The sequence below is a fragment of the Actinomadura hibisca NBRC 15177 genome (genome assembly GCF_001552635.1).
Classification (GTDB): domain Bacteria; phylum Actinomycetota; class Actinomycetes; order Streptosporangiales; family Streptosporangiaceae; genus Spirillospora; species Spirillospora hibisca.
Genome location: NZ_BCRO01000006.1, coordinates 1 through 54,297, shown reverse-complemented (window position 1 = coordinate 54,297; position 54,297 = coordinate 1). Strand labels below are relative to the sequence as shown.

59 protein-coding genes, 3 tRNA genes and 1 pseudogene (1 of these 63 only partly in view) are annotated in these 54,297 nt (G+C 74.6%); 36 read left to right on the top strand and 27 right to left on the bottom strand.

What is annotated here, in order from left to right:
- Positions 1-255: the start of a GMC family oxidoreductase N-terminal domain-containing protein gene (locus AH6_RS02560; protein WP_067472785.1), read on the bottom strand. 1,506 nt of this gene lie to the left of the window's left edge; 255 of the gene's 1,761 nt are visible here — the first part of the coding sequence; its start codon is at positions 253-255; its stop codon lies off the left edge, out of view.
- A complete protein-coding gene (locus tag AH6_RS02555) occupies positions 255-1,124 on the bottom strand; it encodes a hypothetical protein (RefSeq protein WP_067472782.1) in 870 nt (289 codons plus the stop codon). Before AH6_RS02555 ends, AH6_RS02560 begins: the two co-directional genes overlap by 1 nt.
- A 295-nt stretch (positions 1,125-1,419) precedes the next feature.
- On the opposite strand from AH6_RS02555, the gene kamD reads away from it, so the two are divergent.
- The 6 genes from kamD (at position 1,420) to AH6_RS02525 (ending at position 7,891) form a co-directional block, all read left to right on the top strand.
- On the top strand, positions 1,420-3,030 hold the full coding sequence (gene kamD / locus AH6_RS02550) for a lysine 5,6-aminomutase subunit alpha (protein WP_067472779.1): 1,611 nt from the start codon (positions 1,420-1,422) through the stop codon (positions 3,028-3,030).
- A complete protein-coding gene (gene kamE / locus AH6_RS02545; RefSeq protein ID WP_174555067.1) occupies positions 3,027-3,944 on the top strand; it encodes a lysine 5,6-aminomutase subunit beta in 918 nt (305 codons plus the stop codon). Before kamD ends, kamE begins: the two co-directional genes overlap by 4 nt.
- A complete protein-coding gene (gene kal, locus AH6_RS02540; RefSeq protein ID WP_067472776.1) occupies positions 3,941-4,339 on the top strand; it encodes a 3-aminobutyryl-CoA ammonia lyase in 399 nt (132 codons plus the stop codon). The genes kamE and kal overlap by 4 nt, the downstream gene beginning before the upstream one ends.
- Before the next feature lie 526 nt (positions 4,340-4,865).
- Positions 4,866-6,494, top strand: a complete 1,629-nt coding sequence (lnt, locus tag AH6_RS02535) for an apolipoprotein N-acyltransferase (RefSeq protein ID WP_067472773.1) — start codon at positions 4,866-4,868, stop codon at positions 6,492-6,494.
- 5 nt (positions 6,495-6,499) lie between these two features.
- Positions 6,500-7,255 carry a polyprenol monophosphomannose synthase gene (locus AH6_RS02530; RefSeq protein WP_067472770.1) on the top strand — a complete coding sequence of 252 codons (756 nt, stop codon included), beginning with the start codon at positions 6,500-6,502 and terminating at the stop codon, positions 7,253-7,255.
- A gap of 123 nt (positions 7,256-7,378) precedes the next feature.
- A complete protein-coding gene (locus tag AH6_RS02525) occupies positions 7,379-7,891 on the top strand; it encodes an FxsA family protein (protein ID WP_067472768.1) in 513 nt (170 codons plus the stop codon).
- A gap of 99 nt (positions 7,892-7,990) precedes the next feature.
- Here AH6_RS02525 and AH6_RS02520 read toward each other — a convergent pair whose 3' ends face one another.
- Positions 7,991-8,335, bottom strand: coding sequence for an RNA polymerase-binding protein RbpA (locus AH6_RS02520; protein WP_067472838.1), 345 nt, complete (start codon positions 8,333-8,335; stop codon positions 7,991-7,993).
- 157 nt (positions 8,336-8,492) lie between these two features.
- Positions 8,493-8,774 (bottom strand): annotated as a pseudogene (locus AH6_RS02515) (ATP-dependent Clp protease proteolytic subunit); the annotation flags it as partial.
- Between AH6_RS02515 and AH6_RS02510 the strand changes: the two are divergent.
- The 3 genes from AH6_RS02510 to AH6_RS02500 all read left to right on the top strand — a co-directional run bounded on the left by AH6_RS02510 (position 8,712) and on the right by AH6_RS02500 (position 10,959).
- Positions 8,712-8,996, top strand: a complete 285-nt coding sequence (locus AH6_RS02510; RefSeq protein ID WP_157431217.1) for a type II toxin-antitoxin system prevent-host-death family antitoxin — start codon at positions 8,712-8,714, stop codon at positions 8,994-8,996. The pseudogene AH6_RS02515 and the gene AH6_RS02510 overlap by 63 nt on opposite strands.
- 219 nt (positions 8,997-9,215) lie before the next feature.
- Positions 9,216-9,773, top strand: a complete 558-nt coding sequence (locus tag AH6_RS02505; protein WP_067472765.1) for an RNA polymerase sigma factor — start codon at positions 9,216-9,218, stop codon at positions 9,771-9,773.
- Complete coding sequence (locus tag AH6_RS02500; RefSeq protein WP_067472762.1) at positions 9,766-10,959, top strand: CU044_5270 family protein; 1,194 nt, start codon at positions 9,766-9,768, stop codon at positions 10,957-10,959. The genes AH6_RS02505 and AH6_RS02500 overlap by 8 nt, the downstream gene beginning before the upstream one ends.
- A 62-nt stretch (positions 10,960-11,021) precedes the next feature.
- Here the strand turns inward: AH6_RS02500 and AH6_RS02495 are convergent, their stop codons facing one another.
- Positions 11,022-11,828: a glycerophosphodiester phosphodiesterase family protein gene (locus tag AH6_RS02495; protein WP_067472759.1), complete on the bottom strand. Its 807-nt coding sequence runs from the start codon at positions 11,826-11,828 to the stop codon at positions 11,022-11,024.
- Positions 11,829-11,953: 125 nt separating this feature from the next.
- On the opposite strand from AH6_RS02495, the gene AH6_RS02490 reads away from it, so the two are divergent.
- Positions 11,954-12,172: an EF-hand domain-containing protein gene (locus tag AH6_RS02490; protein WP_067472756.1), complete on the top strand. Its 219-nt coding sequence runs from the start codon at positions 11,954-11,956 to the stop codon at positions 12,170-12,172.
- Positions 12,173-12,259: 87 nt separating this feature from the next.
- Here the strand turns inward: AH6_RS02490 and AH6_RS02485 are convergent, their stop codons facing one another.
- Both AH6_RS02485 and AH6_RS02480 read right to left on the bottom strand, forming a co-directional pair.
- Complete coding sequence (locus AH6_RS02485; protein ID WP_067472753.1) at positions 12,260-12,823, bottom strand: TrmH family RNA methyltransferase; 564 nt, start codon at positions 12,821-12,823, stop codon at positions 12,260-12,262.
- Positions 12,820-13,449, bottom strand: a complete 630-nt coding sequence (locus AH6_RS02480) for a class I SAM-dependent methyltransferase (RefSeq protein WP_067472750.1) — start codon at positions 13,447-13,449, stop codon at positions 12,820-12,822. Before AH6_RS02480 ends, AH6_RS02485 begins: the two co-directional genes overlap by 4 nt.
- A 205-nt stretch (positions 13,450-13,654) precedes the next feature.
- Here AH6_RS02480 and AH6_RS02475 point away from each other — a divergent pair, with 205 nt between their 5' ends.
- Positions 13,655-14,473, top strand: a complete 819-nt coding sequence (locus AH6_RS02475) for a rhomboid-like protein (protein WP_174555066.1) — start codon at positions 13,655-13,657, stop codon at positions 14,471-14,473.
- A gap of 37 nt (positions 14,474-14,510) precedes the next feature.
- Here AH6_RS02475 and AH6_RS02470 read toward each other — a convergent pair whose 3' ends face one another.
- From AH6_RS02470 to AH6_RS02460, 3 genes are all read right to left on the bottom strand, one after another.
- Entirely contained in the window at positions 14,511-15,458 is a 948-nt protein-coding gene (locus AH6_RS02470) for a VWA domain-containing protein (protein WP_067472744.1), read from the bottom strand.
- Positions 15,455-16,522 (bottom strand): DUF58 domain-containing protein, encoded by a 1,068-nt coding sequence (locus tag AH6_RS02465; RefSeq protein WP_157431219.1) that lies wholly within the window; start codon positions 16,520-16,522, stop codon positions 15,455-15,457. Before AH6_RS02465 ends, AH6_RS02470 begins: the two co-directional genes overlap by 4 nt.
- Positions 16,523-16,707: 185 nt before the next feature.
- The gene (locus AH6_RS02460) at positions 16,708-17,721 is read right to left on the bottom strand and encodes an AAA family ATPase (RefSeq protein ID WP_067472741.1); all 1,014 of its coding nucleotides are present in this window, start codon (positions 17,719-17,721) and stop codon (positions 16,708-16,710) included.
- Between the two features lie 158 nt (positions 17,722-17,879).
- On the opposite strand from AH6_RS02460, the gene AH6_RS02455 reads away from it, so the two are divergent.
- The 4 genes from AH6_RS02455 (at position 17,880) to AH6_RS02440 (ending at position 21,952) form a co-directional block, all read left to right on the top strand.
- Complete coding sequence (locus AH6_RS02455) at positions 17,880-18,677, top strand: hypothetical protein (RefSeq protein WP_067472739.1); 798 nt, start codon at positions 17,880-17,882, stop codon at positions 18,675-18,677.
- Positions 18,678-18,749: 72 nt separating this feature from the next.
- Complete coding sequence (locus tag AH6_RS02450; protein ID WP_067472733.1) at positions 18,750-19,379, top strand: LysE family translocator; 630 nt, start codon at positions 18,750-18,752, stop codon at positions 19,377-19,379.
- Between the two features lie 37 nt (positions 19,380-19,416).
- A complete protein-coding gene (locus AH6_RS02445; RefSeq protein WP_067472723.1) occupies positions 19,417-20,223 on the top strand; it encodes a hypothetical protein in 807 nt (268 codons plus the stop codon).
- Positions 20,224-20,284: 61 nt separating this feature from the next.
- Positions 20,285-21,952: a DUF885 domain-containing protein gene (locus AH6_RS02440; protein ID WP_067472717.1), complete on the top strand. Its 1,668-nt coding sequence runs from the start codon at positions 20,285-20,287 to the stop codon at positions 21,950-21,952.
- A gap of 251 nt (positions 21,953-22,203) precedes the next feature.
- Here the strand turns inward: AH6_RS02440 and AH6_RS02435 are convergent, their stop codons facing one another.
- From AH6_RS02435 to AH6_RS02425, 3 genes are all read right to left on the bottom strand, one after another.
- On the bottom strand, positions 22,204-23,214 hold the full coding sequence (locus AH6_RS02435; protein ID WP_067472711.1) for an alpha/beta hydrolase: 1,011 nt from the start codon (positions 23,212-23,214) through the stop codon (positions 22,204-22,206).
- 83 nt (positions 23,215-23,297) lie between these two features.
- Positions 23,298-24,020, bottom strand: a complete 723-nt coding sequence (locus tag AH6_RS02430; RefSeq protein WP_245679143.1) for an alpha/beta hydrolase — start codon at positions 24,018-24,020, stop codon at positions 23,298-23,300.
- Positions 24,021-24,077: 57 nt separating this feature from the next.
- Positions 24,078-24,788, bottom strand: a complete 711-nt coding sequence (locus tag AH6_RS02425) for an alpha-ketoglutarate-dependent dioxygenase AlkB family protein (RefSeq protein ID WP_067472707.1) — start codon at positions 24,786-24,788, stop codon at positions 24,078-24,080.
- A 388-nt stretch (positions 24,789-25,176) separates the two neighbouring features.
- Here AH6_RS02425 and AH6_RS02420 point away from each other — a divergent pair.
- From AH6_RS02420 to AH6_RS45640, 12 genes are all read left to right on the top strand, one after another.
- Positions 25,177-25,251, top strand: a tRNA-Val gene (locus tag AH6_RS02420).
- A 28-nt stretch (positions 25,252-25,279) separates the two neighbouring features.
- Positions 25,280-25,351, top strand: a tRNA-Cys gene (locus tag AH6_RS02415).
- A 9-nt stretch (positions 25,352-25,360) separates the two neighbouring features.
- Positions 25,361-25,432: transfer RNA gene (locus AH6_RS02410), tRNA-Arg, on the top strand.
- A 101-nt stretch (positions 25,433-25,533) separates the two neighbouring features.
- Positions 25,534-25,881 (top strand): hypothetical protein, encoded by a 348-nt coding sequence (locus tag AH6_RS02405; RefSeq protein WP_067472703.1) that lies wholly within the window; start codon positions 25,534-25,536, stop codon positions 25,879-25,881.
- Between the two features lie 268 nt (positions 25,882-26,149).
- Positions 26,150-26,593 carry a gas vesicle protein GvpJ gene (gene gvpJ / locus AH6_RS02400; RefSeq protein WP_067472699.1) on the top strand — a complete coding sequence of 148 codons (444 nt, stop codon included), beginning with the start codon at positions 26,150-26,152 and terminating at the stop codon, positions 26,591-26,593.
- On the top strand, positions 26,593-27,417 hold the full coding sequence (locus AH6_RS02395; RefSeq protein WP_083982147.1) for a GvpL/GvpF family gas vesicle protein: 825 nt from the start codon (positions 26,593-26,595) through the stop codon (positions 27,415-27,417). The genes gvpJ and AH6_RS02395 overlap by 1 nt, the downstream gene beginning before the upstream one ends.
- Positions 27,417-27,899, top strand: a complete 483-nt coding sequence (locus AH6_RS02390; protein WP_067472696.1) for a gas vesicle protein GvpG — start codon at positions 27,417-27,419, stop codon at positions 27,897-27,899. The genes AH6_RS02395 and AH6_RS02390 overlap by 1 nt, the downstream gene beginning before the upstream one ends.
- A gap of 2 nt (positions 27,900-27,901) precedes the next feature.
- Positions 27,902-28,159, top strand: a complete 258-nt coding sequence (locus AH6_RS02385) for a gas vesicle protein GvpO (protein WP_067472688.1) — start codon at positions 27,902-27,904, stop codon at positions 28,157-28,159.
- A 5-nt stretch (positions 28,160-28,164) separates the two neighbouring features.
- A complete protein-coding gene (locus tag AH6_RS45190) occupies positions 28,165-28,701 on the top strand; it encodes a gas vesicle protein (RefSeq protein WP_373861722.1) in 537 nt (178 codons plus the stop codon).
- Positions 28,694-29,581: a GvpL/GvpF family gas vesicle protein gene (locus tag AH6_RS02375; protein ID WP_083982146.1), complete on the top strand. Its 888-nt coding sequence runs from the start codon at positions 28,694-28,696 to the stop codon at positions 29,579-29,581. The genes AH6_RS45190 and AH6_RS02375 overlap by 8 nt, the downstream gene beginning before the upstream one ends.
- On the top strand, positions 29,581-29,787 hold the full coding sequence (locus AH6_RS02370) for a gas vesicle protein (protein WP_067472670.1): 207 nt from the start codon (positions 29,581-29,583) through the stop codon (positions 29,785-29,787). The genes AH6_RS02375 and AH6_RS02370 overlap by 1 nt, the downstream gene beginning before the upstream one ends.
- Positions 29,784-30,344, top strand: a complete 561-nt coding sequence (locus tag AH6_RS45640) for a gas vesicle protein K (protein WP_245679142.1) — start codon at positions 29,784-29,786, stop codon at positions 30,342-30,344. The genes AH6_RS02370 and AH6_RS45640 overlap by 4 nt, the downstream gene beginning before the upstream one ends.
- A 224-nt stretch (positions 30,345-30,568) precedes the next feature.
- Here AH6_RS45640 and AH6_RS02360 read toward each other — a convergent pair whose 3' ends face one another.
- The 7 genes from AH6_RS02360 to AH6_RS02330 form a co-directional block, all read right to left on the bottom strand.
- Positions 30,569-31,084 (bottom strand): Rho termination factor N-terminal domain-containing protein, encoded by a 516-nt coding sequence (locus AH6_RS02360; RefSeq protein ID WP_067472663.1) that lies wholly within the window; start codon positions 31,082-31,084, stop codon positions 30,569-30,571.
- Positions 31,085-31,215: 131 nt separating this feature from the next.
- The gene (cydC, locus tag AH6_RS02355; RefSeq protein WP_245679141.1) at positions 31,216-33,096 is read right to left on the bottom strand and encodes a thiol reductant ABC exporter subunit CydC; all 1,881 of its coding nucleotides are present in this window, start codon (positions 33,094-33,096) and stop codon (positions 31,216-31,218) included.
- Entirely contained in the window at positions 33,093-34,931 is a 1,839-nt protein-coding gene (gene cydD, locus AH6_RS02350; protein ID WP_245679140.1) for a thiol reductant ABC exporter subunit CydD, read from the bottom strand. Before cydD ends, cydC begins: the two co-directional genes overlap by 4 nt.
- An 8-nt stretch (positions 34,932-34,939) precedes the next feature.
- Positions 34,940-35,701: a cytochrome d ubiquinol oxidase subunit II gene (locus AH6_RS02345; RefSeq protein ID WP_067472659.1), complete on the bottom strand. Its 762-nt coding sequence runs from the start codon at positions 35,699-35,701 to the stop codon at positions 34,940-34,942.
- Positions 35,702-35,733: 32 nt separating this feature from the next.
- A complete protein-coding gene (locus tag AH6_RS02340) occupies positions 35,734-36,993 on the bottom strand; it encodes a cytochrome ubiquinol oxidase subunit I (protein WP_067472814.1) in 1,260 nt (419 codons plus the stop codon).
- Between the two features lie 1,011 nt (positions 36,994-38,004).
- Positions 38,005-38,532, bottom strand: a complete 528-nt coding sequence (locus AH6_RS43310; protein ID WP_067472656.1) for a hypothetical protein — start codon at positions 38,530-38,532, stop codon at positions 38,005-38,007.
- A 235-nt stretch (positions 38,533-38,767) separates the two neighbouring features.
- Positions 38,768-39,178 carry a VOC family protein gene (locus AH6_RS02330; RefSeq protein WP_067472653.1) on the bottom strand — a complete coding sequence of 137 codons (411 nt, stop codon included), beginning with the start codon at positions 39,176-39,178 and terminating at the stop codon, positions 38,768-38,770.
- A gap of 176 nt (positions 39,179-39,354) precedes the next feature.
- Between AH6_RS02330 and AH6_RS46455 the strand changes: the two genes are divergently transcribed.
- Positions 39,355-40,443 carry a tyrosine-type recombinase/integrase gene (locus AH6_RS46455; protein WP_281180179.1) on the top strand — a complete coding sequence of 363 codons (1,089 nt, stop codon included), beginning with the start codon at positions 39,355-39,357 and terminating at the stop codon, positions 40,441-40,443.
- Positions 40,444-40,489: 46 nt separating this feature from the next.
- Here the strand turns inward: AH6_RS46455 and AH6_RS02320 are convergent, their stop codons facing one another.
- From AH6_RS02320 to AH6_RS02310, 3 genes are all read right to left on the bottom strand, one after another.
- A complete protein-coding gene (locus AH6_RS02320) occupies positions 40,490-41,185 on the bottom strand; it encodes a hypothetical protein (protein ID WP_067472649.1) in 696 nt (231 codons plus the stop codon).
- Positions 41,186-41,228: 43 nt separating this feature from the next.
- Positions 41,229-41,894, bottom strand: a complete 666-nt coding sequence (locus AH6_RS02315; RefSeq protein ID WP_067472646.1) for an HAD family hydrolase — start codon at positions 41,892-41,894, stop codon at positions 41,229-41,231.
- Positions 41,895-41,967: 73 nt separating this feature from the next.
- Positions 41,968-42,462, bottom strand: coding sequence for a DUF1707 SHOCT-like domain-containing protein (locus AH6_RS02310; RefSeq protein WP_281180178.1), 495 nt, complete (start codon positions 42,460-42,462; stop codon positions 41,968-41,970).
- A gap of 194 nt (positions 42,463-42,656) precedes the next feature.
- Here AH6_RS02310 and AH6_RS02305 point away from each other — a divergent pair, with 194 nt between their 5' ends.
- Together AH6_RS02305 and AH6_RS46450 are read left to right on the top strand one after the other, a co-directional pair.
- Positions 42,657-43,331 carry a DedA family protein gene (locus AH6_RS02305; protein WP_157431216.1) on the top strand — a complete coding sequence of 225 codons (675 nt, stop codon included), beginning with the start codon at positions 42,657-42,659 and terminating at the stop codon, positions 43,329-43,331.
- 379 nt (positions 43,332-43,710) lie between these two features.
- Positions 43,711-44,586 carry a phosphatase PAP2 family protein gene (locus AH6_RS46450; protein WP_083982143.1) on the top strand — a complete coding sequence of 292 codons (876 nt, stop codon included), beginning with the start codon at positions 43,711-43,713 and terminating at the stop codon, positions 44,584-44,586.
- Positions 44,587-44,695: 109 nt separating this feature from the next.
- Here the strand turns inward: AH6_RS46450 and AH6_RS02295 are convergent, their stop codons facing one another.
- Together AH6_RS02295 and AH6_RS46445 are read right to left on the bottom strand one after the other, a co-directional pair.
- The gene (locus AH6_RS02295; RefSeq protein WP_067472642.1) at positions 44,696-45,352 is read right to left on the bottom strand and encodes a response regulator; all 657 of its coding nucleotides are present in this window, start codon (positions 45,350-45,352) and stop codon (positions 44,696-44,698) included.
- Between the two features lie 41 nt (positions 45,353-45,393).
- Entirely contained in the window at positions 45,394-47,292 is a 1,899-nt protein-coding gene (locus AH6_RS46445; RefSeq protein ID WP_067472640.1) for a sensor histidine kinase, read from the bottom strand.
- 157 nt (positions 47,293-47,449) lie between these two features.
- Between AH6_RS46445 and AH6_RS02285 the strand changes: the two genes are divergently transcribed.
- From AH6_RS02285 to AH6_RS02270, 4 genes are read left to right on the top strand one after another with little or no spacing between them, the layout of a single operon-like run.
- On the top strand, positions 47,450-49,069 hold the full coding sequence (locus tag AH6_RS02285; protein ID WP_245679139.1) for a sensor histidine kinase: 1,620 nt from the start codon (positions 47,450-47,452) through the stop codon (positions 49,067-49,069).
- The gene (locus AH6_RS02280; RefSeq protein WP_067472633.1) at positions 49,066-49,731 is read left to right on the top strand and encodes a response regulator; all 666 of its coding nucleotides are present in this window, start codon (positions 49,066-49,068) and stop codon (positions 49,729-49,731) included. Before AH6_RS02285 ends, AH6_RS02280 begins: the two co-directional genes overlap by 4 nt.
- Positions 49,728-50,543 (top strand): RNA polymerase sigma factor, encoded by an 816-nt coding sequence (locus AH6_RS02275; RefSeq protein ID WP_245679138.1) that lies wholly within the window; start codon positions 49,728-49,730, stop codon positions 50,541-50,543. The genes AH6_RS02280 and AH6_RS02275 overlap by 4 nt, the downstream gene beginning before the upstream one ends.
- Positions 50,540-51,433 carry a methylated-DNA--[protein]-cysteine S-methyltransferase gene (locus AH6_RS02270; protein ID WP_245679137.1) on the top strand — a complete coding sequence of 298 codons (894 nt, stop codon included), beginning with the start codon at positions 50,540-50,542 and terminating at the stop codon, positions 51,431-51,433. The genes AH6_RS02275 and AH6_RS02270 overlap by 4 nt, the downstream gene beginning before the upstream one ends.
- Before the next feature lie 71 nt (positions 51,434-51,504).
- On the opposite strand, the gene AH6_RS02265 is transcribed toward AH6_RS02270, so the two are convergent.
- Positions 51,505-52,128: a YigZ family protein gene (locus tag AH6_RS02265; RefSeq protein ID WP_067472629.1), complete on the bottom strand. Its 624-nt coding sequence runs from the start codon at positions 52,126-52,128 to the stop codon at positions 51,505-51,507.
- 287 nt (positions 52,129-52,415) lie between these two features.
- Here AH6_RS02265 and AH6_RS02260 point away from each other — a divergent pair, with 287 nt between their 5' ends.
- Together AH6_RS02260 and AH6_RS02255 are read left to right on the top strand one after the other, a co-directional pair.
- Positions 52,416-53,168 (top strand): TetR/AcrR family transcriptional regulator, encoded by a 753-nt coding sequence (locus AH6_RS02260; protein WP_067472626.1) that lies wholly within the window; start codon positions 52,416-52,418, stop codon positions 53,166-53,168.
- 32 nt (positions 53,169-53,200) lie between these two features.
- Positions 53,201-53,608, top strand: a complete 408-nt coding sequence (locus AH6_RS02255; protein ID WP_067472623.1) for an ester cyclase — start codon at positions 53,201-53,203, stop codon at positions 53,606-53,608.
- Between the two features lie 76 nt (positions 53,609-53,684).
- Here AH6_RS02255 and AH6_RS02250 read toward each other — a convergent pair.
- Positions 53,685-54,297, bottom strand: a 613-nt coding sequence (locus AH6_RS02250; protein ID WP_245679136.1) for a DUF3152 domain-containing protein, incomplete at its 5' end; no start/stop codon positions are given.

Genomic DNA, 54,297 nt, shown 5'->3' with positions numbered 1-54,297 from the left:
GCCCGCGACCTGGAGGATGAAGGAGTTCTGCGGCTCCTCGCGCAACCAGGCGGGCTTGCGGCGGTCGGCGGGGCCGAAGCGCAGGAACCCGGTCAGCGGGTTGTTGGCGTCGTTCTCGAAGTGCGTCCAGGACGCGCGGGGGTCGGTGTGGTGCGCGCCGCCTTCCAGCAGCAGCACGTCCAGGCCGCGCGCGGCCAGCTCCTTGGCGACCACCGGGCCGCCGCCGCCCGCGCCGACCACGATGACGTCGCGCATCAGCCGGTCACCTTCTTCCGTCCCTGGTAGTAGCCCCGGTACTCGTCCCAGCCGTCGACGGAGGGGGAGTAGCCCGACACCTGCCAGCCGACGGGGCGGCCCTTGAGCCTCTTGGTGGCGGGGTCGAACACCGCCCATTCGGAGTAGGCGCCCAGCGCGGACAGCTCCAGCAGCGTGCCGCCCAGGAACCGCAGCAGCCCCGACACGGTGCCGCGCAGCGGTTCGGGCAGCCGCCCGTCCAGCATCTCGACGAGGGCGGGGTCGGGGCCTTCCAGCAACTCGAACACGCGCGCCTTGCGCGCGTAGGTGAGCCGCGCGAACGGCGCGGCGAACGGGCCGAACAACGACGCGGGGTCGACGCGCACGGCCTGCAAGTTCAGCAGCAGCGCTACCACGCCCGCCAGCGGGATCGTGGCCTCACCGTCCAGCAGCCGCCGCAGCCCCTGGTCGACGCGGCGTTCGGCGGGGGCGGGGCGGCCGGGCGCGGCGGGCAGCCCCAGGCGGCCGGTGTCGTGCGCCAGCGCCCGGGTGAGGGGGACCGCCAGCAGGTCGGGGAAGGGGAGATAGCGGTCCAGGGCGTCGATGAGGAAGTCGGGGACGCGCGCCTCGATCGCGCCGGGCTCGCGGCGCGGCGTGCCCTGCTGGCGGGAGAACGGGTCGGGCCCGGGGGCGACGAACACCGCCAGCCCGCTCATCGCGTCGCGGGTCAGCAGCGCCAGCGCGTCCTGCACGGCGCGCACGTCGCCGTCGGGACGGGGGGCGGCGGAGGCGGGGGATTCAGGGAGGGCGGGGAGCAGCGGGACGGCGGCCAGCAGGCCCGTCGCGCGCAGCACGGCCCGGCGGCCGGGCGGGAGCGGAACGGCATTCATGAACGTTGCCTTTCATCAATCCGTGCCCGCGACGGTAGGCCGCCCGCGCCCTGGACGGGAGGGCCCCGCGTGGCCGATGGTGTCCAGCGCGAACACGTTTACGCCCGGGAAAAGACGAACGTCCTGTTCACCGCCGGACGTCCCGTCCAACACCCCGTTCCCGACCTCGGATCAAAGAGGTTCTTGTGTCGGGACGTGCTGATGATGGAAGATCTCGCGTATACGCGGTTTCGGCGCGGAAGATTGCGCGAAAACAGGCCGCTGGCAGCAATGCCGGACCCGAGGGGAGGCGGCGATGGCGCCGCAGCGCAAGCTCGATCTCGATCCCGAGGTGGTGCGCACGGCCCGGCGGCTGGCCGCCCGCGCCGCCGAGCCGATCATCGAGATGGCCCGGACCCACACCACCGTGTCGGTGGAACGCGCCCTGCTGCGCCTGGCCGGGCTGTCGGGCGCCGACGGCGAGGGCCGCCCGTGGGCCAACCACCTGGCCGACGCCGTCCGCGACCAGGTCGGCCTGGAGCACGGCGTCGCCCTGCCGGTCTGGGACGCCCTGGCGCGCGGCCCCTACGGCTCCCTGGCCCACCTCGCCCGCGAGGCCGCCCGGGGCCGGGTGAAGTTCCGCCTCCCGGCCGGCTCCGACGCCGCCACCGCCACCGACGCCGCCCGCAAGGCCGCCCGCTCGGGCATCACCCGCATCGACCGCCGCCGCGCCGAACGCGACCGCATGCTGCGCGACACCGGCGACCCCGCCCAGCCGTGGATCTACCTCATCGTGGCGACCGGCGACATCTACGAGGACATCCCCCAGGCCCAGGCCGCCGCCCGCGAGGGCGCCGACGTCGTCGCGGTGATCCGCTCCACCGGCCAGTCGCTGCTGGACTTCGTCCCCGAGGGCCCCACCCGCGAGGGCTACGCCGGCACCTACGCCACCCAGGACAACTTCCGGCTGATGCGCGCCGCGCTCGACGACGTCTCGCGCGAGCTCGGCCGCTACGTGCGGCTCACCAACTACGCCTCGGGCCTGTGCATGCCCGAGATCGCCACCCTGGCCGGGCTGGAACGCCTGGACATGATGCTCAACGACTGCATGTACGGCATCATCTTCCGCGACATCAACCCCCGCCGCACCTTCGTCGACCAGCGCTTCTCCCGCCAGATCCACGCCCGCGCCGGCATCGTCATCAACACCGGCGAGGACAACTACCTCACCACCGCCGACGCCGTGGACGCCGCCCACACCGTCGTCGCCAGCCAGCTGCTCAACGAGCGCTTCGGCCACGAGGCGGGCCTCACCGACGCCCAGCTCGGCCTCGGCCACGCCTTCGAGATCAACCCGGCCGTCCCGCAGTCGTTCCGGCTGGAGCTCGCCCACGCCCAGCTGGTGCGCGAGCTGTTCCCCGACGCGCCGCTGAAGTACATGCCGCCCACCAAGCACATGACCGGCAACATCTTCGCCGGGTACCTGCTGGACGCCTTCTTCAACCTGGCCGGGGTGATGACCGGCCAGTCGATCATCCTGATCGGGATGATGACCGAGGGCATCCACACCCCCTGGTTGTCGGACCGCGACCTGGCGCTGGAGAACGTGCGCTACGTCCGCGACGCCTGCGGCGGCCTGGCCGACGACTTCGTGCCCCGCCCCGACGGGTTCGTCGCCCAGCGCGCCCGCCAGGTGCTGGGCGAGACCGTCGAGCTGCTGGACAAGGTCGCCGGGGACGGCATGCTCACCGCCATCGCCGAGGGCACCTTCGGCGTCACCCGCCGCCCCGCCGACGGCGGCAAGGGCCTGGACGGCGTGGTCGAGCGCGCCCCCGGGTACCTCAATCCCGCCATCGAGATCCTCGACGCCGAGGACCCGCACGGCGCCCGACCCGGCGCCCACGCCGAGCAGGAGGTGCCCGCGTGACCGTCGAAAGCCCTCTGGGCAACACCGAGGCGCCGGCCGAGCCCGCCGACACCCGGCAGGTCATCCGCCCCTACGGCGACACCACCGGCGACGGCATGGTGCAGATGTCGTTCAGCCTGCCGGTGCCCGCCGGAAAGCGCGCCGAGGCCGCCGCGCTCCAGCTCGCCGCCAAGATGGGCCTGGAGCCCGCCAGCGTCGTGCACGCCAAGCCGATGGGCCCCGACTTCACCTTCTTCATCGTCTACGGCCGCGTCGGCCACCTGATCGACTACGCCTCCATCCCCGCCCCGCCCGAGCGCGAGTACCCGCTGCTGGCCGCCCCCGAGGTCAACCGCGCCATCCGCCGCGCCCTGGGCCGCCGCCTGGTGATCGTCGGCGCGTGCATCGGCACCGACGCCCACACCGTCGGCATCGACGCCATCCTCAACGTCAAGGGCTTCGCGGGGGAGAAGGGCCTGGAGTACTACGGCGAGATCGAGGTGGTCAACATGGGCGCCCAGGTCACCGTCGCCGAGCTGGTCGAGCGCGCCAAGGCCGCCGACGCCGACGCGGTCCTGGTCTCCCAGGTGGTCACCCAGAAGAACGCCCACCTGCACAACACCAAGCAGATGGCCGCCGCCTTCCACGCCGAGTACCCCACCGCCGTCGCCGCCGGGATGGGCCGCCCCCTGCTGGTGGTCGGCGGCCCCCGCTTCGACACCGTCGCCCCCGAGGACCTGGGCGTGGACCGCATCTTCGGCAAGGGCACCACCCCCGCCGAGGTCGCCTCCTACCTGGTGCACGCGCTGCTGCCCGCCGACGCCCTGGCCCCCGACCCCGCCGACGGCCCCACCGCCACCCCCGACGACGCCCACAACGCCACCCGCACCGACGCCCAGCCCGACGACCCCGCCGAAGGAGACACCGCACCGTGAGCGACGACCCGCGCCAGGGCCTCCAGGTCACCCACCGCCGCTACGTGCCCTACGCCCACGCCCACTACGCCGGGAACCTGGTGGACGGCGCCTACGTGCTCGGCCTGTTCGGCGACGTGGCCACCGAGGCGTGCGTCCGCTGCGACGGCGACGAGGGCCTGTTCGCCTCCTACTCCGACGTGCAGTTCCGCGCCCCCGTCCGCGCCGGGGACGTGCTGGAGGCCACCGCCACCGTCACCCGGGTGGGCCGCCGCAGCCGCACCCTGGAGTTCGAGGCGCGCGTGGTCTGCCGGGGCCGCCCGGACAAAGGGGAGAGCGCCGCCGAGGCGCTGCCCGAACCGATCGTGGCGGTCACCGCCACCGGCACCGTGGTCGTCCCGGAAAGTCCGGTGTGACCGGTGTGCCCCCGGTGACCGGCGGGAATTCCGCGAACGCCGTGATCATGAGGTTGAGCAGCCCAAACAACGGGTCCTCGCAGGGCACGCGGCGGTTGACAAGGCTGCGGAAGTGGGTAGTTTTGCTGCAGTCCAGCACGGGACTCACCGATCGGCCGCTCAGCACGCCGCCGGACACCGCGCCAGGACGGCACCCCGTGCGCCCCGCGCACGCCGCCCGTCCGAGCCAGACGTGGTGCCCCGCCGCCGCGTCAGGGTGGAGCCGCCCGATCGGGCGGGGGGTTGGACCCGGGAAAGGGCCCGGACATCCAGTAGAAAACGGAGCCCCGCTCCCACCGCCTGTGGGACGACTCCGGCCCGATGGATGTCACGGGCCCTTCTCCGTGTCCACCACCGTGCCCGGCACACCCGCCGCCACCCCCGCCGCCACCGCCCCCGCCTCCCGATCGTGATCCCGGCGCAGGTCGTGCAAGGTCCGCCGGGGCGGTAGCGTCTGCGCCAGACGAGCATCGGACAAGGAGCCGCGGTGGCGCAGGAGACCCTTCCGGACCGGCAGTCGGCCGCAGAGCCGCCTCCCGGCGCGGCCGACGCCGCCCGCCGGGGCCCGCTGGCCGGGCTGCGGCGCACCGGCCGCGACGGCTGGGCGCGGCTGGGCGCCGCGATCGCCGCCGGACTGATCATGTGGGCGGCGTTCCCGCCGGTGGACCTGACCCCGCTGGCCCCGGTCGGCGTGGCGGTGCTCACCCTCGCCCTGCGCGGCACCCGCGCGCGCACCGGCGCCTGGTTCGGCTTCGTGGCGGGCGCGGCGTTCTTCCTGCCGGTCCTCACCGGCATCGTCAAGATCGGCCCGGACGCGTGGATCCTGCTCAGCCTCGTCCAGGCGCTGTACTTCGTGCCGATGGGCGCCGGGATCGCGCTGGCCTCCCGGCTGCCCGCCTGGCCGGTGTGGACCGCCGCGCTGTGGGTCGCCGAGGAGGCGCTGCGCGGCCGCCAGCCGTTCGGCGGCTTCCCCTGGGCGCGGCTGGCCTTCAGCCAGACCGCCACCCCCCTCACCCCCTACGCCTCCTGGGGCGGCGCGCCGCTGGTCACCTTCCTGACCGCGCTGCTCGGCGGCCTGCTCGCCTACGCCGCCCTCGCCCTGTGGCGCGCCCGCACCGCCCCCGCCGACGGCTCCGGGCGGCGCGCCCCCGTCCTGCACGCGGTCGCGGGCCTGGCCGCCGTCGCCGCGATCGTCGGCGGCGGGCTGCTGATACCGACGCCGACCGCGGGCAAGCCCGTCACCGTCGCGGTCATCCAGGGCAACGTGCCGCGCCTCGGCCTGGACTTCCTCGGCCAGCGCCGCGCCGTGCTGAACAACCACGTCCAGCGCACCCGCGAGCTGGCCGCCATGGTCCGCGAGGGCAAGGTCGCCCGCCCCGAACTGGTGGTGTGGCCCGAGAACGCCAGCGACCTCGACCCCTACACCGAGCCCGACGCCCGCGAGGCCATCGACGGCGCCGTCCGCGAGATCGGCGTGCCCGTCCTGGTCGGCGCGCTGGTCGACACCCCCGACGGCCGCAAGGTCGAGAACCGCGGCATCGTCTGGGACCCCGCCACCGGCCCCGGCGACTACTACGTCAAGCGCCACCCGGTCCCGTTCGGCGAGTACCTGCCCTTCCGCGACGTGCTCACCAAGCTGATCACCCGCTTCGAGCGCATCCCGCGCGACTTCGCCAAGGGCGACCGCTCGGGCGTCATGAAGCTGGGCCCGGTCGCCATCGGGGACGTCATCTGCTTCGAGGTCGCCTACGACAAGGAAGTACGCGACGTCGCGGCGGGGAACATCATGGTCGTGCAGACCAACAACGCCACCTACGGCAAGACCAGCCTGCCGCCCCAGCAGATCGCGATGTCCCGGCTGCGGGCCGTCGAACATGGCCGTACGATCTTGGTGGCCGCCACGAGCGGGATCAGCGCGGTCATCGCGCCCGACGGCCGCGTGCTCGACCGGTCGCGGGAGTTCGTCCCCGACGTCCAGGTGGCGCGGGTGCCGGCGCGCACCGCGCGCACGCTCTCCGACCGGCTGGGCGCGGCGCCGGAGTGGGCGCTGGCCGCGCTGGCCGCGGGGGCGGTCGCGGCGGCCGGACTGCGGAACAGGAACAACGAGGGGAAATGACACCGATGGACATCCCAGCCGGCCTCGGGCGGGTGCTCGTGATCATCCCGACGTACAACGAGCGGGAGAACATCGAGGCCATCGTCGGCCGGGTGCGCAAGGCCGTGCCGTCGGTGGACGTGCTGGTGGTCGACGACAACAGCCCCGACGGCACCGGCGACCTCGCCGACGCCCTGGCCGACGCCGACCCCCAGGTCCGGGTGCTGCACCGCACCACCAAGGACGGCCTGGGCGGCGCCTACATCGCCGGTTTCCGCTGGGCGGGCGAGCAGGGCTACGACGTCATGGTCGAGATGGACGCCGACGGCTCCCACCAGCCCGAGGAACTGCCCCGGCTGCTGACCGCCCTGCAGGACGCCGACCTGGTGCTGGGCGCCCGCTACATCCCCGGCGGCAAGGTCGAGAACTGGCCGGTGCAGCGCCAGCTCATCTCCCGCGGCGGCAACCTGTACGTCAAGCTCATGCTGGGCATGCCGCTGCGCGACGCCACCGGCGGCTACCGCGCCTTCCGCGCCGCGACCCTGGAGAAGATCGGGCTGGACGGCGTCGACTCGCGCGGCTACTGCTTCCAGATCGACCTGGCACGCCGCGCCCTCCAGCAGGGCCTGCGCGTGGTCGAGGTTCCGATCACCTTCGTGGAGCGCGTGCACGGCACCAGCAAGATGAGCCGCGACATCGTCGCCGAGGCGATGGTGCGGGTGACGCGGTGGGGCACGGCCGACCGGCTGTCGCGGCTGGCCCGGCTGCGCGGCGGCCGCTGACCGCCGCCACTGATCGCCGCCACTGAGAACCCCCGCCCGGTCCGCCCGCGGACCGGGAAACGAATGGCCGGGGTCCGGCGTTGTCACAGGTGACGACCCTCCCGCCGACCCGAAGATGGAGCCATGCTGCCGCTGGTGATGGTCCTGGCGTTCCTGCTGATGCCGATCCTGGAGATCTACGTGATCATCCAGGTGGGGCAGGTGATCGGCGGCTGGCCCACGGTCGGGCTGCTGCTGGCCGAGAGCCTGCTGGGCGGCTGGATCGTCCGCCGCGAGGGCCGCCGCGCCTGGCGCGGCCTCCAGGCCACCTTCGGCCGCGGCGAGATGCCCGACCGCGAGCTGGCCGACGCCGCGCTGGTGCTGGTCGGCGGCGTGCTGCTGCTGACGCCCGGCTTCGTCAGCGACCTGTTCGGCTTCCTGTTCGTGCTGCCGCTCACCCGGCCGCTGGTGCGCCGGACGCTGCTGGCCTACGCCGCCCGCCGCGTCAAGGCCGCCACCGGCCCCGCCATGGGGCCGATGATCTTCCCGCCCGGGGTGGACCCCTTCGGCCGCGCCCCCGAGCGCCCCGGCTCCGGCGCGCCGCGCGGCCCCGTCGTGCGGGGCGAGGTCCTGCACGACGAACCCGACAAGCCCTGACGAGGCTCTGAGCGAGCCCTGAGCAGGCCCTGGCAAAGCGAACGGGCCCGGACCGTCATTGTCGACGGTCCGGGCCCGTTTCCGGGGCTCAGGTCGTGCTCAGGCGCTCCTCCTGCGCCCGGCGCGCAGGATCTCCAGACGTTCGGCGAGGACCTCCTCCAGATCCTCGACGGTCCGGCGCTCCATGAGCATGTCCCAGTGGGTCCGCGGCGGCTTCCCCTTCTTGGCTTGGGGCAGCTCGCCGTCCACCCGCAGGGCGGTGGCGCCGCAGCTGCGGCATTCCCAGGTCATCGGCACCTCGGCCTCGGCCGCGAGCGTCACGGTGAACCGGTGGCCCTTGGTGCAGGTGTAGTCCACCTCTTGGCGCGGGGCCAGATCGGTGTTGCGATCGTTCTCGTAGCTCGTCGCTCCGAGTCGGGTGCCGCGAAGTGCGCGCTCGGCCATCGTCACGTGCCTCCCAGACGGCTTGCCGGTCTTGTTCTGACCAACGCTGGATACCGTCACAAGATTCCCTCTCGGGGGCCGTTCCAACCCTGCACTTTCCCGCCGTCCGGGCCGTCCGCGCGAAACCGTCAGCGAACGCCGCCCGCGCCGCGCACCGTCACGTCCCCACTCGGTCGGTGCTGTCGATGACGTGGTCGACGAACCCGTACTCGCGGGCCTGCTCGGCGGTGAACCACCGGTCCCGGTCGGAGTCGGCCTCGATCCGCTCCAGCGGCTGCCCGGTGTGGAAGGCGGTGCGCTCGGCCAAAGTCCGCTTCAGGTACAACGACTGCTCGGCCTGGATCTTGATGTCGGACGCGGTGCCGCCGATGCCCCCGTGCGGGCCGACCTGGTGAACCGGGTCGCCTACGCCGGGGAGCGCGTGGCGCTGACGCGGCGCGGCAAGGTGATCGCCGCCCTGGTGTCGGCCGAGGACCTGGAGTTGCTGGAGCAGGTGCGCGAGGGACGGCTCGACCTCACCCAGACCGGCCGGCCGTCCACCTCGCCCTCACCCTCACCCTCACCCTCGCCTTCGCCGGAGCAGCCGAACGCCGCGCCGCTGCGGATCGCCGCCGAGTACCGCCCACCGGGCCCGCCTCACCCGCCCGGCTTCCGCCGCTGACCCGGCCTCCGCGCGGCACCACGTCGCGACGGCCTGCGCCGGACGCCCCTCATCACGCGCCAGCCCCGTCGCCCCGGCGACTTCGCCGACGGCGCGGCATCGAGCCCCTGACCTGGACGATCACGTCCGGGCCGGGGGCTCGCGCATTCGGCGGGAAAGTGAAGGCGGGGTGCGGTTGATACCCCTGTGACCGCCGATCGCGCCATGGAAAGGCACCACATGACAGGGGATCCCCCACCCCGCCCGGCCGAGCGTTTCGAGGAGGTCGTCGACGCCTACTACGCCGAGATCCACCGGTACGCGGCCAGGCGGCTCGGGCCGGACGCCGCCGACGACGTCGCCTCGCAGACGTTCCTGGAGGCGTTCCGGCAACGCCGGCGCTACGACCCCGAACGCGCGGGCGTGCGCACCTGGCTGTACGGCATCACGACCAAGGTCGTCAGCCGCCACCGGCGGGCCGAGGTCCGCGCCCTGCGGGCCCAGGCCCGGCTGGGGCCCGGCCGCGGCGGCGAGGAGCACGCCGACCGGACCGACGCGCGGGTCAGCGCGCAGGGGCTGCGCGGCGAGCTCGCCGGGGCGATCGCGGCGCTGCCGCGCGGCCAGCGCGAGGTGCTGCTGCTGGTGGCCCTGGCCGACCTCGGTCACGACGAGGTCGCGGCGGCGCTGGGGATCTCCTACGGCACGGTCGGCTCCCGGCTGAACCGTGCCCGAACCACGCTGCGCAAGGCGCTGGGCGGGACCAATCCGATGCTCGCTTTGGAGGAACAACATGGATGAGGTGCGGATGGTCCGCGACGGCTATGCCGAGCCCGTTCCGCCCACGCCCGAGGAGCTGGCCCGCAAGGTCGCCGGGGTGAAGGCGCTGCTGGCCGAGCCGCCGCGCCGCGCGGTGCCCCGTCCCGCGCCGCGGTTGTGGTGGGGGCTGGGCGGCGCGGTCGCGGCGGGCGCCGCTGCGGCCGTGGCGGTCACGCTCGTCGGCGGGAACCCGGCCGCGCCGGGGGACCCGTCCGGGCCGCTGACGCTGGACGGCAAGGCGGCGGTGCTGGCGGCGGCCGAGAAGGCCGAGCGGCAGCCCGCCGGGCTCTACTGGCACGCCGACCAGATCCAGGGCCAGGCGTACGTGCTGCGCCCCAGGACCGGGGCCTACGCCATCATCGGCGCGCACGGCGAGTCCTTCGGGTGGTGGGGCGTCGAGTCCGGCATGGGCGAGGCGTACTACGCCCGTGACCTGCCGGCGCGTCCGGTGTCGGCCCGGGACGCGGAGTCGTGGCGCGCGGCCGGGTCGCCGTCGAGCTTCCGGGTCTGGTCGGGCGACGCCTTCCACACCTACACCGCCAAGGCGACCGCGTGGCGGTCGGAGGGCGCGGAGGCGGGCGTCCGGCCCGGGGGCGGCGGGAAGTTCCTGGGCGACATGTCGGCGGAGGACCTGCAGAAGCTGCCGACCGATCCGGCCGCGCTCGCCGAGCGGTTCCTGAGCCGGGCGGAGACGGAGAAGGCGGCGGGCGTCGGGCCGGGGCGGGGCGGCGACCCGGGCGGGGCTCCGGCGACGGCCGAGAGCAAGATCATGCGGGTGGCGTCGCTGCTGGGCGGCGCGCCGGTGCCGCCCAAGGTCCGCGCGGGCCTGATGCGGGCGCTGGCGGCCCAGCCGGGCGTGCAGGCCGTCGGACGGTCCACCGACCCGCTGGGACGCCGGGGCGTCGCGCTGGCCGCCGCCGAGCGCACCACCACGATCACCGGGGAGTCCGGCACGGCCAAGGCCGGGCAGGGGACCTACCGCTCCCGCTCGGTGGTGCTGTTCGACGAGCGCACCGGCGCGCTGCTGTCGCAGCAGGAGGAGCTGACCGTGCCCGGCGGCCCGTACGCGGGGATGCGGCCCGGCTTCGTCATCAACCACCAGACGGTCCGCTCGGCGGCGTGGAGCGGTAGCAAGCCGACCCCTCCGGCCGCGCTGCCGTTCGGCTGATCCGCTGCCGCCGCCCCCGCCTGCCCGCTCCGGGCCGGGCGGGGGCGGCGGCGCGTCCGGGGTCAGCCGGTAGCGGGCACCGGGCGGGGCCACAGGCCGCGCGCGGCCATGACGTGGCGCAGGGTCACCAGCTCGTCGGTCATGATGCCGTCGATGCCGAGATCGAGCAGCCGCTCCATGTGCACCGGGTCGTTGACGGTCCAGGCGTGGACCTGCAGTCCGAGCCGGTGGGCGTGCTCGACGAAGGTCTCGGTGACGAACGGCATCGGGCCCAGGCTGTACGGGACCTGCGCGCAGGCGACGCCGGTGGCCGCCAGCCGCACCAGCTTGGCGGCCGGGCCGCCGTAGGAGCGGGCGCGCAGCGCCGCCACCCCGCGCGGGCCCAGCGCCATGCACACCGGCTCGTCGGTGAACAGCGGCAGGCGGGCGCGCATCTGGGCCAGGCGGCGGGTGGAGAAGGAGGTGATGCAGATCCGGTTCCAGGCGCGGGTGCGGTGCAGGGCGCGGGCGAGGGGGCCGATGACCGGGGCGTCCTTCAGGTCGATGTTGACGCGCGCCTCGGGGAAGGAGCCGAGCAGGTCCTCCAGGCGGGGGACGGGCTCGGTGCCGCCGATGCGGGCGCGGGCGACCTCGGCGTAGGGCAGCTGGGCGATGGTGCCGGTGCCGTCGGTGACGCGGTCCAGGGTGCGGTCGTGGAAGGCGACCACGACGCCGTCGGCGGTGGCGTGGACGTCGGTCTCCAGGTAGCGGTAGCCGAGGTCGACGGCGCGCTGGAAGGCGGCCATGGAGTTCTCGGGGCGGCCGTTCCCGCCGCGGTGGGCGAAGGGGATCGGGCCGTTGTGGTCGAGGAATTCGTACGAACGCGGCACTCACCCGATTATGGCCGCTGCGCGGGCGTCCGGCGATCCGGGCCTCGCCTTACTTTGTCAAGGCGGGTGGTGGTGCTGCTACCGTCCTGTGCCGTCGTGGCCGTACCGAGGAGAGGAAGCCGCCGATGGCGAATGCGGAGCAGTACCGTGCGACGTTCGAGCTGGTGGACGTGGATGGGGACGGGTTCATCTCGCCGGGCGAGCTGAAGAGCCTGATGCGGGCGCTGGGGCAGGAGATCAGCGACACCCGCGCGGTGGAGGTGGTGGTGGCGGCCGACGCCAACCGGGACGGCAAGATCTCGCTGGAGGAGTTCGCGGTCCTGATGGAGCGGGGCGTCGCCTGACCGGGCACGGCCCGCCCTGTGTTCCGGACGGGCCGTGCCCTGGGATCAGCGCTGAGGGATCAGCGCTCAAGGGTCAGGGCGGGGGGATCAGGGCTCGCCGGCCCATTCGCGGCGGCGGGCCTCGGCCAGCGCGACGGCGGTCGCGACGGCGACGTTGAGCGAGCCGACGCGGCCGATCTGCGGGATGTAGGCGACGGCGTCGGCGGCGGCCAGCAGGGCGGGGGAGCAGCCGTGGTCCTCGCCGCCGACCGCCAGGCACACGTCGCCGTCCAGGGGCGCCTCGTGCAGGGGGACCGCGTCGCCGGTCAGCTCGATCGCCACCAGGCGCAGGCCCCGCTCGCGGACCGCGGCGGCGGCCTGGGCGGCGGTGCCGGCGTGGCTCCAGGGGACTAGGCGCTCGGTGCCGAGGGCGGTCTTGGCGACGTTGCGGTGGTCGGGGGCGATGGCGTTGCCGGCCAGCCACAGGTGTTCCACGCCGAAGACCGCGGAGCTGCGGATGATGGAGCCCATGTTGAAGGGCTGGGTCACCGATTCGACCAGCAGGTCGAGGCGGCCGTGGGTGCGGCGCCGCCAGTCGCGGTTGAGGCGCTTGACGTCGGTGGGGCGGAGCTGGCGGCGCGGGCCCTGGTGGGTGCGGGTCGGGTCGGTCACTGGGCTGGGCCTTCCTGCGGTCGGTCGGAGACGCGGGCGGAGACGTGGAGCACCCGGTAGGCGGACCGGGAGGCGATCCGCTCGGTGGGGAAGCCCTGGTCGTTCAGCCACCGCTGCAGGGAGTCGGAGCCGAGGTGCTTCTGGACGACGAGGTGGGCGTGGCCGTGGGGGGTGAGGCGGGGGAGCCAGGTGAGCAGCAGCTCGTGGAGGGCGGGCTTGCCGATGCGGATGGGCGGGTTGGACCAGATCGCGTCGTAGCGCAGGGCGGGGTCGATCTCGTCGGCCAGCCCGAACCTTACTTTGTCAAGGGCAGCGGCGTTGGCATTCCGTCGCGCCAGATCAAGCGCCCGCGCATTGACGTCCACGCCCCACACGCTCGCCTGCGGCGAGCGGGTCGCCATGGTGAGGGCGATGGGGCCGTAGCCGCAGCCGACGTCCAGGAGGTTGCCGGTGGGCGGGGGTGCGGGGGCGGTCTCCAGCAGGATGCGGGTGCCCAGGTCCACGCGGTCGGGTGAGAAGACGCCGCGGTCGGTCTCCAGGCGCAGGTGCAGGTCGGGCAGCACCAGGTCGATGGTGCGCGTGCGGCTGGCGGTCTCGGGCCGTTCGGCGAAGTAGTGTTCCCCCACGTCGTGCGACCTTACCGGCGTCGGGCGGGTGTCGGTGCGCGGTGGGCCTGTGGCGGGGGCGGTGCGGGGCTGCGGTGGGGCCGGTCGGGGTATGGGGTGAGGGGTGGCCCCGGGGGTGCTCGTGGGGCGGTCGTGGGTGGCGGCGGGGTCTGGCCGGGGGGCTGGGCGGGGTCGTGAGTGCGGGGGCGGGATGGTCGTTTCGTGTGTGGTGCTCGTGGTGGCGTGGTACGCGCTGCGGTTGCTGGGGCGCTGGTGGGGGCCGGCGGAGGCGGTGGTGGGGCGGGTGTCGCCGTGGACGCGGTGGGCGCACGCGTGGGTGTTGTCGGCGCCGGCGACGTTCGTCTACGTGGCGGTGTTCACGGCGTCGACGCTGGTGCAGTTCTCGGCGCCGCCGAAGTTGATCGAGTTGTTGACGACGTTGCAGAGTTCGAATCTGGCGAATCTGCATCGGGCGCCGTTGCGGGCGTTGCTGGACAGTGCGTTGTGGGTGGCGGACCAGGGTGAGGGGCTGCTGCTTTACGTGTCGGTGTTCGTGTCGGTGGTGGCGTGGGCGGAGCGTCGTTACGGGACGCCGCGGATCGTGGTGGTGGGGCTGGCCGGGCATGTGCTGGGGTCGTTGTTGACGGTGCTGGTGGAGATGCGGGCGTTGGAGTCGGGGCGGGCTCCGGTGCGGTTGGCGGTGACGACGGATGTGGGGGTCAGTTACATCATGGTGGCGGGGTGTGCGGCGGCGGTGTTGTTGATGCGGGGGCGGTGGTTGGTGGCGGGGGTGGTGTTGCTGGGGTTGGGTGTGGTGGGTCCGGTGTTCTGGAGCCGGACGTTGTGGGATCTGGGGCATTTGCTGGCGACGTTGTGCGGGTTGGTGGTGGCGTGGCTGGTGTTGCGGGTGGCGCCGGCGCGGCGGGCGCCGGATCTGCGGCCGTGTTTGCCGGAGCGGGCGGTGCGGCGGGGCGCTGAGGGCGCTGGTTGTGCGGGGTGCGGGAGGGCGTCCGGGGACGTCGGGGGTGCGGGCGGCCGGGGTTAGTCGCGGCGCTGCCCGTCCTATAAGCCTCTGAGCAGGGTCAGGGGAGGCGGGAGAACCAGGCGAGGGAGACGCCGCCCGCGGCGAGGGCGAACAGCAGGGCGATGCCGGTGAAGCGGGCGGCGACGTCGCGGTGTTCGATCTTCCAGCCGAGGGAGCTGCCGATGTTGGCGTAGACCTCGCTGAGCTGGTCGGCGTCGGCGGCCTCGTAGGCCTTGCCCTGGGTGTTGTCGGCCAGGGTGCGCAGGGTCTCCTTGTTGACCGAGACGCTGGTGGTCTCGCCTTCGATGTCGACGGTGCCGTAGGGGGTGCCGAAGGCGATGGTGGAGACGGGGACGTGGGCGGTGCGGGAGGCGTCGATGGCCTCCTGGACCGAGCGGCCGGTGGTGTTGTCGCCGTCGGACAGCAGGACGATGTGGGCGGGCGGGGGGTCCTGGCTGGCCTGGGCGTCGAAGGAGCGGACGGCCTGCAGGGAGGTGAAGACGGCTTCGCCGATGGCGGTGCGTTTGGCGAGGGCGAGCTGGTCGATGGAGGCGATGGCGGCCTGGCGGTCGGTGGAGGGGGCGGCGACGAGGTTGGCGTTGCCGGCGAAGGAGACGACGCCGACGTTGAAGCGGCCGGGCAGGTCGCGGATGAAGGTCTTGGCGGCCTGTTTGGCGGCGGTGAAGCGGTCGGGGGTGACGTCCTTGGCCATCATGGACAGGGAGACGTCGACGGCGACCATGACGGTGGCGCGGTCGCGGGGGATCTTGACGCCGGTGGCGGGGCGGGCGAAGCCGACCATCATGAGGGTGATCATGATGAGGAACAGTCCGGCGGCGACGTGGCGGCGCCAGCCGGGCCGTTTGGGGGCGACCTGGGCGAGCAGGGCGAGGTTGGTGAAGCGCACGGCGTACTGGCGGCGGCGCAGCTGCGTCAGGACGTAGGCGGCGGCGAGCAGCGGGAGCAGGGCCAGCAGCCAGAGGCGTTCGGGTGACAGGAAGGTCATGCGCGGGCTCCCGGGGCGGCGATGGCGCGGCCGGCGGCGCGGCGTTGGCGCAGGGCGAAGCGGGCGACGTCGGCGATCCAGTCGCGGTCGGTGCGCAGGACCAGGTGGTGGGCGCCGCTGCGGCGGAGGGCGGCGCGGGTGTGGTCGCGTTGGGCGGCGGCGGCCGCGGCGTAGCGTTCGCGGACGCGGCGGTTGAGGACGATCTCGTGCACGGTTCCGGTCTCGGGGTCGGTCATCTCGACGAGGCCGACGTCGGGCAGGTCGAGTTCGCGGGGGTCGATGATCTCGACGGCGAGGACCTGGTGGCGGGTGGCCAGGCGGCGCAGGGGGCGTTCCCAGGCGGGGGCGTGGCGGTGGTCGGTGGGGTCGGCGGCGGGGTCGGCGCCGGTCGGGGGGAGGAAGTCGGAGATGACGACGCGCAGGCCGCGGCGGGTCTGGCCGCGGTCGAGGGCGGTGATGGCGGTGGCGAGGTCGCCGGTGGGGGGCGGGGCGGGGTCGCCGCGGCGGCGGGGCGCGGGCTGGGGGGTGGGGGCGTCCAGGACGGCCTGGAGGAGGGCGTAGAGGGCGGCCTTGCCGGTGCGGGCGGGCCAGCGGCGCTGGCGGTCGGGTTGCAGGAGGTGGGCGCCGACGCGGTCGCCGAGGCGGACGGTGAGGAAGCCGACGGCGGCGAGGGCGGCGACGGCGAGTTCGCGTTTGACCATGGTGCCGGTGCCGAAGTCCATGCTGGGGGTGAGGTCGACCAGGGCCCAGGCTTCGAGTTCGTGGTCGGCGACGAGGTCGCGGACGTGGGGGGTGGTGGTGCGGGCGGTGACGGCCCAGTCCATGTGGCGGACGTCGTCCTCGCCGGGCTGGTAGAGGCGGGCTTCGGCGAGTTCGGTGCCGGGGCCGGGCAGGAGGCCGAGGTGTTCGCCGTTGAGGAGGCCGTCCAGGCGGCGGGTGACGGCGAGTTCGAGGCGGCGCAGGGTGCGTTCGGGGGTGAGCTGGGCGAGGCGGTCGTCGCGGCGGTCGCGGGGTGGGGCGGCCGGTGGCGGCGGGGGCGGGGCGAAGGAGGGCGTGCCGGGCATGTGCTGTGCGCCGGGCGCGGTGGGCGTTCCGGGGGCGTGCGGCCAGGCGGCCGGGCCGGTCGTCGCGGCGGAGTCGGCGGCTTTGACGGTGTCGGCGGTGTCGGCGGGCCGGTCCGCGGGCGCGTCGGCGGGCGGCTGGTCGGCCGGGCCGGTGGGGTCGCCGGTGGGGTCGGGGGCGTGGCCGGTCATCCGGTGCTCACCGCGGCGCCGTGGTTCCACACCACCCGGGGCGGGGGGACGGCGGCCAGGATCTGGGCGACGATGTCGCCGGTGTCGACGCCGTCGGCGAGGGCGTCGAAGGTGGGGACGATGCGGTGGGCCATGACGTCGCGGGCGACGGCGCGGACGTCGTCGGGCAGGACGTAGTCGCGGCCCGACAGCAGGGCCAGGGCGCGGGCGGCGGCGACCAGGCCGAGGGTGGCGCGGGGGCTGGCGCCGATCTCGATGACCTGGCGCAGGTCGGGCAGGCGGTACTGCTCGGGTTCGCGGGTGGCCATGACCAGGCGGACGATGTAGTCGGCGACCAGTTCGTGGACCGAGACCTCTTCGGCGGCGCGTTGCAGGGTGATGAGCTGGTCGGCGTCGAGGATCTGGGTGGCGGCGGGCGGGTCGACGCTCATGCGGCGCAGGATCTGGAGTTCCTCGTGGGCGCCGGGGTAGCGGACGTCGATCTTCATGAGGAAGCGGTCGCGCTGGGCCTCGGGCAGGGGGTAGACGCCTTCGGACTCGATGGGGTTCTGGGTGGCCAGGACGATGAAGGGGCGGGGCAGGGGGTAGGTGTTGCCGCCGAGGGAGACCTGGCGTTCGGCCATGACCTCCAGCAGGGCGGACTGGACCTTGGCGGGGGCGCGGTTGATCTCGTCGGCGAGGACGAAGTTGACGAAGACGGGGCCGAGTTCGACGTCGAACTGCTCGGTGGAGGGGTGGTAGATGCGGGTGCCGACGATGTCGGAGGGGACCAGGTCGGGGGTGAACTGGAGGCGGGCGAAGGTGCCGCCGACGACGCGGGCCAGGGTGCCGACGGCGAGGGTCTTGGCGACGCCGGGGACGCCTTCGATGAGGCAGTGGCCGCGGGCGAGCAGGGCGACGACCATGCGTTCGACCATGTGCTCCTGGCCGACGATGACCTTCTTGACCTCGGCCAGGGCGCTCTGGAGCTGGGCCGCGGCCTGGTCGACGTCGGTGGTGGCGATGGTCATCGTGGTGGCGTCCCTTGCTGTTGGCGCGGTCGGGCGTCGGTGGCGGGCCGGTGCCGGTGCCGCCGGGCGCGCGCGGGCGTGTTCCGACCCTACGCGATCACTTGTACCCCGTTGTGCGGGACACCTGCACGGTGGTGGCGGTTGTTAGTCTGGCGGCCATGTCGAGGCCGTTGCCGCCGGGAGATCCCGGACAGTTGGGCCCGTACCGCCTGTCGGCGCGGTTGTCGGAGAGCGCCGCGGGGATCGTCTACCTGGGGGTGGACGGTGCGGGGCGGCGCGCGAGCGTGGCGGTGCTGACGCGCGGGGCGGCGGAGGACGCGGCGGCGCGGGACCGGTTCCGTGCGGCGATCGCGGCGGCGTTGCCGGGCGGGGTGCCCGGTGGTGCGGGGGGTGTGCCGGGGCCGTGGGGGCCCATGGCGGTGCCCGGTCCCGCCGAGGGGGCCGGGGGCGCGCCGGTGGTGGCGGCGCAGCCGGAGGGTCCGGCGCCGTGGGTGGCGACCGCCTACGAGCCCGAGCGGGCGGGGGCCGAGCGGTTCCTGGAGCCGGTGCTGCTGGAGGAGGGGGCGCGGGGCCGGTGGGGCGGGCGGCGGCGGGGGCCGCAGTTCCAGCCGTACTGGCTGGGGTCGGCGGAGCCGGCGCTGGCGCGGCCGCCGGTGGGGACGCAGGTACCGGTGCCCGAGCAGCGGCGCGAGCGGGGCCTGGTGGCGGCGATCTTGACGTTGGCGGCGGTGCTGGTGGTGCTGGCGCTGCTGATGCTGGTGCTGTTCGCCTGCCAGCCGCAGGTGCGGCAGCCGCCGCCTCCCCCGCCGGAGCCGACGCCGTCGTCGTCCTCGCCGTCCCCGTCACCGTCGATGAGCCCGTCGCCGTCCCCCTCGCCCGCGCCGACGACGCCGGGTCCGCCGTCCCCGGCGCCGACCGGTTCGGAGGGCGAGGGCGGCGACGGCGACCCGCTGTGACCGCCCGGCCGCTTTGAGGGCCCGGCGGGAAAGGGCGTTGCGCGGGGCGGGGCGGTGTGGTGAGGATGGCCCATGCTGGAGAGTCTGGTCGCGTTCACCGGCGCGGCGGTGCTGATCGCGCTGGCCCCGGGACCGAGCACCGTGGTGATCATGCGGGAGTCGATGCGGTCGGGCCGCCGCGCGGGCCTGGCCACCACGCTGGGCAACGAGGCCGGGGTGCTGGCGTGGGGGGTGGCGGCGGCGCTGGGGTTGTCGGCGCTGCTGGCGGCCTCGCGGCTGGCCTACGACGGGTTGCGGATCGTGGGCGCGGTGGTGCTGGTGTACTTCGGGGTGCGGGCGTTGTGGCAGGCCCGCCGGGGCGCGCCCGCGGAAGCGCCGGAACCGGTTGCGGCGGGGCCGGTGTCGGGGTGGCGGTGCTTCCGGCTGGGGCTGGTCACCAACTTCGCCAATCCCAAGGCCGGGGTGTTCGCGGTGTCGTTCCTGCCGCAGTTCGTGCCGGAGGGGCGGCCGGTGATGGCGACGCTGCTGCTGCTGTCGGTGGTGTGGGCGCTGATCGACCTGGTCTGGTACACGGTCGTGGTGTGGCTGGTGGACGCGGCCAGGCGGGTGCTGGGACGGCCCGGGGTGCGGCGGCGGCTGGAGCAGGTGTCGGGCGTGGTGCTGGTGGGCCTGGGCGTGCGCCTGGCCGCCGAGACCCGCTGAGCCGACCCCGGGACCGACACCACAGGGAGGGGGCCGCATGAGATGCCCCGCGTGCGGAAGCGACACCGGAACCGGCACCCCGCGGTGCGCGCGCTGCAACGCCCCGCTGCCGGTCCCCGGCTCCGAGCAGACCTCCGCCGACCCGGCCCGTCCCGCCTCCGAGCACATCACCGAGCACATCACCGGGCACATCACCGAGCACGTCACGATCCTGGACCCCCGGGCCGACGCCGCGCTCGCCTCGACCAGCGAGTTCGTCCCGCCGCCCGCCCGTCCCGCCTCCGGCGGCCGGGCCGCCGCCCTGCTGAAGGGACCGGTGGGGTGGGTGGTGGCCGGGGTCCTGGCGCTCGCGCTGGCCGGGGCGCTGACCGTCCTGTGGCCGGGCGGCGGCGCCCCCCGTCCCGCCGGGGACGTCTCCGGCCGCGACATCCCCACCGGCTCCCCGGACGGCGCGGACGCGGCCACCACCCCGGCGTCCGCTTCCCCCAGCGCGCCGGTGACGGTGGGGGAGAGGTTCTGGGTGGACACCTTCCAGGAGGCCGAGGGTTTCGCGCGCCCCGACTCCTCCTCCGGCGTGATCGGCACTCTGGACGCGGGCCGCAACTGGGTGCTGTGCCGCCGCCGGGGGTCGCGCGAGCAGCGCACCGACGCGCGCGGCCGCACCCACCACAACCACTGGTGGCTGCTGACCAGCATCGACCGTTACTACGGCGACGGCGGCCACAACCCCCGCGCGTGGGTGTCGGCGCTGTACCTGACGCGGTGGGGCGACGACGAGGCCAAGGACAACGACGGCCGCGACGTCCCCCAGTGCCCGCCCGGCGACCTGCGCGCCGCCCCCTGACCCTCCCCGCCCCGCCGCTGGGGTGTGATCGGGCGGCCCGGTACGGCCCTAGCCTGGAGGGATGACGACGACGTCCGTGGCCGAGCTGGCCGACCGCTACGTGGACCGGTTCGCGGCGCTGGACCCGTGCATGGCGGCGCTGATGGGCATCGCCGGGCAGGACGCCCGGCTCACCGACTACGGTCCCGACGGCGTGGCCGCCCGCACCGACCTGGCGCGCCGCACCCTGGCCGAGCTGGACGCGCTGCCGGTCACCGGCGACCGCGAGCGCGTCGCCGCCGCCGTGCTGCGCGACCGCCTGGCCACCGACCTGGCCCTGGACGAGGCGCACGCGCGCGAGGCGGTCCTGGACACCACCGACGGGGCCGTGCAGCGCCTGAAGTACGCCTTCGAGCTGCTGGACCAGGGCGAGCGGACCGACTGGGCGTCGCTGCTGGGCCGCCTGCGCGCCCTGCCCGCCACCGTCGCGGGCCTGCGCGTCAGCCTGGACCGCGCCGCCGCGCACGGACGCGTCCCGGCCCGCCGCCAGATCGCCCGCAGCATCGCCGACGCCCGCACCGCCCCCGCCTACCTGACCGCCCTCGCCGCCCGCCACGCCCCGCGCCCCGGCCCCCAGGACGGTCCCGGGCACCGGGAGCTGACCGGCGCCGCCCGCGCCGCCGCCCGCGCCTTCCAGGACCTGGCCGACCACCTGGCCACCGACCTGATGCCCCGGGCGGGCGAGCAGGACGCCGTCGGCGCCGACCGCTACCGGCTGGGCGTGCGCGACAACCTGGGCACCACCGTGGACCTGCACGACACCTACGCCTGGGGCTGGGAGGAGCTGGCCCGCGTCGAGGCCGAGATGGCGCGCGCCGCCGCCCAGATCAGCCCCGGCGCGCCCGTGGCGGCCGTCCGCGACGCCCTGGACCGCGACCCCGCCCACCGCGTCACCGGCGCGGCGGCCTTCCGCGACTGGATCCAGGACCTGGCCGACCAGGCCATCGACGCCCTGGACGGCGTGCACTTCGACATCCCCGCCCCGCTGCGCCGCGTCGACTGCCGCATCCCGCCGGGCGAGGCGGGCATCTACTACCTGGCGCCCGCCGAGGACGGCTCGCGCCCCGGCACGGTGTGGTGGACCGCCGCGCCCGACGCCGACATCGCCACCTGGACGGTGCCGGGCATCCTGTTCCACGAGACCGCGCCCGGCCACCACCTGCAACTGGGCACCACCACCTTCCACCCGGGCCTGAACCGCTTCCAGCGCACCGCCAGCGAGCTGCACCCCGGCCACTGCGAGGGCTGGGGCCTGTACGCCGAGCGGCTGATGGACGAGCTGGGCCACTACCGCGACCCCGCCCACCGGTTCGGGATGCTCGCCGGGGGCCAGCAGTTCCGCGCCGCCCGCGTGGTGCTGGACATCGGCCTGCACCTGCGGCTGCCGATCCCGGCCGGCACCGGCTTCCACGAGGGCGAACGCTGGACGCCCGCGCTGGCCCGCGAGTTCCTGCGCGCCCACACCGGCGGCGAGACCGACGCGTCCCTGGCCTTCGAGGTCGACCGCTACCTGGGCCGTCCCGGCCAGGCCATCGCCTACAAGCTGGGCGAGAAGGTGTGGCTGGAGGCCCGCGAGGCCGCCCGCCGCCGCGACGGCGCCGCCTTCGACCTGAAGGACTTCCACCGCCGCGCCCTGGACCTGGGCCCCATGGGCCTGGACCGCCTGCGCACCGAACTCGCCCGCCCCTGACAACACAGACCACGCAGACCTTTGCAGGGTCTTGCGGGCTTCCGGGGCGGCGCGGCGGGGCGGAACCGCGTCGCAGGTGTCGCGGACCGCGCGGCAGGCCGCGTAGTCGTTGCTGGCGGCCGTGACGTCGCCGGGTCTGACGGTGCGGGACACGGGTCAGGGGCAGCGAGGCCGGACTTGGTGGGGGCGGCGGGCATCGGGACGGGGCGTGCGACGGCGCGCTTTGCGCGTGTTCCTGCGGGAAGAAGCCGTCAATGCCCGGCGTCGTCCGGTTCGGCGGCGAAGGCGGCCGTGACCGCCGCGCCCAGGCGCGCGACGGCGGCGGCGGGACGGCGCGCGAACGAACCCCACCCCAGGAATCCGTGGTCCAGGCCCGCCTCGTCCAGCAGGGTGACCGGCACCCCGGCCCGCCGCAGCCGCTGCGCGTAGTCCAGCCCCTGCGGGCGCAGCCGGTCGTGCTCGGCGACGGCCACCACCGCCGGGGGCAGGCCGGACAGGTCGGGGGCCAGCAGCGGCGACGCCTCCGGCAGGGACGGGTCGGCGCCGCCCAGGTACAGCGCCAGCACCCGCCCCACCCCCGAGGGCCCGAAGTCCAGCCCGTCGGGGTCGGGCGGGTCCGGCGGCACCTCGCGCAGGTCCAGCGCCGGGTACACCAGCACCTGGAGCACGAGTAGCCCGGTGCCGCGCAGCCGCAGCGCGGCCGCGGCGGCGATCTGCCCGCCCGCGCTGTCGCCCGCCACCCCGACCCGCCCGGCGTCCAAGCCCAGTTCCGGCACGCCGCGGGCCAGCGCGGTGACGGCCCGGACCGCGGCGACCGCGTCGTCGACCGCCGCCGGGAACGGGTCCTCCGGGGGACGCCGGTAGTCCACCGACACCGCCGCCACCCCCGACGCCGCCACCAGCGCCCGCACCACCGGGTCGTAGGACTCCACATCGCCCAGCACCCACCCGCCGCCGTGCAGGTACACCAGCACCGGCATCGGACCGGCCCCGCGCGGCCGGTACAGGCGCGCGGGAAGGCCCCCGCCGGGCCCGTCCAGGACCAGGTCGCGCACCCGCTCCACCGGGGGACGGGGCAGCGCGGCCAGGTCGGCGGCGTGTGCGCGGCGCGCCTCGACGACCCCGCGCCGCCCGCCCGCACCGCCCGCACCGCCTGCGGCAGCGTCGGCGGCAGCGTCGGCGGTCCGGGCGGCGGCCTCGGCGGCCAGCCGACGCCGCAGGAACGCCAGATAGTCCGGATCCCGGCCCGTGGCACCGCTCATGGCACTCCCGGAAGGTGGCGGAGAGGCTCGCCAGGCTACGCCACCGCGAACGCGCGCACAGGAGGGCGCCGGTCGGCGGCCGGTCAGGGGCGGGAGGGCAGGTCCAGGCAGTCCAGGGCGAAGGCGGTGACACGGCGGTGCCACAGACCCGGGCGGCGCAGCATCGCATGCCCCTCGCCGGGCACGTCGAGGTAGGTCACCTCGGCGGCCACCGGGCGCGCGCGCTCGGCGTAGGCGCGCGAGGCGCGCGGCGGGGTGGTGCGGTCGTCGGTCCCGTGCATGATCAGGACACGGCGGCCGGCGAGCTGGCCGACGGGCTCGCCGCGCGGCACCCACGGCGCGAGCGCCGCCACGCCCCGCACCTGCCGGTCGCCGGCCACGCGCAGCGCGGTGCGCGCGCCCATGGAGTGGCCGACCAGCACCACCGGGACGCCGGGGCAGGCCTGGTGCAGGCGCTCCAGCGCCCACAGCGCGTCGGGGACGGGGGAGGCCTCCTGGTCGTTCCAGCCGCGGTAGCGGTAGCCCAGGGTCCACACCGCGAGCCCGTGCCGGCGCCCGGCCCGCGCCAGCGACAACGCGAACGGCACCATGCGCAGGGGAGCGGGCTGGCGCGCGTTGGCCGGTTCCAGGCTGTGCTCGCGTCCACCGTGCAGCAGCAGCGCGACCGCGCGGGGAGCGGAGGGTCCGCGCACCGCCAGCCGGGGAACGGGGGAGAGGGGACCGGGAGACGCCTCGCAAGAGACGGCGGGGGTGGGGCCGGGCGGGTTGCTGGAGGTGGCGTCGCGCATGGTCACCCAGCTTGGCATGCGCGGTTCCGGTGCTCCGCGCCCGGTGCCCGACGGATGTCCGATTCACCCCATACCTTACTTTGTCAAGGTGTGGGGTGTTTTGACCACTCCCTCACCACCACTCAAAAAACCATCCTCCGACGACGAGAAGCCGGATTCGCGCAGAGTAATGTTGAGACGTCCCGCCGCCAGATCGATGTCGGCGGGGCCGGTTCCGGGCAGGATCCTGGTGATGCCGTGGTAGGCCAGGCGCGCCGGGCCGCCGAACACCAGCAGGTCGCCCGACTCCAGCTCCATGTCGGTCCAGGGACGCGACCGGCCGCGGGTGTTGCCCAGGCGGAACACCGCGGTGTCGCCCAGGCTCAGCGACACCACCGGCGCGGGGCTGCGCTCGTCGCGGTCCTGGTGCAGGCCCATGGTGGCGGCCGCGTCGTAGAAGTTCACCAGCGCCAGGTCGGGCGCGTAAGGGCGTTCGGTGTCGGCGAGCCCGGTGTCGGCGACGGCGCGGCGGCCCAGGTCGGCCAGCCAGGCGGGCAGCGGCTTGACCGGTTCGCCGTCGACGTGGCGCACGTAGCGGTAGGGCTCCCAGTGCCGGCCCAGGCAGACCGTGCGCACCGACATCGTGCCCCCGCCGGGCAGGCGGGTACGGCGCATTCCCGCCGGTGGACGCGCCCACTGCCGGCAGGCGCGCACCAGGTGGCGCTGCTCGTCGGCGTCGAGCCAGCCCGGCAGCAGCACCACGCCCGGGGCGGGCCGGGCCGGTGGCCGGGGGATCAGTGCCGTCATGGCCTCCAGGCTAGGACGCGACCGCCCCTCCTCGCCCCGGCCGCGTCCACGCGGTCCGCCTGCGGGACGAGCCCTTCGTGCGGCGCGCCGCGCGCTGTGCTCGGCGTCGGGGCGGCGGAAAAACGCGTTGCGCGTCGCGACGGGCTTCGGGCACGGTGGACACATCGCCGCACACCGGCGGAGGCGGGAAGCCCCGCGCGCCGGACGACCGGGAGAGGAGACGGGCATGAGCAGCCGACGCCACGATCGCGCGTGTCGCCGATGTGTCCGGGCCCGGGTCGTACGACGGCGCGTGCACTGACCTGACCGTTCCTTTCCGGCAGGTCCGCTCGGCACCGCTCCCGGCCCCGTGCCTGTTTCCGGGGCACCGGTGCGGTGGTCTGCGCGCAGGCCGGTAGCTCAGTGGTAGAGCGCCCTGCTCACACCGGGGTGGTCGGCGGTTCGAGCCCGTCCCGGTCTACCAGCCCCCCTTCCGTTCCCCCCCTTTTTCTGGCGCCGTGGCCGAGTGGTCCAGGCAGCGGACTGCAAATCCGTGTACGCGGGTTCGAATCCCGCCGGCGCCTCGTGTCCGCCTCCCCGTGGTCCAACGGACAGGGCACCGGCCTCCGAAGCCGGAGACGCAGGTTCGATTCCTGCCGGGGAGACCGGGGACGGTCGCCGGTGATGTTTGCCGGGGTCCCGCCGGGTAGTCCGATGACCAGAGAAAAGCGACTCACCGGGCAAAGCACCATAAGGAGACCGTCCCATGCAGACCCCCTCGGTTCCCGGGAAGGGACCCGACCAGCTCAAGCAGGGCGCCGGGCAGATGAAGCAGGGCGCCGACCAGATGAAGGACCACGCCGGCCAGGTCGGCCAGGGCGCGGGCCAGGCCGCCCGCGGCACCGGGCAGGCGGTCGGGGACACCGCCCAGAAGGGCGCCCGGGGCGTGCAGGGCGGGGTGCAGAAGACCGCCGGGACCGTGGCGGCGGTGCCGCGCCAGGTGGTGCGGCTGACCAAGCTGATGTCGCTGCAGAAGTTCCTGCGCGCCGCGCCCGCCGTCGCGGCCGCCGGGGTGGCGGTGGTGGTGGGGCGCCGCGTGCTGAAGAAGCGCTGAGACCTCCCGCCGCGCGACGCGGCCGGACCCGCGGGCGACCGCCGGGTCCGGCCGCGTCGTCGTTGCCGCGGTCGTTCGCCGCCGCTCGGCCGTGCGGGCGCGCGGTCATGGGGGCGCACGGCCGCAGGGGCGCACGGTCGCGGGGCGTGACGGCGCGGTGATCCCACGATGATCTCGACGGACTGATGCCGAATGCCCCGTTTAGGGAGATCGGGGCGGGTAGGTGAGGGGCTGAACGCCGATGCCCCCTGACCAAGGAGTGGATGACATGACTGGGCCGATAGCCCAGCAGACCTCGGGCAGCAACTACGTGCAGCGCGGCGGGTCCGGTGGCGGACTGGCCGACGTGGTCGACCTGATCCTGGAAAAGGGACTGGTCATCGACCTGTACGCCCGGGTCGCGCTGGTGGGGATCGAGATCCTCACGATCGACGTGCGCATCGTGGTCGCCAGTGTGGACACCTACCTGCGGTTCGCCGAGGCCGTCAACCGCCTCGACCTCGCCAACAACGGCGCCTCCCAGGGCCTTCCCCAGTTCCTGGGCGGCGCGCAGGAGTCGGGCGCCAAGAAGAAGACGCGCGGCGCGCTGGAAGGCGCGCAGGAGCGCCTGAAGGAGACCTTCGGCTCCTCCGACGAGGATGAGGACGAGGACGAGGGCAAGGAGAAGCAGCCGTCCCGGCGCAGCCGTTCCAAGAAGGAGGACGACGAGTAATGACGGCCCCCCAGACCCCCGAGGCGCCGCAGCCGGGCGCCGACCCGCAGGGCGCCCCCGCCCCCGCGGCCGGGGACCGGCAGGTCCCCCAGTACGTGTACGGGGTGACCGTCGCCGACGCCGCGCCGCCGGCGCAGGCGACCGGCCTGGACGGCAACCCCGTCAGCCTGGTGGCGCACGGCCCGGTCGCGGCGGTGGTCAGCGACCTGCCGCAGGGCCGCCCGCTGGGCGAGCGCGCCGACCTGCTGGCCCACCAGGGCGTGCTGGAGGCGCTGATCTCCGAGGGCACCGCGGTGCTGCCGTTCCGGTTCGGCGCCGCGCTCACCAGCGCCGACGCCGTCCGCCAGGAACTGCTGGAGCCCAACGGCGAGCGGCTGGCCGAGGTGCTGCGCGCCCTGGACGGCAAGGTGGAGCTGCGCCTGAAGGGCACCTACGTGCAGGAGAACGTGCTGCGCGAGGTCATGGCCGACGACCCCGAGATCGCCTCGCTGAACGAACGCCTGCGCAGCATCCCCGCCGACGCCGCCGACGCCGCCTACTACGACCGCGTCCGGCTGGGCGAGCTGATCGCGCGGGCGCTGGAGCAGCGCCGCGACCAGGACGGGCAGGCGCTGCTGGAGTCGCTGGCGCCGCTGGCCGAGCACGTGGTGGCGCGCACCCCGATGCGCGAGGAGGACGTCGTGGACGCCTCCTTCCTGGTCGACCACGAACGCCGCGAGGAGTTCGAGCAGGCCGTGGAGAAGCACGCCGCCGACCGCGCCGAGCGCGTGCGGCTGCGCCTGATCGGGCCGCTGCCGCCCTACGACTTCGTACCGGAGACGTGATGGGGCTGTTCAGCGGGCTGGTCACCCTGCCGCTGGCGCCGGTGCGCGGGGTGGTGTGGCTGGCCGAGGTGCTCCAGGAGCAGGCCGAGGCCCAGCTGTACGACCCCGGCCGCATCGCCGCCGAGATGCAGCAGATCGCCGACGAGGTCGCGGCGGGGGAGATCACCGAGGAGGAGGCGGCCGAGCGGGAGGAAGCGCTGATCGCGCGCCTGAACGCCGGCCGCGCCCAGCAGCGGCCCGCCGGGTACGACCCCGGCTACGGGCCGCCCCCCGGTGAACCGCCCGCCGAACCGGCCCAGCCGGCGCAGACCGTGCAGAGCGTGCAGGTCGCGCCGGCCGAGCCCGCCGAGGTGCCGCAGCCGGCGCCCGGACCGACCACACCGGGAACGACACCCGAGACGACACCAGAGACGACAGCGCGGCGGCCCACCGGGCCGCCGCCCGACCCCCCGACCGACACACCGGGGCCGCAGGGAGGCTAACGATGCTCACCGCGTCCGACGCCGCCAAACGCGCCGTCCACCACGTCACCGAGATGACCGGCAAGGAAGCCCAGAGCGTCATCGGGGTCGAACGCACCGACGACGGGTGGCGCATCACCGTGGAGGTGGTGGAGACCCGCCGCATCCCCGACTCCGCCGACATCCTCGCCGTCTACCAGACCGAGGTCGACGGCGAGGGGGAGCTGGTGTCCTACCGGCGTACCCAGCGCTACCCGCGCGGGCGAGTGGAGAGAGGCTGACAGCTTTGACCGATATCTCCTGGGCCGGGGGACGCAATCCGGCACGCCAGATGGCCGGCCCGCCCCAGGGCGGCGGCGGCGCGAACCTGGCCGACCTGCTGGAGCGCATCCTCGACAAGGGCATCGTCATCGTCGGGGACATCCGGGTGAACCTGCTGGACATCGAACTGCTCACCATCAAGCTGCGGCTGCTGGTGGCGTCGGTGGACCGCGCCAAGGAGATGGGCATCGACTGGTGGGAGCACGACCCGTCCCTGTCGTCGGGCGCGCGCGCCAAGCAGCAGGCGCTCGACGACGAGGAGAACGGGACGGCCGCGCTGCGGGAGGAGAACCGCCTGCTGCGCGAACGCCTGGCCGCCCTGGAGTCCCGCGTCCTGGAAAGCGGCGACGACACCGCCGACGGAGCCGCTGATGACGACGAGGCCGACAACAAGGCCGGCAGCGCGCCCGCCGCCAAGCGCACCACCACCAGGCGCAGTACCGCCGCCAAGCGCGGCACCGGCGGCACGAGCACGAGCAAGAAGAGGAGCACCGGTGACTGACCTTCCCGTCGGCGCTCACGGCGACGCTCACAGCGATGCCGCCGCGCCCGCCGCGCCCCGCCCGCCCCAGGGCGGGTCCCAGGGCGAGGCGGTCTACCTGTACGGGGTGGCGCGCGGCCTGGACCCCGCGGCGCTGGACCAGGTGACCGGCGTGGGCGGCGCGCCGGTCCGCCCGATCACCGCCGGCGACCTGACCGCCCTGGTCAGCACCGTGGAACTGGCCCACTACGGCGAGCAGGCCCTGCGCGCCAACCTGGAGGACCTGGAGTTCCTGGAGGCCACCGCCCGCGCCCACCACGACGTCGTCGACCGCGCCGCGCACGCCGCCGCGACCGCACCGGTGCGCATCGCCACCATCTACCGCGACGACCAGCGCGTGGAAGAGATCCTCACCCGCCAGCGCGAGCAGTTCACGCGGGTGCTGGACCGGGTCGCGGGCCGCTCGGAGTGGGGCGTGAAGGTCCACGCCCACCCCGAGGCGTACGAGGCCGCCCCCGACCCCGCCGCCCCCGACGGCGGGGAGCAGCGGGCGGGCGGCGGCGCGGGCACCGCCTACCTGCACCGCCGCCAGCAGCAGCGCCGCCAGCACCAGAACGCCGCCCGCCACATCGCCGAGCAGGCCCAGGCCATCCACGCCGAACTGGCCGACCACGCCGTCGCCACCCGCCAGCACCCGCCGCAGGACCCGCGCCTGTCGGGGCACCAGGGCACCCAGATCCTCAACGTCGCCTACCTGCTGGACGACGAGCAGGCCGACGGGTTCGCCGCGGTCGCGCACACGATCGGCGAGCGCCTGCCCGGCATCACGGTGGAGGTCACCGGCCCCTGGCCGCCCTACTCCTTCATCGACACCGCCGAGACCACCCCCGCGGACGCCTGATGCCCGTCGACCTGGACATCGGCGAGCCCCGTTCCACCGAGCGGGTCGCGCTGGTGGACCTGCTGGACCGGCTGCTGGCCGGCGGTGTCGTCATCACCGGCGACCTGGTCATCTCCATCGCCGAGGTGGACCTGGTGCACGTGTCGCTGCGCGCGCTCATCACCACCGTCCGCGACGAGTTCCTGGGAGAGGAGACCGGCCCGTGACCCACCCCGCCGACAGGCACCCCACCCCCGGCACCGGCCGGGAGGAACTGCGCCGCCGCGCCGCCGCACGCGACCGCGAACCGGTCTCGGGCGAGGTCACCGTCAGCGACGCCGACCTCGGCCACGGCTTCACCGACGACCTGCTGGGCGGCCGCCGCCCCGCCCCCGGACCGGCGACCAGCTCGGTCGCCGCCGGCCTCGCCGACGCCCTCGGTGAGGCGGTCTCAGCCGCCGAGCCCCTGCAGGCCCGCGCGGTGCGCTCCACCGCCAACGCCTCCAGCGGCGTCATGCAACGCCTGCGCTCCGACCCCGAGACCGTCGAACGCGACCTGGTCAAACTGGTGCTGACGGTCGTCGAACTGATCCGCCAGCTCATGGAACGCCAAGCCCTGCGCCGCGTGGAGGACGGCAGCCTCACCGACGAGCAGGTCGAACGCCTCGGCCTGGCGCTCATGCGGCTGGAGGAGGCCATGGAACGCCTGAAGGACCACTTCGACCTGGACGACTCCGACCTCAACCTGGACCTAGGCCCCCTCGGCCCGCTCCTGCCCGAATGACCGACCGGCCCCCTCGGCTGCCTCGGCTCCTTCGGCGCAGATCCAGCCGCAGATCCAGCCGCTGAAAGCCCCAGAAGCCCCGGCCTGAAACCCCCCTTGCTCACGGCTCCGCTCACAGCCCCGCCGCACAGACCTCGGCGCCCGCGCGATTCCTCCGTTCGCGCGGGCGCCGTCCTGTCGTCTGCTCGCCGTCCCCCGGGATACCGCCGGGTGTCAGCGGCCGGTCACCGCTCACCGGCCCGGCGGATCGCCTCGACCAGCTCCTGCTTGGACATCTTCGACCGGCCGGGGATGTCCAGCTCCTGAGCCCGCCGGTACAGGGTCTTCTTGTCGGCCTTGGCGGTCAGCGACTTGCCCGCCTGCCGCTTGCCGGACCCGGAAGCCGCCGCGGGCTTCTTGGGAGCGCTCTTACCGGTGCTCTTGCCCGCGGACTTGGCGGCCGCCACAGGCTTCTTCTCCGCCTTCTCCGTCTTAGCCTCGGCCTTCTCTGTCTTGCCCTCGGCCTTCTCGGCCTTGCTGGGCTTGGCGGGCTTGGCGGGGCGGGCGTCGGGAGCAGAGGCGCTGTCGGACGCGGTGTCCGGCCCGGTCGCCTCCTGCTCCTCCTCCGAGGGGTCGCGTCTGGAAGGCCGCACCTTGTTGGTGAGCTTGGTGACGCGGCTCTGCACGCCGCTCCAGACGGTGCGCTTCTTGCCTCCGGTCGGCTTCTTCAGGGCCGACGGCAGGTCCCGTAGACCCGGCATCGTCGATCTCTCCTTTCCGGGGTCACGAACATCACGGAAACTCGGTGCGGCTCTACCCGCCACGATGATGTTCATGCGAAAGGTCCAGGTCCGAGCCCCTATGTCCGCCCCTACGTGCGCCCTATGCCCCCTCACGCGCCGCAGGAGGGACCGGACCCGGCGGGGGAGGCGAGCCGTTCGGCCTCCCACAGGTCGCGGTACGGGCCGGGGCGCCGGAGCAGGTCGTCGTGGCGACCGCGCTGCACCACGCGGCCGCCGTCGACCACCAGCACCTGGTCGGCGGCCCCCAGCGCGGCCAGCCGGTGGGTGACCAGCAGCAGGGTGCCGCCGCCGGGCGCGGTCAGCAGGTCGCGGGTCAGCGCGTCGGCGGTGGCGGTGTCCAGGGCCTCGGCCGGCTCGTCCAGCACCAGCACCGGCGGGTCGGCCAGCAGCGCCCGCGCCAGCAGCAACCGCTGCCGCTGCCCGCCCGACAGGCCGCGCCCGCCCTCGCCCACCACGGTGTCCCAGCCCTGCGGCAACCCGCGCACCACGTCCAGCAGCCGGGCACGCCGGGCGGCCGCCTCCAACTCGGCCTCACTCGCTCCGGGACGGGCCAGCAGCAGGTTGGCGCGGACGGTCCCGGCGAACACGTGCGCGTCCTGCGCCAGGCCCCGCACCGCCGCCCGCACGTCACCGGGCGCGTACCGCTCCAGGGCGTGCCCGGCCAGCGCCACGCTCCCCGCCGACGGCGCGACCAGTCCCGCGACCACCGCCAGCAGCGTGCTCTTGCCCGCGCCGCTGGCCCCGACCACCGCCACCCGCCACCCCCGCTCGACCCGCACATCCACCCCGTCCAGCGCGACACGAACCCCCACGCCACCACCCATGCCGCCAGCGCCGCCGTCCCGCGCACCGCCCGGGTAGGCGACGCGCACGCCCAGCAGCTCCACCGGCAACGGACCGGTAGGCAGCGGCAACGGGTCCTGCGGCACCACCGGCGGGGGAGTGCGCAGCAGCGCGTCCACGCGACGGCACGCCGGAGCGATCTCCCGCAGCCGCTGCACCGCGCCCGCCAGCGGCAACGTCGCCTCCACGGTGACCAGCGCCGTCAACGCCACCACCGCCACCTCGACCTGACCGCCTCCCGCCCCCGCCCCGAGCCAGACGACCGCCACCACCGTCGCGCCCTGCACCGCCACCCCGGCCGCGGCGACCAGCCCCGCCAACCGCGCGCAGGCACGCTCGGCGCGCTCCAGCCGACGCGCGGCACGGCCCGCGGCGTCGGCGAAACGCCCCGCCGCGCCGAACACCGCCAGATCGGCCGCGCCCTCCCACACGTCCAGCCCCCGCACCGCCAACTGGCGACGCGCGACCGCCGCACGCTCGGAAGCCCGTCGCCCCAGCGGCCACACCGCCAGCGGCAGCAGCACCCCGGCCACCACCGTCCCGGCCGCCAGCGCCACCGCCGAGGCGGGCAGCACCAGCACCACGACCGTCACACCGCCCACCGCGCACGCCACCGCCGCCACCGCGGGCAGCAGGCACCGCAGCAACAGGTCCTGGACGGCGTCCACGTCCGACACCATCCGCGACAGCGCATCACCGTCACGCACCCCCTCCCGCACGGCGGAGGCAGCGTGCCGCTGGGGGTCAGGGGAGGCGCAGGCCAGCGCGTCGAACACCCGGCCCCGCAACTCCGCCAGCGCGCGCAACGCCACATCATGACCGGCCAGCCGCTCCACATAGCGCAGCGACCCCTTCGCCAGCGCGAACCCGCGCACCGCCACGATCGCCAGCGACAACGCCGCCATCGTGGGCTGCTGCGCCGCCCGCGCGATCAACCAGGCCGCCGCCGCGACCAGACCCAGCCCGCACAACTCGGCGGCGACCCCGGCCACCCCCGCCAGCACCAGCCGCCCGGCGTGCGGACGCACCGCACCCCACATCCCCGCCGACGCCTTCACGGGACGGTCCGGGGAGAGCGACGGTGGGGCCGACGTCACGGGGGAGGGGGACGTCGTCTGGGAGGTCACGGCGTCTCTCCTGTCACGGCGGCGACCGCAACCGCAGCGCCCTCGGGTCCGGGGGCGACACGGCCGTCCTGGAGGCGGACCACACGGTCGGCGACCCGCAGCAACGCCGGACGGTGCGCCACGATCAACGCCGTCCTGCCCTCCAGCAACCGCGCCGCCGCCCGCACCAGCACCTGCTCGCTGCGCAGATCCAGACGGGCGGTCGGCTCGTCCAGCAACATCAGCGGCGCACCCGTCAGGTAGGCGCGGGCGATCGCCACACGCTGCCGCTGCCCCGCCGACAACCCCGCGCCGCCCTCACCCAGCACCGTGGCGTAACCATCCGGCAGGCGCTGGACGAACTCCTCGGCGGCCGCCGCCCGCGCCGCCCGCGCGATCTGCGGCGGCGTCGCGCCGGGAACCCCCAAGGCGATGTTGTCGGCCACCGACGCGGCGAACAGATGGGGACGCTGCGGCACCCACCCCAGCCGCGCCCGCCACTCCGCCAGCCCCGCACCGCCCGGCTCGGCCACCAGCCCCGCCAGATCCACACCGTCCACCAGCACCCGGCCCCCGGTAGGGCACACCAACCCCGCCAGCACCAGCAGCAGCGTCGACTTGCCCGCCCCCGACGGCCCGGTCAACGCCACCCGCTCACCCGGCCCCACCCGCAACGACACCCCGTCCAGCGCGGGACGACCGGCACCGGGGTAGTGCACGGTGACGTCCTCCAACACGATCTCCGGCGGCCTCTCGCCCGCACCCCGTGAGAACCGCGCCGCGCCCTTCCGCTCACCGCTCCGGTCTGCGGAGGGCGCGCGCGGAGCGTCCAGGACCGCGAAGACCGACCCGGCCGCCGCCACCCCCTCCGCACTGGCATGGAACCGCGCACCCAGCGCCCGCAACGGCAGGTACACCTCCGGAGTGAGGACCAGCACCAGCAACCCCGTCTCCAACGCCATGTCGCCCCCCAGCAGCCGCAACCCCACCGGCACCGCCACCAGCGCCACCGACAGCGCGCACACCAGCTCCAGCACCAGCGACGACAGGAACGCCACCCGCAGCGCCGCCACCGTCGCGCGCCGATGCCGATCGGCCATCGCCCGCACCACCCGCGACTGGTGCCCCGTCCGGCCATAGGCGCGCAACGTGCCCAGACCCGCCAGCACGTCCCGGAAATGACCGCCCAGCCGCTGCAACGACCCCCACTGCCGACCCGTCAACGCGGCCGTCCGCATCCCCACCAGCGCCCCGAACACCGGCACCAGCGGAACCGTCACCGCCACCACCAGCGCCGACGCCCAGTCAGCGACCACCAACCGCCCCAACACCACCACCGGGACCACCACCGCCGCCAGCAACTGGGGCACATAACCGGTGAAGAACGGATCCACCGCGTCCAAGCCGCGCGTCAGCAACGTCACCCGCTCACCCGACCCCAACCCCGAACCGGCGACAGGGACGGAGACGGGGACGGCGGAGGAGCGGGCGAGCAGCGCGGCGCGCAGATCACCCTTGACGGCGGCGGCCGCGTCCCCGGCCACCCGAGCCGACACCCACACCAACCCCGCACGCGCTCCCACCACCACGGCCAGCAACGGCAACGGCCCCGCGTCCAGACCCGCCACCGCACGCGCCAGCAACCCGGCGGCCACCACCAGCAGCACCCCCTGCGCCGCCGCCAACACCCCCAGCGACACCGTCACCCGACGCGGCAACGACCCCAGCAACCGCCGCTCGACACCCCTACCGCTCCCACCGGCAGCCCCCTCGCCCGCCGTCTCGCCCTGGCCCTGGCCCTGGGACGCGCCCCGGCCGTCCCCGTCCCCGGCCACCTCCACCACCGCCCGCGTCACCACGACTCCTACAGGTAGGTGGGAGCGGTCACGCGCCCCCGGAACGTCCACCACACCAGCCCCTGCGCGGCCAGCAACAACGGCAACAACACCACCGTCATCACCGCCGTGACCGCCAACCCCGCCGGCGACGCCTGCACCCGCGACCACTCCACCCCCAGCCCGGCCACCACCGTCACCGCCACCAGCACCACCGCCGTCACCCCATACCGCGCCGGGACCCGCCGCGCGCGCCGCAACGGCTCACCGCTCAACCGCCACCGCGCGAAACCCGCACCGTGCAGCACGAACAGCACCACCAACGGCAACCCCGCCACACTCCCGACGTTGAAACCGGACCCACCCGCGCCCGCCGCGTCCGCCAGCAACGTGCCCAGCAACGACGACCACGCCAGCGCCAACCCCCAACTACCGGCCACCACCGCGCCGTCCCACACCGCCCGCCACACCCGCGCGTCCACCCGGCCCCGCAACCACAACCCCATGTCCCGCACCACCCACGCCACCACCAGCGCCCCCGCCACCGGGAACAACCCCTCCAGCAACCGGTGCTCCAACCCCGGGAACGCGCCCGCCACGATCCCCACCGCCGACACCAGCCACACCTCGTTGCCCAGGAAGAACGGCGCGATCCCCGCGATCACCAACCGCCGCTCGCCCTGCCCCCGCCCCAGCACCGGCAGCACCATCCCCACCCCGATGTCGGCCCCGGCCAGCACCAGGTACCCCGCGGTGAACACCGCCAGCATCGCCATCGCCAGCATTTCCATCGTTCAGACTCCCGTCACGGCCCGGCAGAACGTCAGTAGGAAGGGGTCAGCACCGGCTCGACCGGACGGACCGGGGGAGCGGCGCCCAACTGCACCGCCTCAGGCCCCCGCCGCGCGAACCGCGCCAGCAACCACACGTTGACCACCAGCAGCACCACCATCAGCACCGTGAACACCGTGAACGACACCGCCATCCACCCCGGGCCCACCTTCGACAACGCGTCCCGCGTCGTCAGCACCCCATACACCATCCACGGCTGCCGGCCGACCTCCCGGAACACCCACCCCGACAACATCGCCACATAGGGCAGCGGAACGCTCAGCATCAGCACCACATGGAACACCCGGCCCCGCACCAGCCACCGCCCCGACCACACCTTCACCAGCGCCGCCAACGCCACCAGCATCAGCAACTGCCAGGCCACCAGCATCAGGACCTCGCCGACCTTCGCACCGCCCGGCGCCAGATAGTCACCCGGCCCGAACTCGGCCACGAACCGCGCCTGCTCCGCCAACCCCTTCTCCGACGCCCCCTGCTTGGTGGGCTGCACATAGGCGAACTGCATCCCGCCCGGCGTCGGCACCACCACCGCCCCCACGATCAACGCCACCAGCCCCACCCGCATCGACCGCCGGAAGAACTCCACCTCACCCGTACGACGACGCAGGTGATAGGCGCTCACCGCCGCCACGAACACCCCGGCCGTCAACAACCCGCCGAACACCACATGCCAGAACGCCAGCACCGCCGTCGGATTGGTCAACAGCGCACCCAGATCCGTCAACCGCGCCCGGCCGTCCTCCAGCACGAACCCCACCGGACGCTGCAACCAGCCGTTCGCCACCAGGATGAAGTACGCCGACAGATACGCCGTCACCGCCACCACCCAGATCAACCCCAGGTGCACCCACCGGTTCAGCCGATCCCACCCGAAGATCCACAACCCCAGGAACGTCGACTCCACGAAGAACGCCGCGATCGTCTCCATCGCCAGCGGCGCACCGAACACCTCACCCGTCACCGCCGACATCCCGCCCCAGTTCACGCCGAACTGGAACTCCATCACCAGCCCCGTCACGATGCCGACCGCATAATTGATCACATACAGCTGGCCCCAGAACCGCACCATCCGCGCATGCACCACACCGCCCGACACCGCACCACCCGACACCGTGGCGCGCGTCTGCATGAACGCCACCAGCGTCGCCAACCCCAACGTCAACGCCACGAACAGGAAATGCGACCCGGCCGTCAACGCGAACTGCACCCGCGCCAGCATCAGGGCGTCCATCCCCACCACCCCTCCCACCCAGAATCGGTCTCCGCCACGCACCGATCCTGGAACCCGCCCCCCACCCGGCGAATCGGGCTACGGCGTGCACCCACCCTGCGCCTTTCGCGCACACCGCACCGCCCGCCTACGACCAGGGATGTAGACACCGCCACCCCAAAGGCCGCCTGACCTGCATAAACCTGCAAGACGAACGTTCACGGCAAAACGGACAGGCGGACGGCGGGGGAGAGGGGCGGGAAAAGAACCCCCACGGCCGTTGCCCGGACGAGGCGGCGCGCACGCCGCCGTCGCCGATCACCATGCGAGCGGACGCGCGACGCGTCAGGGGCGCTCGCACAACGCCCACACGGCGAGCCATGACGAGCCAGGTGCCCGACGAGCGAGCGAAGCACAACGCATGGTGACGCTGAGTGAATGAACAGCCGACGCGAACCGCTGGCATGGATCACTGGATGTCGATGCCGGCTCAAGCCTTCGAGGACGAGAGGGGCGGCAACGGGAGAGTGCGCTCAACGCGGCCGACGCCGTTGGGGGCGAGATGCTGGACGGGCGAACGGCTCGGGGAGCCGGTGGCAGCGGGAGGAGACGGTGAGGGGAGCGCGGCGAGGAGGTTGGGCTCAAAAGCCCCCTTCTGCCTCTCCAGCACTCCTACTTAACATAATGTACATTATCAACCAGCTACAAGATCATCAGAAGAGTGGGTGAAACGGACATCGCGCCAGCTCCGTTGCGCCAGCAACAACCCGCACGCACCACCACGACCCCACGACGCGCCCCGGGCGAGCCGATGACGCCGCAGCCGACGGCGACGCGCCTCGAACCGACGGCCAACGCGCACCGGCGCGCACACCGGCACGCGCCGAGCCGACCCACAAGATCCTCAGCACCTCGCGGAACGATCAAGGACACCCGCAAAGCGATCACGCACAGTGAACGCCCCGGACACCCCGCCCGACGCCCACCCAACGCGCACGACCCAACATCACACCACCAACGCGCGCCCCAGGCTCACACCTCGGCCGCGACCCGGCGCAACGGCTCCAGCGCCCGCATGTACTCCACCAGCCGCACCCCCACCTCGAACGCCACGTCAGCGCCCTCCAGCTCCGGGTCCAGCCACACCTCCGACACCCGCCGCCACGAGGAGCGCCCCAGGAACGGCCCGGCCACCGCCTCGTCCCCGAGGTCGCCCTGCCAGCGTTCCCGCACACCCAGCAGGCGCGTCAGCACGGCCTCGTTGTCGGCCTCGGCGCGGTGCTCGGCATGGAAGCCGATCTCCAGCGCGCCGGCGTGGGCGTCGGTGACGATGTCGGCGGTGACGATGTCGGCGGTGACGATGTCGGCGGTGACGATGTCGGCGGTGACGATGTCGGCGGTGACCAGCTGGGCCTCGTAGTGCTCGCGGGCCGGCGCGGGGTCGCCGAACCAGGCTTTGAGGCCGTTGTGGTGGACGCGCAGGTGCAGGTCCCCCAGGTCGGTCGGGGCCGATCCCCTGACGACCTCGGCGACCTGATCGAACAGTTCCCAGCCCGGCATGGTGTCACCTCCGGGGGCATCGTAGCGGGGGTGGACGACAGTCCTCGAAAATCGGACAGAAGGTGCCAAATCAGACAGAAGGGGGATTCTGTCTGGTTAGACATTTGTCCGTTTTCTCCGTTCTCTGGCGTCAGAGCGACCGCACCCAGAATCCGCGTTCCGTCTCACGCCCCACCCGCGCGAGACGGAACGCGGCGGGTGGACCCGCAAATCCACGCGCCGCCGGTCGGCGCGTTCAGGCGTCGGCGGGACGTTCTTGCAACACCCAGCCGTTGCCGTCCGGGTCGCTGAAGTAGACGAAGGAGTTCCACCGCTCCCCCGGGCCGTCCACCATCTCCCCGTTCTCGAAGTGCTGGACGTTGCTCGCCTCCACGCCCCGCTCCAGCAGCTGCTTGCGGGCCGCCTCGATGTCGGCGACGACGACCTGCAGGCCCTGCAACGAGCCGGGCTCGGCCGTGGTGATGCCGGTGCCGACGGAGATGGAGCAGGCCGAGCCGGGCGGGGTGAACTGGATGATGCGGAAGCCCTCCCCTCCCTTGCCCTGGCTGTCGAGGTCGACGGTGAAGCCCAGCCGCTCGCCGTAGAACTCCTTGGCGCGGTCGAGGTCGGTGACGGGCACGCAGATGAGTTCGATCTTCCAGTCCATGGCGGTGTCCTTTCGATGCGCGGTCGAAGGTGTTGACCTTGGGCGGGGCGTGGATTCATCGGGGGTGGCGGGGCGGGTTCGGCGCGGTCGGGCGGGCGGGTCGGGGCGGCTGTTTTCTGTCGGTGGCGCAGGGTAACGTCCGGCGGGTGCGTCCCAGCGATATTCAGCGTCTGTCCGTGATCGAGGCCGTGGACCGTTACACCGAGATGGTGCGGGCGAAGTCGGCGACGGGTGCGTTGGCGCCCGGGAGCGCGGAGGTGTACGTGCGTGATGTGCACACGTTCGCGGAGCTGGCGGGGGCCGGGCGGGTGCTGGACGACCTGACGGGTGAGGACGTCGATGAGGTGTTGCTGAAGTTCGCGCACAAGCCGGACGGCCGGCGGTCGCCGGACGCGTCAGGAGTGCCGGGGGCGGCGGGGTCGGTGGGGTCGGACGGGGCGCGGTTGCAGAGCGCGTCGTCGCAGGCGCGGTTCCGGCGTTCGGTGTCGGCGTTCTTCCGGCATGCGGCGGTGGCGGGGTGGGTGCAGCTGAACCCGATGTCGGTGGCGACGTTGAAGCCCAAGCAGCGGGGCGGGTTGCGGGCCGAGCGGCGGGCGTTGACGACCGAGCAGGCCGAGGGGTTGCTGGGGGCGGCGCGGGAGTTGGTGGTGGCTCCGGTGGAGGTCGGCAAGCGGGCCGATCAGCGGACGGAGTTGCGGGACGGGTTGATCGTGTTGTTGCTGGCGGCGGTGGGGCCGCGGGTGTCGGAGCTGACGCGGGCCAATGGGGAGGACTTCTTCGTCAACGCCGGGATGCGGTACTGGCGGATCTTCGGTAAGGGCGGGCGGACGCGGGACGTGCCGCTCCCCCGGCCGGTGGTGGAGGTGCTGGACGCCTATCTGGCCGAGGGGCGTCCGTTGCTGGACCGAGGGCGTGAGCCGAAGGCGTTGTTGTTGTCGTGGCGGGGGCGGCGGTTGGCGCGCGGTGATGTGCAGGGGGTCATCGACCGGGTGTTGGCGCGGGTGGAGCCGGAGCGGCGGCGGAGTGTGACGCCGCACGGGTTGCGGCATACGACGGCGACGCATCTGCTGGCGGCGGCGACGGACATGGATGCGGTGCGGCGGGTGCTGGGGCATTCGGATCTGTCGACGTTGGGGCGGTACCGGGACGAGTTGCCGGGTGAGCTGGAGGCGGCGATGCGGGTGCATCCGCTGCTGGGGTCGGTGCGCGGGGCGGAGATCGTTGAGGGTGGGGTGGCGGAGGCGGGTCCGGTGGAGGTGGAGTGAGCCGGTCCGGGCTGGTCCGGGCTGGTCCGGGCTTGCCGGGGGTGGGTCAGATCCAGCCGAGGGTGGAGGGCTGGGGGAAGCCCTGCTGCCATGCGCCGTAGCCGGTGATGAGGGCGGCGGCGGGCGCGAAGGCGGCGATGAGCAGGCGGCCCAGGTGGGCGCGGGTGGTCCAGCCCCAGGCGGTGAAGGCCAGGGCGATGGCGAGGCTGAACAGGGCGGTGCCGCCTTCGAGGGCGTTGGTGGCCCAGGTGAGGCCGGTGGTCAGGGCCAGGGTGAGGCCGAGGGTGTGCTGGGCGCGGCCGTGTAGGGGCGGGTGGTGGGCCAGGGCGGCGGCGAGCGCGGTGAGGGTCAGGGCGGCTCCGGCGTACCAGATGTAGTGGCCTGCGACCTCGTCCCAGAGGTGGGCGGTGGGGCCGGGTGCGGTGTTGGTGACGGAGTTGGCGGCCAGGTGGATGCCGTGGCCTTCGGCGTAGGTGAGGGCTCCGGCGAGGTAGAGGAGCCAGGCGCGGGGGCGGGCGTGGGCGGTGTGGAGGGTGGCGGCGGCGGTGAGCAGGACGGCGTAGGGCGTCAGCAGGTCGATCCAGTCGGCCCAGCGGGTGGGGCCGACGGTGCCGAGCCGGGCGGTGGCGACGCCGGTGTGGTGGGTGAGCGAGTAGGCGGCCGCGGTGACGGCGAGCCAGGTCAGGTGGGAGCCGGTGCGGGGCGGGGCGCCGGTGGTGCCTGGTGTGGGGGTGCGCGTCATGGTGGCTTTCGGGGCGGCGGGCCTGTGCCGTTGTGCCCCCGTGTCAGGTGGACGGCTGGGCGTCGGCGGTGGCGGGGGTGAGCAGGGTGCGGGCCAGGTGGTAGGCGTGGGTGAGGTCGTCGCCGGTGTACTCCAGGGCGGCGATGCCGGTGAGGTGGTGGTCGGCGTTGACGGCGACGGTGTGGGTGAGGTGGCGGAACAGCGGGGCGTCCGACATCGAGTCGCCGTAGGCGACGCACTGGTGGCGGGTGAGGCCGTAGGCGGTGCGGAGTTCCTCGGTGAGGCGGATCTTGTCGTCGGGGGTGAGGATGCCGGCGGGGTCCAGGGGCGCGGTGAAGGGCAGGGGTGGGAAGCGGGAGGCCAGGACGTGGTCGAAGCCGAGGTCGAGCAGGTGGTGGGCGAAGAAGTCCGGGGACATGGTGATGACGGCGCTGTGTTCGCCGCGGGCGCGGATGTCGGCGCAGACCTCGGGGATGCCGGTGAGCCAGGTGGCGGCGGTGTAGGCGGTGGCGACGGCGTCGGGGGTGAGGTCGTGCCAGAGGCGGTGGATGGCGGCGGAGAAGGCGCGGGTGTCGATGTGGCCTGCGGCGAAGCGGGCTTCCAGGTCCTGGAGTTGCGGGAGGGTGCCCAGGTGGCGGGCGAGTTCCAGGTTGGCGGTGGACCCGGCGAGCAGGGTTCCGTCCATGTCGAAGACGTGCAGAACTGTCACAAGTCCTGAAGTGTGGCGGACGGGGGTGGCGGGGGGCGAACGGGTTTCACGTTGTGGGAGGCGGGTGGGCGGGTCAGGAGTCCTTGTTGTCGGGCCACAGGGCGTAGGACAGCAGGATGGCGCCCCAGATGCCCAGGGGCCAGACGGGCCAGAAGAAGGTCAGGTCGTGTTCGCGGACGCAGTTGATGGTCCAGATGACGGTCATGATGAGCGCGCCGCCGCCCCAGTAGCCCCATTCGTTGCGCCATTCGTGTTTGTCGGCCTGGGCTTGGGCGGCCTTGCGGGCGGCTTCGGCCTTGGCGAGGGCGGTGCGGGAGACCGGCAGGTCGGCGGTGAGGGCGGTGAGCTGGCCGACGGTGGTGGCGGTGACGGCCTGTTCGAGGCGGCGGTTGTATTCGGGGGTGTCCAGGGCGCCTTCGGCCAGGGCGTCGCCGAGTTGTTCCAGGGTGGTGTTGCGGTCGGCGTCGGAGGCGCGCAGCGTGCCGGCGGGAGCGGGGGCATCGGGGACGTCGGGCGTGCCCGGGGTGGTGTTGGGCGCGGCGGCGGGGTGGTCGGGTCGGTGGTGCATGGTGTGGCTCCTCGGCGGCGGTGCGTCCGGCGGACGTTTCCAGGATCGCCCGGCGCGGGGGCCGGGATCGTCCTGCGAGGTGAGGAACCGGGTGTACATCCTTCGGAGGACGGGGGTGGCCCTGACGAAAGTCGGGGGTGGGAAAAGCCGTTCGTCTGATGCCGGGGGGTGCCGATGTTCTTTACTGTCTCGGCATGGACGGAGTTTTCGATCTTCTGCATACGGCGGTCACCTCGCCGTGGTTCTACCTGGCGCTGTTCGCGGTCGCGCTGATCGACGGGTTCTTCCCGGTGGTGCCGAGCGAGAGCATGGTGATCACCGGTGGGGTGTACGCGGCGTCGGGGCGGCCGGAGTTGGTGTGGGTGGTGGTGCTGGCCGCGGTGGGGGCGTTCCTGGGAGATCACGTCTCGTACCTGGTGGGGCGGGGCTGGGGCGGGCGGTTGACGCGGCGCATCCGGCCGGGGACCAAGAAGGCGCGGGCGCTGGAGTGGGCGCGCAAGACGCTGGCCGAGCGGGGCGGGCTGATCCTGGTGGTGGCGCGGTACGTGCCGGGGGGCCGGACGGCGGTGACGCTGACGATGGGGTTGTGCGGGTACCCGCTGCGGAAGTTCTCGCTGTTCGCGGGGATCGCGGCGGTGAGCTGGGCGCTGTACGGGTCGTTGCTGGGGTATCTGGGCGGGGTGGCGTTCGAGAACGACCCCGTCAAGGGTGTGGCGCTGGGGCTGGGGTTGGCGCTGTCGGTGACGGTGGTGGTCGAGGTGGTGCGGTGGCTGCGCGGTCGTGCGCGGGTGCGTGCGGGGGCCGGGCGGTCCGAGGACGCGCGTGGGCCGGAGGTGCGTGAGCCGGAGGAGCGCGTCGAGGTCGGCTGAGTTTTCCGGCCGCAGTCCCGGCGGCCGGGCCCGTCCGGAGCTGTGGCCGGGTGTTGGGCCGGGCCGCCGGGTGTGACGGGCGTCCGGGGCGGCGCGCCGGGCGGGACGGGGTGGAGCGGGGCGGTGCCTGTGCCCGGGGCTGCCGCTGGTCCGGGGCGGGTAGTGATCGTGCCCGGGGAGCGGTCGCCGGGGCGTTCCTGAGGCGTGCGCGGCGCCGTGTGCGCGCTGTGTTCTCCGAGACGCGGTCGGTGGTGCGGCGATGCGCCGTTATGCGCTGTCGGCGTGACATTCTCGACGAATTCGTGAACGTAGAGTGAACTCCGGTGGTCTGCTGGAGGATCTCAACGAGTGGTGGATCGCTGGAAGCGTGAGGGAGAGTATGCAAGCGCCTGACTTCAGTGCCGACTGGTACCGCAGTATCACCGGCTGGGCCCATGACATGCCGTCGTGGACCCATCCGGTGGCCGAGGTCGGCACGGACGCGGGGCTGCTGTTGTTCGCCGCGTTGTTCGTGCTGGGCTGGTGGCGGGCGCGCGACCGCGACGCGCGGTCGATGGGCCTGGCGCTGCTGGCGCCGGCGGCGATGGTGTCGGCGTACCTGGTGAGCGAGGTCTCCAAGAGCTTCCTGCGGGAGGAGCGGCCGTGCCGGGCGGTGGCGGGGGCGATGAACATCGCGCAGTGCCCGGCGCCGGGTGACTGGTCGTTCCCCAGCAACCACGCCACGATCGCGGCGGCGTCGGCGGCGGCGATCGTGGTGGCGTGGCGGGCGCTGGCGCCGCTGGTGTTGCCGCTGGCGGCGATGATGGCGTTCTCGCGGGTGTACGTGGGGGTGCACTACCCCCACGACGTGGCGATGGGGTTCGTGGTCGGGGTGGTGGTGGCGCCGCTGGTGGCGCTGGTGCTGGTCCGGCTGGCGGCGCCGCTGGTGGAGATGGTGCGGCGGATGCCGGTCGGGGTGACGCTGCTGGGTCCGCCGGTGGGGACTCCGGCGCCGGCCGCGGTTCCGGCGGGGTCGGGAGCGCCCGCTCCGGGCACCCCCAACCCCTACGGCGCGCCCGCGTCCTACGGCGGTCAGCACCGGCAGGGCGTGCGTCCTCCCGCTCCTCAGCATCCTCCGTACCCGCAGGGCCCGCAGGGCGGGCCGGGTGGTTACGGGCCGGGGCCGGTGGGACAGGGCGAGCCGGAGAACCCGGCGGCGGTGACGATGCCGGATGTGATGACGGGCATCGGGCGGCACCGCCGTCCGCCGTCCTGACGCCGCTCCCCCGAACCGGGCCGACGCCGGGCCGACGATCGCGGGCCGCTGCTCCCGGTGCCTTCGCGCACCGCGGGCGGCGGCCCGTTCGGTCTTCCCGGGCCGGGTCCTAGGTGTGGTCGACGAGTCCGGCCTCGTAGGCGACGATGGCGGCCTGGACGCGGTTCCTGACCTCCAGGCGCGTCAGGATCGTGCTGACGTAGGCCTTCACCGTGCCCTCCACCACGTGCAGGCGCGTGGCGATCTCGGCGTTGGACAGGCCCGCGCCCACCAGCGCCAGCACCTGGCGTTCGCGGGGGGTGAGGGCGGCCGCGCGGCGGCGGGCGGCGGCGGCGTGGGTGATGCGGCCGCCGCTGAGCACGGTGATGACGCGGTGGGCGACCTTGGGCGACAGGTAGGCCGCGCCGCCGGCGACCGCGTGCACCCCGGCCAGCAGCTCGTGCGGGTCGCCGGACTTCAGCAGGAAGCCGCCGGCGCCGTCGGCCAGGGCGCGGGCGATGTACTCGTCCTCGCCGAAGGTCGTCAGGATGATCACGCCGGTGTCGGGGGCGGTGCGGCGCAGTTCGGCGGCGGCGGCCAGGCCGTCCAGGCGGGGCATGCGGATGTCCAGCAGCGCCACGTGGGGCCGGTGGGCCCGCACCGCCTCCACCGCCGCGCGCCCGTCGGCGGCCTCGGCGACCACCTCGATGCGCGGGTCGGCCGACAGGATCGCCCGCACCCCCGCCCGGATCATGGCCTCGTCGTCGGCCAGCACCACCCGGATCACCCGTGGTCCCCCTTGGCTCGTGTCGTGTACGGCGGTGTCGTTCATGGGACGTGCCGCCAGCGGGCGCCGGCCTGCCGGAAGGCGTCCTTGCCGGTCAGCCGGTCGTGCAGGAAGCACACCCGGTAGACCACGCCCAGGCCCAGCGGGTTGGCGTCGGAGCGGTAGAAGCGGCAGTCCGCGCCCGGCGCGGCGGGCGGGACCGCGGTCCGGAACGCCGCGGCGTCGGCGGAGATCAGTTCCTTGGCGGGCAGGACGCGTTCGACCCGCGCCCGGTCCTGCCCGGGGCGCAGGGCCGCGTAGTCGGCCGGTTCCAGGACCGAGTTGACGGTGACGTAGACGTAGTAGCCGGCCATCACCGCGCCCAGGGCGATCAGCAGCGCGGTCGGGACGGTGATGGCGGTGATCAGGTGCTGGCGCAGCCTGCGGCGCTCGTCGGCCAGGCGCTGCGCCGACTCCGAGCCGGCCGCCGTCGGCGCGGTCGCCGTCCCGTTCCGTTCCCGGCCGGTGGGCGGTGGGTCTTCGGCGCCGGGCAGGGGCGGGGCGGAGTGGGGGCCGGGGGCCGGGGGCGCGGCGGGCAGGTCGGCGATCACCTCGAAGCCGCCGTCGTCGCGGGGCCCGGTCCGCAGGGTGCCGCCGGCCACCCGGACGCGTTCGGCCAGTCCCGTCAGGCCCAGGCCGCCCCCGGCCGGGGAGGAGGGGCCGGCGGCGGGCCCGTTGACGACCGTCACCCGCATCCCGCCCTCGGGCAGGGGCGACAGGCGCACCAGCACCATCGCGCCCGGGGCGTGCTTGGCCGCGTTGGTGATCGCCTCCTGGACCACCCGGTGCGCCGCCATCGCCGCCATCGCGGTCGCCGGCTCCGGGCCGTCCGCGGCGAGGCCCTCGGCCCGTCCGGAGGCGGTGGCGTCGATCAGGCGGACCCGGATGCCCGAGGCGCGGGCCCGGTCCACCAGTTCGGCGATGCTCTCCCCCACCGGGCGGGTCGGCGCCGCCACCGGTCCCGCTCCCGGCTCCGCGCCGCCGTTCCCGGGCGCGGGGCCGGACGCGGGGCCGGGTTCCTCCCGCAGCACCCCGATGATCTCCCGGAGGCGTTCGGTGGCCTGGGCCGCGCCCGCGCGCAGCTCGGCGGCCGCCGCCCGGTGCGCCTCCGCCAGGCCCGGCGCGACCTGGAGCGCGCCCGCCCGCACCGCGATCAGCGCCAGCTCGTGCCCCAGCGAGTCGTGCATGTCGTGGGCGATGCGGGCCCGCTCGCGCAGCCGCTCGCGCTCGGCGGTGATGCGCTGCTCGCGCTCCAGCTGCTCGGCGCGCTGCCACCCGGCCAGCCGCAGCTCCTGGTACTGGTTCCAGTAGCGCCCCACCAGCCACGGGAAGACGCCCAGCAGCACCAGCCACACCGTGCTGGGGAACCACACCGTCACCGGCACGCCGCGCACCAGGTTCAGCGCGACGCCCCCCGCCACGATCAGCATCAGCGCCCGCGCCATCGGCCGCACGTGCCGCGACCGCCATCCGGCCAGGTAGGCCAGCACCGGCAGCGCGAACACGAAGTTGCCGTGCACCGGCAGCGGCGCGACCACCAGCACCAGCGCCAGGATCGGGAACGCCCGCGACACCAGGACCGCCGCCGCCGTCAGCCCCAGGCCCACCGCCTGCGCCCACCACAGCGCCGAGTCGACGCGCACCGGCGCCATGCTGCCGAACGCCACCGGGAACGCCAGCACCGCCCACAACAGCACGTCGGCCAGCCACGCCCGGCGCGAGGGACGCCGCAGCCGGTCGCGCAGCACCGGCCAGGACGGCTCCGAGCCGCCCGGCAGGCCCGGCGCGGGCCACGACGCAGACCACGACGCGGGCCAGGCGCGGGCGCGGGACCAGGCGCGGGGCCGGGACTGCGGCCCGGCCTGGTCGGCGGGGGTGGGAGGGGCGGCCGGGAGGTTCACCCCACCCACGCTACAAGGCGGTGATCAGCGCCGATACTGACGAAAGTCAACCACGCCGCCTCCCACCGGCCACCCGGCGCGGTCGCGGCGGACCGGCCGCCCACCGGAAGATCATTTCTGGGGGCCGGGCGGCGCCGCCGTCAACTACGGTGGTGCCGTGACCCCACCCACCGGCCCGAAGGCCCCGCGCGACGGCCGCCCCGGCGACCGGTCCGAGGGCCCGGCCGGTCCGGACGATGCCGGTCCGGACGATCCAGCCGGTCCGGTCACAACGCCCGGCGGCCACCCGGCCGAACCCGTCCCCGGCCTCCCCAACCCTCCCGCCGCTCCCCCGACGCCGCCCCCGCTGACCTCGCCGACAGCGGCGACAGCGGCGACAGCGACGGTGCCGCCGCCCCGCGGCCCCTCCGGCGCGCTCGCCGACCGCTTCGCCCGCTCCCCCGCCGGCCGCCTCACCGCCCGGCTCGGCGTGCCTCCCGGCGACCTGGCGCTGGCCCTGGGCGCGTTCGCGCTGGTCATGGTGATGTCCTACCGCGCCGCCGTGCCCCAGGACCGCCCCCTGTGGCCCGGCGGCGTCGCCCTGATCACGGTGGCGTGCCTGGCCCTGGCCTTCCGCCGCCGCCACCCGCTGCCGGTGCTGGTCGTCGCCCTGGTCGCCGCGCCGCTGTACTACCCGCTGGCCTATCCCGACGGCCCGGTCGGCGTCGTGATGTTCGTCGCGCTGTTCACCGCCGCGGTCGAGTGCCGCCTGCCGGTGTCGCTGGGCGCGATCGCCGTCGTCAACGCCGGGTTCCTGCTGGCGGGATGGTTCGCCGGGGCCACCGACGACCCCGAGGCGGTGGTCGACGGCGAGGCGGTCGCCAGCCTCACCCTCACCCTGCTGGTGGTGGTGGGCCTGGGCGTGTACGTGCGCAACCGCCGCGACGAGGCCCGCGCCGCCGAGCGCCGCGCCGTCGCCGCCGAGCACGACCGCGAGCGGGAGGCCCGGCGCCGCGCCGCCGAGGAACGCCTGCGCATCGCCCGCGAGCTGCACGACGTGCTGGCCCACCAGATCTCGCTGATCAACGTGCAGGCCGGGGCCGCGCTGCACCGCCGCGACGACCCCGCCCGCGCCTACGCCGCCCTGGAGGCCATCAAGGGCGCCAGCAAGCAGACCCTGCGCGAGCTGCGCGGCGTGCTGGGGGTGCTGCGGCAGGTCGACCAGGACCAGCCCGCCGGGACCCTCGCCCCCGCCCCCTCCCTGGCCCGCCTCGGGCCCCTGCTGGAGCAGACCACCGCCGCCGGACTCCGCGTCCACCACGACACCCCCGACGCGCCCGAAACCGGCGCCGACGCCGGGGCCGATGACGCCCTGGCGCACCTGCCCGCGCCGGTGTCGCTGGCCGGCTACCGGATCGTGCAGGAGGCCCTCACCAACACCGTCCGCCACGCCCGCGCCCGCGCGGCCACCGTGCGGGTCCGCCACACCGGCGACGCGGTGATCGTCCAGATCGACGACGACGGCGCCGGCCCCGCCGACCCCGCCGCCCTGGAGCACGGCAACGGCCTGCGCGGCATGCGCGAGCGCGCCGCCGCCGTCGGCGGCGAGGTCACCGCCGGCCCCGGCCCCACCGGCGGCTTCCGCGTCTGGGCCCGGCTGCCCCTGCCCCTGCCCCTGCCCCGGCCCGCCACCCTCCCGGCCGACCCAGCCGGCCCGGCCGGCCCCCACGAGCAAAGCCGAGACCGAACCCGACCCGCGCCCCGCACCGGGGCGGACCCCCAGGAGGAGAACACGTGATCCGCGTGGTACTGGCCGACGATCAGACGCTGGTCCGGGCGGGATTCCGCTCCATCCTGGAGGGCGAGGACGACATCGAGATCGTCGCCGAGGCCGGCAACGGCGCCCAGGCCGTCGAGCACGCCGTCCACCTGCGCCCCGACGTGGTGCTCATGGACATCCGCATGCCGATCCTGGACGGCCTGGAGGCCACCCGCCGCATCATCGCCGACCCCCGCCTGGCCGAGGTCAGGGTCGTCATCCTCACCACCTTCGACCTGGACGACTACGTCTACGGCGCCATCAAGGCCGGCGCCAGCGGCTTCCTGGTCAAGGACACCGAACCCCCCGAACTGATCCACGGCGTGCGGGTGGTGGCGCGCGGCGACGCGCTGCTGGCCCCCACCGTCACCCGCCGCCTGATCGCCGAGTTCGCCTCCCGCATCACCGCCCCGCCGCCCGCCGTCGAGCTCAACGCCCTCACCGACCGCGAGCGCGAGGTGCTGCACCTGGTGGCCGCGGGCCTGTCCAACGAGGAGATCGCCGGACGCCTGGTCCTCAGCCCCGCCACCGCCAAAACCCACGTCAGCCGCATCCTGGCCAAGCTCGGCGCCCGCGACCGCGCCCAGCTGGTCGTGCTCGCCTACGAATCGGGCCTGATCCGCCCGGGATGGCTCGGTTGACCCCGCCCCCCGACACCACCCGCCCCGACCCCGACCAGCCCGACCGGCCCGGCGGCCGACCCGGCGACGAGCCCGGCTGCAACCGGCCGGGGCCGGGCGGTGTTCCCCCTACCGTGATGGTCACCGACAAGCTCCCCGCCCCGCCGCACCGGACCGCCCGAAACGGCGGCCCGAACGGCGACCCCGGCGGGCCCCAGGAACCACCACCGCCCGACGGGCAACCCGGCGGGCAGCGCGACGGATGCCCCGACCCGGTCGCCGCCCAGGTGGTCGCGGCCCTGGCCGCCGACCTCGACGGCGGCTTCGCCGCCCTGTACGAGGCGTACCAGAACGCGGTGTTCTCCACCGCGCTGCGCCTGAGCGGACGGTGGGCCGAGGCCGAGGACCTGGCGGCCGAGACGTTCCTGCGCGCCTACCGCGCCCTGTGCGACTACACCGCCGAACGCATCGGGCAACTGCGGCCCCGGCCCTGGCTGCTGACGATCCTGGCCAACCTGTGGCGCAACGGCCTGCGCACCGCCGCCCGCCGCCCCCGCACCGGCCCGCTGGAGGAGGCCGCCGACCCCGTCGCGCCCGGCGAGGGCGTCGAGGCCACCGCCGCCCGCCACGAAACCGGCCGCGAACTGACCGCCCACCTGGCCCGCCTCCCCGCCGCCCAGCGCGCCGCGGTCGTGCTGCGCCACGTCACCGACCTGCCCATCGCGGAGATCGCCGTCGTGCTCGACCTGCCCGAGGGCACCGTCAAATCCCACATCTCCCGGGGCCTGGCCCGGCTGCGCCGGCTCCACACCCAGCCAGGAAGCACCACATGAACACCACCGGACCCGACCGCAACGACCGCGCCGACCAAACCCAGCAGACCGACCCCACCGCCGACACAACGGCCGGCACGACGGCCGGCACGACGGCTGGCACGATGGCCGCCGCCCTGGCGGGCCTGTCCGCCGACGCCCCGCCCACCCTGCTGGACCGCATCGCCGCCCGCCGCCTCCACCTGCCCGCCGCCGACACCGGCCTGCCCGCCTTCGGCGAGGGACCGGCGGACCGGTCCGACGGCGGCGACCTCCAGATCGCCTTCACCGACCAGGGCGTGGCGTTCCTGCGCGCCGGGCTGGACCCCGACGAGTTCACCGCCGCCTTCCGCCGCCGCTTCGCCCGCCCCCTGCTCCCGGCCGCCAAGCCCCCCGCCGGGCTCCTGCCGGCCCTGCGCACCGGCCGCCTCGGCGCGCTGCGCCTGGACCTGCGGGGCCTGTCGCCCTTCGAGGCCGCCGTGCTGCGCGCCGCCGCCGACATCCCCCGCGGCCAGACCCGCCCCTACGCCTGGATCGCCCGCCGCGCCGGGAACCCCCGGGCCGTGCGCGCGGTCGGCTCGGCCCTGGGACGCAACCCCGTCCCGCTGCTGATCCCCTGCCACCGCGTCACCCGCTCCGACGGCGCCGTCGGCCAGTACGTGTTCGGCGCCGCCGCAAAAGAGCACCTGCTGCGCGCCGAGAACGTCAACCTCGACGAGGTCGCCGAACTGGCCGGGCACAACGTGCACTTCGTGGCCAGCGACACCACCGGCGTGGTGTGCTACCCCACCTGCCACAACGCGCGGCGCATCACCCCGGCCCACCGCCACGGCTTCCGCACCCTGCACCAGGCCCGCGCCGCCGGATACCGGCCCTGCCTCCACTGCGCACCCGTCGCCCTCACCGACTGACCACCGCCACCGGCCGCCCGCCCGTCGTCCGCCGCAGCGACGAGCCGTTCACCGCGACGACCGGGGGACCCTCACGGCACCGGCACCTCGACGTGGCCGCGCGCACCCCGCCCGGTGCGCGCGCGGCCCCCGCTCACCTCGGCCACCCACGCCTCGAACCCCGCCAGCCCCTCCTCCGGGACCGGCACATCGGCCTCCACCAGCGCCCCGTAACGCACCTCGGAGGGCTGGCGCCCGCTGCCGTGCAGATCGCCCAGCAACCGGCCCGCCAGCGCGTGGTCGGCCCGCACCGTCACCGTCACCACCGGCCGCAGCTCCACCACCCCGACCGCCGCCACCGCCTCCGACACCGCCTGCCCGTAGGCGCGCACCAGCCCGCCCGCGCCCAGCTTCACCCCGCCGAAATACCGCGTCACCACCGCCACCGTGCCGGTCAGCCCCCGCCGCACCAGCACCTCCAGCATCGGCGCCCCGGCCGTCCCCGCAGGCTCCCCGTCGTCGCTGCTGCGGGTGAACTCCCCACGCTCGCCCACCACGTAGGCGGTGCAGTTGTGGGTGGCGTCGCGGTGCGCGCGCCGGTGCGCGGCGATGAACTCCACCGCCTCGGCCTCGGTGCGGACCCGGGCCAGCGTGCAGACGAACCGGGACTTGCGGATCTCCAGCTCGTGGGAGCCCGCGGATCTGATCATTCGCATGGTCGCCCCCGAGTCTAGGCGCCGCCCCACCCCGCCCAAGGACCGGCCACCACCCGGCCGGTGCGCAGGCAGCGCGCAGGCGGGACGGGCCGTGGGCGGCCACCACCCGGCGCGGTGACACACTGCTGAACGTGACCCGACCCGACCACCCCGGCCCTGCCGGCTCCAGCGAACCCGCCGACCCCGCTGAGCCCGGCGAACCAGCCGGTCCCAGCGGGCCGGACGCCCCCGGCGGACCGGGTGGACCGGGTGAGCCGGGCAGGGCGGGTGAAGCGAGCAGGCCGGGCGTGCGGCGACGACAGTCCACCCGGCTGACCCGCGAACGCATCGTCGCCACCGCCCTGCGGATCGTCACCCGCGAAGGCAGCGGCGCCCTGTCGATGCGCCGCGTCGCCGACGCCCTCGGCAGCGCCCCCATGAGCCTGTACCGCCACGTGCGCGACAAGGACGAACTGCTGCTGCTGGTCCTGGACGCCAGCGTCGCCGACCTGCCCCGCCCCGACCTGCCCGCCGACCCCCGCGCCCGCCTGCTGGCCCTGCTGACCTGGCAGCACGCCGAACTGGCCGCCCGCCCCTGGATCGTGGAGGTCCTGGTCAAAGGCGACCTGATGGCCCCCTCCATCGCCTGGCTGCTGGAGGAGATCTACGCCACCTGGCGCGCCTGCGGCCTCACCCTCGCCCAGGCCGCCACCGCCAACCGCATCGTGTGGAACATGCTGGCCGGAGACCTGGTGCAACGCGCCGAACGCACCCGCGCCCACGCCCGCAGCCGCACCCAGGACGCCAAGACGGACAAGGACACCGCGAAGCACGCCAGGCCCGCCGGGCGCGACCCCTACCAGGTCAGCGTCCCCGCCCGCGCCGACCCCGCCGCCCACCCCAACCTGGCCGCCCTGGCGGGCTACTGGACCGCCGCCGACCGCCGCGACCACCTGCCCGGCGACCTGGCCGCCCTCGTCGACGCCCTGCTGGCCGCACCACCGGTTGCACCACCTGCCGCGCCGCCCGGTACCGGCGCGGGCGCCGCGCCCGCCGGTTGACTTCCGTGCGTACGCGTACGCACAATGCGGGCATGGACACCCTGGAGACGCTCTACCGGCGCTGGTTGTTCGAGCTGTGGCCCGGCGACCTCGACGTCGCCGCGCAGATCCTCACCCCCGGCTTCACCGGCCACTGGCCGGGCCTGGAGGTCCACGGCCCCGACGGGGCGGCCGAGCAGATCCGCCGCTCCCACCAGATGTTCGACGACGTCCGCACCACCCTGGAGGTCGGCCCCGTCATCGCCGACGGCATGATCGCCGCCCGGTGGGCCTTCCACGGCGCCTACCGCCAGGGCGTCCCCGGCGCCACCGCCCCGCCCGGCACCCGCGTCTCCTTCACCGGCCACGACCTGTTCCGCGCCGAAGGCGACCGCCTGGCCGAGTACTGGGTGGTCTCCGACGCCCTGGGCATGATGAACGCCCTCGGCGCCCTCGGCTGACCCCTCCGAGCCCGGCCGACCCTGGACAGTCCCGGTCGGGCCCGGCCGGGCCCGACCCCGGCCCCGGCCCGTCGCCTCAGCTCTGGGGGAACGGCCAGGGGTTGGTGCGGCACCCGTACAACGACTTGGTCTGCTGCACCATCACCGGCGCCCGCCGCCCCGCCCCCGGGCAGGCCTGGTGCCCGTGGCCCAGCGCGTGCCCCACCTCATGGTTGATCACGTACTCGCGGTAGGTGGCCAGGTCCCGGCCGTAGGTGACCGCGCCCTGGCCCCACCGCCGCGCGTTGATGATCGACCGCAGCCCCGACCGGCACGACAACTCCCCGCCGGTGCGCAGCGGCAGGCACAACCGGTCGGTCAGCGCCGGGCTCGACAACGACACCCGGAACCGCACCGGACCGCTCGCCACCCGCACGAACCGCATCTTGCCGCCGTGCCCCCAGCTGCGCGGGTCGTTCAGCACCCGGTGCACCTCGGCGGCGAACTGCGCCCCGCTGAACGGCAGGCCCCGCTCCACCTCCACCGCGTACCGCACCGTGATCCCGCGCCGCCCCGCCGGGGCGGCGGCCGCGCCCGGCACCACCGCGTAGCGGCCGCTCGCCGACACCGGCACCTTCACCACCGCCGGCTGCCGCCGCCCGTTCACCACCGCGCCCGGCCGCGCCACCCGCCGCGACCGGCCCGCCGGG

What these genes read in the sequence shown, in the direction of transcription:
- AH6_RS02360 (WP_067472663.1), bottom strand. Translation starts at nt 31,084, where the DNA reads ATGCCGGGTCTACGGGACCTGCCGTCGGCCCTGAAGAAGCCGACCGGA.
- AH6_RS02505 (WP_067472765.1), top strand. Translation starts at nt 9,216, where the DNA reads ATGACAGGGGATCCCCCACCCCGCCCGGCCGAGCGTTTCGAGGAGGTC.
- AH6_RS02305 (WP_157431216.1), top strand. Translation starts at nt 42,657, where the DNA reads ATGGACGGAGTTTTCGATCTTCTGCATACGGCGGTCACCTCGCCGTGG.
- AH6_RS02395 (WP_083982147.1), top strand. Translation starts at nt 26,593, where the DNA reads ATGACGGCCCCCCAGACCCCCGAGGCGCCGCAGCCGGGCGCCGACCCG.
- AH6_RS02500 (WP_067472762.1), top strand. Translation starts at nt 9,766, where the DNA reads ATGGATGAGGTGCGGATGGTCCGCGACGGCTATGCCGAGCCCGTTCCG.
- AH6_RS02345 (WP_067472659.1), bottom strand. Translation starts at nt 35,701, where the DNA reads ATGGAAATGCTGGCGATGGCGATGCTGGCGGTGTTCACCGCGGGGTAC.
- AH6_RS02265 (WP_067472629.1), bottom strand. Translation starts at nt 52,128, where the DNA reads ATGCGAATGATCAGATCCGCGGGCTCCCACGAGCTGGAGATCCGCAAG.
- AH6_RS02405 (WP_067472703.1), top strand. Translation starts at nt 25,534, where the DNA reads ATGCAGACCCCCTCGGTTCCCGGGAAGGGACCCGACCAGCTCAAGCAG.
- AH6_RS43310 (WP_067472656.1), bottom strand. Translation starts at nt 38,532, where the DNA reads ATGCCGGGCTGGGAACTGTTCGATCAGGTCGCCGAGGTCGTCAGGGGA.
- AH6_RS02530 (WP_067472770.1), top strand. Translation starts at nt 6,500, where the DNA reads ATGGACATCCCAGCCGGCCTCGGGCGGGTGCTCGTGATCATCCCGACG.
- AH6_RS02445 (WP_067472723.1), top strand. Translation starts at nt 19,417, where the DNA reads ATGAGATGCCCCGCGTGCGGAAGCGACACCGGAACCGGCACCCCGCGG.
- AH6_RS02370 (WP_067472670.1), top strand. Translation starts at nt 29,581, where the DNA reads ATGCCCGTCGACCTGGACATCGGCGAGCCCCGTTCCACCGAGCGGGTC.
- AH6_RS02455 (WP_067472739.1), top strand. Translation starts at nt 17,880, where the DNA reads ATGTCGAGGCCGTTGCCGCCGGGAGATCCCGGACAGTTGGGCCCGTAC.
- AH6_RS02435 (WP_067472711.1), bottom strand. Translation starts at nt 23,214, where the DNA reads ATGAGCGGTGCCACGGGCCGGGATCCGGACTATCTGGCGTTCCTGCGG.
- AH6_RS02310 (WP_281180178.1), bottom strand. Translation starts at nt 42,462, where the DNA reads ATGCACCACCGACCCGACCACCCCGCCGCCGCGCCCAACACCACCCCG.
- gvpJ (WP_067472699.1), top strand. Translation starts at nt 26,150, where the DNA reads ATGACTGGGCCGATAGCCCAGCAGACCTCGGGCAGCAACTACGTGCAG.
- AH6_RS02330 (WP_067472653.1), bottom strand. Translation starts at nt 39,178, where the DNA reads ATGGACTGGAAGATCGAACTCATCTGCGTGCCCGTCACCGACCTCGAC.
- AH6_RS02460 (WP_067472741.1), bottom strand. Translation starts at nt 17,721, where the DNA reads ATGACCATCGCCACCACCGACGTCGACCAGGCCGCGGCCCAGCTCCAG.
- AH6_RS02390 (WP_067472696.1), top strand. Translation starts at nt 27,417, where the DNA reads ATGGGGCTGTTCAGCGGGCTGGTCACCCTGCCGCTGGCGCCGGTGCGC.
- AH6_RS02270 (WP_245679137.1), top strand. Translation starts at nt 50,540, where the DNA reads ATGAACACCACCGGACCCGACCGCAACGACCGCGCCGACCAAACCCAG.
- AH6_RS02320 (WP_067472649.1), bottom strand. Translation starts at nt 41,185, where the DNA reads ATGACGCGCACCCCCACACCAGGCACCACCGGCGCCCCGCCCCGCACC.
- kamD (WP_067472779.1), top strand. Translation starts at nt 1,420, where the DNA reads ATGGCGCCGCAGCGCAAGCTCGATCTCGATCCCGAGGTGGTGCGCACG.
- AH6_RS02430 (WP_245679143.1), bottom strand. Translation starts at nt 24,020, where the DNA reads ATGCCAAGCTGGGTGACCATGCGCGACGCCACCTCCAGCAACCCGCCC.
- AH6_RS02255 (WP_067472623.1), top strand. Translation starts at nt 53,201, where the DNA reads ATGGACACCCTGGAGACGCTCTACCGGCGCTGGTTGTTCGAGCTGTGG.
- AH6_RS02555 (WP_067472782.1), bottom strand. Translation starts at nt 1,124, where the DNA reads ATGAATGCCGTTCCGCTCCCGCCCGGCCGCCGGGCCGTGCTGCGCGCG.
- AH6_RS46450 (WP_083982143.1), top strand. Translation starts at nt 43,711, where the DNA reads ATGCAAGCGCCTGACTTCAGTGCCGACTGGTACCGCAGTATCACCGGC.
- AH6_RS02450 (WP_067472733.1), top strand. Translation starts at nt 18,750, where the DNA reads ATGCTGGAGAGTCTGGTCGCGTTCACCGGCGCGGCGGTGCTGATCGCG.
- AH6_RS02470 (WP_067472744.1), bottom strand. Translation starts at nt 15,458, where the DNA reads ATGACCTTCCTGTCACCCGAACGCCTCTGGCTGCTGGCCCTGCTCCCG.
- AH6_RS02440 (WP_067472717.1), top strand. Translation starts at nt 20,285, where the DNA reads ATGACGACGACGTCCGTGGCCGAGCTGGCCGACCGCTACGTGGACCGG.
- AH6_RS02520 (WP_067472838.1), bottom strand. Translation starts at nt 8,335, where the DNA reads ATGGCCGAGCGCGCACTTCGCGGCACCCGACTCGGAGCGACGAGCTAC.
- AH6_RS02340 (WP_067472814.1), bottom strand. Translation starts at nt 36,993, where the DNA reads ATGGACGCCCTGATGCTGGCGCGGGTGCAGTTCGCGTTGACGGCCGGG.
- AH6_RS02465 (WP_157431219.1), bottom strand. Translation starts at nt 16,522, where the DNA reads ATGCCCGGCACGCCCTCCTTCGCCCCGCCCCCGCCGCCACCGGCCGCC.
- AH6_RS02490 (WP_067472756.1), top strand. Translation starts at nt 11,954, where the DNA reads ATGGCGAATGCGGAGCAGTACCGTGCGACGTTCGAGCTGGTGGACGTG.
- AH6_RS02425 (WP_067472707.1), bottom strand. Translation starts at nt 24,788, where the DNA reads ATGACGGCACTGATCCCCCGGCCACCGGCCCGGCCCGCCCCGGGCGTG.
- AH6_RS02525 (WP_067472768.1), top strand. Translation starts at nt 7,379, where the DNA reads ATGCTGCCGCTGGTGATGGTCCTGGCGTTCCTGCTGATGCCGATCCTG.
- AH6_RS02385 (WP_067472688.1), top strand. Translation starts at nt 27,902, where the DNA reads ATGCTCACCGCGTCCGACGCCGCCAAACGCGCCGTCCACCACGTCACC.